At 62.2% G+C, this 45,580-nt stretch carries 36 protein-coding genes and 1 pseudogene; 11 read left to right on the top strand and 26 right to left on the bottom strand.

Going from position 1 to position 45,580, the window contains the following annotated elements:
- Window positions 1-263: 263 nt before the first annotated feature.
- Window positions 264-2,372, bottom strand: a complete 2,109-nt coding sequence (locus CXQ97_RS17130) for a glycoside hydrolase family 3 protein (protein WP_219815458.1) — start codon at window positions 2,370-2,372, stop codon at window positions 264-266.
- Between the two features lie 768 nt (window positions 2,373-3,140).
- Between CXQ97_RS17130 and CXQ97_RS17125 the strand changes: the two genes are divergently transcribed.
- Complete coding sequence (locus tag CXQ97_RS17125; protein WP_104182099.1) at window positions 3,141-4,190, top strand: PDDEXK nuclease domain-containing protein; 1,050 nt, start codon at window positions 3,141-3,143, stop codon at window positions 4,188-4,190.
- A gap of 340 nt (window positions 4,191-4,530) precedes the next feature.
- Here the strand turns inward: CXQ97_RS17125 and CXQ97_RS17120 are convergent, their stop codons facing one another.
- The 3 genes from CXQ97_RS17120 to CXQ97_RS17110 all read right to left on the bottom strand — a co-directional run bounded on the left by CXQ97_RS17120 (window position 4,531) and on the right by CXQ97_RS17110 (window position 9,567).
- The gene (locus tag CXQ97_RS17120) at window positions 4,531-7,482 is read right to left on the bottom strand and encodes a GH32 C-terminal domain-containing protein (protein WP_104182098.1); all 2,952 of its coding nucleotides are present in this window, start codon (window positions 7,480-7,482) and stop codon (window positions 4,531-4,533) included.
- A gap of 112 nt (window positions 7,483-7,594) precedes the next feature.
- Complete coding sequence (locus tag CXQ97_RS17115) at window positions 7,595-8,545, bottom strand: PfkB family carbohydrate kinase (protein WP_104182097.1); 951 nt, start codon at window positions 8,543-8,545, stop codon at window positions 7,595-7,597.
- A 20-nt stretch (window positions 8,546-8,565) separates the two neighbouring features.
- Complete coding sequence (locus CXQ97_RS17110) at window positions 8,566-9,567, bottom strand: LacI family DNA-binding transcriptional regulator (RefSeq protein ID WP_104182096.1); 1,002 nt, start codon at window positions 9,565-9,567, stop codon at window positions 8,566-8,568.
- A 211-nt stretch (window positions 9,568-9,778) separates the two neighbouring features.
- Between CXQ97_RS17110 and CXQ97_RS17105 the strand changes: the two genes are divergently transcribed.
- The 4 genes from CXQ97_RS17105 to CXQ97_RS17090 all read left to right on the top strand — a co-directional run bounded on the left by CXQ97_RS17105 (window position 9,779) and on the right by CXQ97_RS17090 (window position 13,091).
- A complete protein-coding gene (locus tag CXQ97_RS17105; RefSeq protein WP_219815460.1) occupies window positions 9,779-10,855 on the top strand; it encodes a substrate-binding domain-containing protein in 1,077 nt (358 codons plus the stop codon).
- Between the two features lie 81 nt (window positions 10,856-10,936).
- A complete protein-coding gene (locus tag CXQ97_RS17100; RefSeq protein WP_104182094.1) occupies window positions 10,937-11,980 on the top strand; it encodes an ABC transporter permease in 1,044 nt (347 codons plus the stop codon).
- Window positions 11,977-12,783, top strand: coding sequence for an ATP-binding cassette domain-containing protein (locus CXQ97_RS17095; RefSeq protein ID WP_104182093.1), 807 nt, complete (start codon window positions 11,977-11,979; stop codon window positions 12,781-12,783). The genes CXQ97_RS17100 and CXQ97_RS17095 overlap by 4 nt, the downstream gene beginning before the upstream one ends.
- Complete coding sequence (locus CXQ97_RS17090) at window positions 12,780-13,091, top strand: putative quinol monooxygenase (protein ID WP_104182092.1); 312 nt, start codon at window positions 12,780-12,782, stop codon at window positions 13,089-13,091. The genes CXQ97_RS17095 and CXQ97_RS17090 overlap by 4 nt, the downstream gene beginning before the upstream one ends.
- Window positions 13,092-13,200: 109 nt before the next feature.
- On the opposite strand, the gene CXQ97_RS17085 is transcribed toward CXQ97_RS17090, so the two are convergent.
- The 15 genes from CXQ97_RS17085 to CXQ97_RS17015 all read right to left on the bottom strand — a co-directional run bounded on the left by CXQ97_RS17085 (window position 13,201) and on the right by CXQ97_RS17015 (window position 30,803).
- The gene (locus tag CXQ97_RS17085; protein ID WP_104182091.1) at window positions 13,201-14,760 is read right to left on the bottom strand and encodes a glycoside hydrolase family 32 protein; all 1,560 of its coding nucleotides are present in this window, start codon (window positions 14,758-14,760) and stop codon (window positions 13,201-13,203) included.
- Window positions 14,761-14,806: 46 nt separating this feature from the next.
- Window positions 14,807-16,255, bottom strand: a complete 1,449-nt coding sequence (locus tag CXQ97_RS17080; protein WP_258062711.1) for a glycoside hydrolase family 32 protein — start codon at window positions 16,253-16,255, stop codon at window positions 14,807-14,809.
- Between the two features lie 31 nt (window positions 16,256-16,286).
- Window positions 16,287-17,306 carry a LacI family DNA-binding transcriptional regulator gene (locus tag CXQ97_RS17075; RefSeq protein ID WP_104182089.1) on the bottom strand — a complete coding sequence of 340 codons (1,020 nt, stop codon included), beginning with the start codon at window positions 17,304-17,306 and terminating at the stop codon, window positions 16,287-16,289.
- Window positions 17,303-18,214 (bottom strand): carbohydrate ABC transporter permease, encoded by a 912-nt coding sequence (locus CXQ97_RS17070; RefSeq protein ID WP_104182088.1) that lies wholly within the window; start codon window positions 18,212-18,214, stop codon window positions 17,303-17,305. The genes CXQ97_RS17075 and CXQ97_RS17070 overlap by 4 nt, the downstream gene beginning before the upstream one ends.
- Entirely contained in the window at window positions 18,211-19,092 is an 882-nt protein-coding gene (locus tag CXQ97_RS17065) for a carbohydrate ABC transporter permease (RefSeq protein WP_104182102.1), read from the bottom strand. The genes CXQ97_RS17070 and CXQ97_RS17065 overlap by 4 nt, the downstream gene beginning before the upstream one ends.
- A gap of 70 nt (window positions 19,093-19,162) precedes the next feature.
- Window positions 19,163-20,500: an ABC transporter substrate-binding protein gene (locus CXQ97_RS17060; protein ID WP_104182087.1), complete on the bottom strand. Its 1,338-nt coding sequence runs from the start codon at window positions 20,498-20,500 to the stop codon at window positions 19,163-19,165.
- 65 nt (window positions 20,501-20,565) lie between these two features.
- Entirely contained in the window at window positions 20,566-22,047 is a 1,482-nt protein-coding gene (locus tag CXQ97_RS17055; RefSeq protein WP_104182086.1) for a glycoside hydrolase family 32 protein, read from the bottom strand.
- Window positions 22,048-22,210: 163 nt separating this feature from the next.
- Window positions 22,211-22,780, bottom strand: coding sequence for a LacI family DNA-binding transcriptional regulator (locus tag CXQ97_RS17050; protein WP_104182085.1), 570 nt, complete (start codon window positions 22,778-22,780; stop codon window positions 22,211-22,213).
- Window positions 22,781-22,842: 62 nt separating this feature from the next.
- Window positions 22,843-24,183: a NosD domain-containing protein gene (locus CXQ97_RS17045; protein ID WP_104182084.1), complete on the bottom strand. Its 1,341-nt coding sequence runs from the start codon at window positions 24,181-24,183 to the stop codon at window positions 22,843-22,845.
- A gap of 24 nt (window positions 24,184-24,207) precedes the next feature.
- Window positions 24,208-25,203 (bottom strand): carbohydrate kinase, encoded by a 996-nt coding sequence (locus CXQ97_RS17040; RefSeq protein WP_104182083.1) that lies wholly within the window; start codon window positions 25,201-25,203, stop codon window positions 24,208-24,210.
- 175 nt (window positions 25,204-25,378) lie between these two features.
- Window positions 25,379-26,365: a glycosyl hydrolase family 32 gene (locus CXQ97_RS17035; RefSeq protein WP_104182082.1), complete on the bottom strand. Its 987-nt coding sequence runs from the start codon at window positions 26,363-26,365 to the stop codon at window positions 25,379-25,381.
- A 15-nt stretch (window positions 26,366-26,380) separates the two neighbouring features.
- Window positions 26,381-27,460 (bottom strand): LacI family DNA-binding transcriptional regulator, encoded by a 1,080-nt coding sequence (locus tag CXQ97_RS17030; protein WP_104182081.1) that lies wholly within the window; start codon window positions 27,458-27,460, stop codon window positions 26,381-26,383.
- Between the two features lie 90 nt (window positions 27,461-27,550).
- The gene (locus CXQ97_RS17025) at window positions 27,551-28,390 is read right to left on the bottom strand and encodes a carbohydrate ABC transporter permease (RefSeq protein WP_104182080.1); all 840 of its coding nucleotides are present in this window, start codon (window positions 28,388-28,390) and stop codon (window positions 27,551-27,553) included.
- Complete coding sequence (locus tag CXQ97_RS17020) at window positions 28,387-29,241, bottom strand: carbohydrate ABC transporter permease (RefSeq protein WP_104182079.1); 855 nt, start codon at window positions 29,239-29,241, stop codon at window positions 28,387-28,389. Before CXQ97_RS17020 ends, CXQ97_RS17025 begins: the two co-directional genes overlap by 4 nt.
- Before the next feature lie 218 nt (window positions 29,242-29,459).
- A complete protein-coding gene (locus tag CXQ97_RS17015) occupies window positions 29,460-30,803 on the bottom strand; it encodes an ABC transporter substrate-binding protein (protein ID WP_104182078.1) in 1,344 nt (447 codons plus the stop codon).
- Window positions 30,804-31,438: 635 nt separating this feature from the next.
- Between CXQ97_RS17015 and CXQ97_RS17010 the strand changes: the two genes are divergently transcribed.
- From CXQ97_RS17010 to CXQ97_RS19635, 3 genes are all read left to right on the top strand, one after another.
- A complete protein-coding gene (locus CXQ97_RS17010; RefSeq protein ID WP_104182077.1) occupies window positions 31,439-32,482 on the top strand; it encodes a PDDEXK nuclease domain-containing protein in 1,044 nt (347 codons plus the stop codon).
- Complete coding sequence (locus CXQ97_RS17005; protein WP_104182076.1) at window positions 32,472-32,963, top strand: SRPBCC family protein; 492 nt, start codon at window positions 32,472-32,474, stop codon at window positions 32,961-32,963. The genes CXQ97_RS17010 and CXQ97_RS17005 overlap by 11 nt, the downstream gene beginning before the upstream one ends.
- Before the next feature lie 511 nt (window positions 32,964-33,474).
- Entirely contained in the window at window positions 33,475-33,669 is a 195-nt protein-coding gene (locus tag CXQ97_RS19635; RefSeq protein WP_146069698.1) for a hypothetical protein, read from the top strand.
- A 417-nt stretch (window positions 33,670-34,086) separates the two neighbouring features.
- Here CXQ97_RS19635 and CXQ97_RS17000 read toward each other — a convergent pair whose 3' ends face one another.
- The 7 genes and pseudogenes from CXQ97_RS17000 to CXQ97_RS16975 form a co-directional block, all read right to left on the bottom strand.
- Window positions 34,087-34,926: a GAF domain-containing protein gene (locus CXQ97_RS17000; RefSeq protein WP_181035129.1), complete on the bottom strand. Its 840-nt coding sequence runs from the start codon at window positions 34,924-34,926 to the stop codon at window positions 34,087-34,089.
- Between the two features lie 391 nt (window positions 34,927-35,317).
- Complete coding sequence (locus tag CXQ97_RS20430) at window positions 35,318-35,539, bottom strand: hypothetical protein (RefSeq protein WP_258062713.1); 222 nt, start codon at window positions 35,537-35,539, stop codon at window positions 35,318-35,320.
- Between the two features lie 264 nt (window positions 35,540-35,803).
- Window positions 35,804-35,971: pseudogene (locus tag CXQ97_RS20425) on the bottom strand (helix-turn-helix domain-containing protein); the annotation flags it as partial.
- 26 nt (window positions 35,972-35,997) lie between these two features.
- On the bottom strand, window positions 35,998-37,707 hold the full coding sequence (locus CXQ97_RS16990) for a thiamine pyrophosphate-binding protein (RefSeq protein ID WP_104182073.1): 1,710 nt from the start codon (window positions 37,705-37,707) through the stop codon (window positions 35,998-36,000).
- Window positions 37,708-37,806: 99 nt separating this feature from the next.
- Entirely contained in the window at window positions 37,807-39,285 is a 1,479-nt protein-coding gene (locus CXQ97_RS16985; protein WP_104182072.1) for a 2-hydroxycarboxylate transporter family protein, read from the bottom strand.
- A 126-nt stretch (window positions 39,286-39,411) separates the two neighbouring features.
- Window positions 39,412-40,287, bottom strand: coding sequence for a hydroxymethylglutaryl-CoA lyase (locus tag CXQ97_RS16980; RefSeq protein ID WP_104182071.1), 876 nt, complete (start codon window positions 40,285-40,287; stop codon window positions 39,412-39,414).
- Window positions 40,284-41,528 carry a CaiB/BaiF CoA-transferase family protein gene (locus CXQ97_RS16975; RefSeq protein ID WP_104182070.1) on the bottom strand — a complete coding sequence of 415 codons (1,245 nt, stop codon included), beginning with the start codon at window positions 41,526-41,528 and terminating at the stop codon, window positions 40,284-40,286. The genes CXQ97_RS16980 and CXQ97_RS16975 overlap by 4 nt, the downstream gene beginning before the upstream one ends.
- A 214-nt stretch (window positions 41,529-41,742) precedes the next feature.
- Here CXQ97_RS16975 and CXQ97_RS16970 point away from each other — a divergent pair, with 214 nt between their 5' ends.
- From CXQ97_RS16970 to hpaE, 3 genes are read left to right on the top strand one after another with little or no spacing between them, the layout of a single operon-like run.
- The gene (locus CXQ97_RS16970) at window positions 41,743-43,209 is read left to right on the top strand and encodes a fumarylacetoacetate hydrolase family protein (RefSeq protein ID WP_104182069.1); all 1,467 of its coding nucleotides are present in this window, start codon (window positions 41,743-41,745) and stop codon (window positions 43,207-43,209) included.
- The gene (locus CXQ97_RS16965) at window positions 43,202-43,882 is read left to right on the top strand and encodes a GntR family transcriptional regulator (protein ID WP_258062707.1); all 681 of its coding nucleotides are present in this window, start codon (window positions 43,202-43,204) and stop codon (window positions 43,880-43,882) included. The genes CXQ97_RS16970 and CXQ97_RS16965 overlap by 8 nt, the downstream gene beginning before the upstream one ends.
- Window positions 43,883-43,905: 23 nt before the next feature.
- A complete protein-coding gene (gene hpaE / locus CXQ97_RS16960; protein ID WP_104182068.1) occupies window positions 43,906-45,450 on the top strand; it encodes a 5-carboxymethyl-2-hydroxymuconate semialdehyde dehydrogenase in 1,545 nt (514 codons plus the stop codon).
- Window positions 45,451-45,580 lie beyond the last annotated feature (130 nt).

Raw genomic sequence — 45,580 nt, 5'->3', positions numbered from 1 at the left:
ACCGGCGAAGAGCAGGCGCTTCCGGCCGATGTCCATGAGGTGCTGGGCGGCGAGGAAGCCGCCGTGCTCCTCGTCGAGCGGCGCGAGGATGAGGGTAGGGGTGGATCGGAGGTGTGTCAACCATCACGGGCGCATCCCGATAGTGCGCCGAGAGGTCAGGTACGACGTGCGGTTTGCTGTCCTGCGCAGGGAGGCTGTCGTGGTGCCTCGGGCGCACGAAAGCCCACCATCCGGGAGGATGGCGGGCTTTCGTGACGGTCCGGTTAGCGGAGCGCGACCTCCGAGATCAGGGGCAACTCCCGCGAGGAGCCGCCGACCTCGACGGTGAAGGTACCGCGTGGTGTGGTCCAGGCGTCGCTGGCCGAGTCCCATGTGGAGAACGGGTGATCGGGGCTGGCGGCGTCGATGACCAGGTGAACCTGTGTGGTCTGGCCGGGCTTCAGGGTGACCTTCTCGAAGCCGATCAGTCGCTTGCCCGGTTCCCCGGCGGCGTCAGGCAGCGTCAGGTACACCTGGCCGGCTTCGGCGCCGGCCGTCTTGCCGGTGTTCTTGATCTGGAACTTGACGTCCAGCGACGTGGTGCCGGTTTTCTTGCCGGTGCTGGGTTTGATGCGGAGATTCCGGTATTCGAAATCGGTGTAGGAGAGACCATGGCCGAACGCGAAGAGCGGGTCGATGCCTTGGGAGTCGTACCACTTGTGACCGATGGCGAGGCCTTCAGAGTAGTCAACCTGCCGGATCTCCCGTGTCCCAGCGGGGGCGGTCGTTGATCCGTTCGAGTAGATGCCGGGGTACTGAGCAGGAGTCCGTGTCGGGGTGTCCGTCAGGGACGCCGGGAAGGTCATCGGCAGCTTGCCGGACGGGTTCACGTCACCCCACAGCAGGTTCACCAAAGCCGGGCCTTGCTGCTCGCCGGCGTACCAGCTTTCCAGGACAGCTTCGGTAGCGTCGAGCCAGGGCATCTCCACGGCGCTGCCCGTCTGCAGGATTGCGACCGTGGCGGGGCTTGCTGCTGCAACCGCACTGATGAGCGCGTCGCCGTTACCATCGACGCGAAGATCCGGCAGGTCGTTGAACTCACCGGAGGTGTAGTAGCCGACGACAACGGTCACATCCGCTGCGGCCGCCACGGTTGCCGCACGCTGGGGGTTCGAGCCGTCATCGAAGACGACGGTTGAACCCTCTAGCGCTGCGCGCTCCCGCACCGCCTCTTCGATCGTGACGACGCTCGAGCAGTCCAGGGTGTGGGGAGATCCGAAGGGCCATTTCATGCTGCAGGCGGTCAGGGCGCTGACGCCGTTCGTCGGTGTCTTCGACGCGGTAGGGCCGATGACCGCGATGGTCTTTGGCTTGGAGGACAGGGGGAGGACGCCGTCGTTCTTCAACAGCACGGTTCCTTCCTCGACTGCCCGGCGGGCCAGGTCTTTGTGTTCTGCGGTCGATACTGACCCGGCGGCCGGTGTTGGCAGTGGGGTGTCGAACAGTCCGCCCCGGATGTAGGAGCGGACGACGTTGAACGCTGCGTTGTCGACGTGTTCCTCGGTGATCTCGCCCTTGGCCAGTGCCTGGTTCAGGAGAGCGGGGGTGTAGTAGATCGGCCGGTTGAGTTCCTGGTCCAGCCCTGCCGTGAGCGAGGGGGCGGTGGAGTGGACGGCCCCGAAGTCGGACATGATGTATCCGTCGAACCCGAGCTTCGAGCGCAGGGTGTCGTTCAGGAGGGGGTTCTCGCAGGCGTAGATGCCGTTGATCTGGTTGTAGGAGCACATGATGCTCTCCGGGTCACCCTCGGCGATGGCGATCTCGAAGGGAAGGTCGTAGGCCTCCCGCAGCGTCCGCTCATCAACGTTCGACGAGCTCGCGTTGCGTGAGATCTCCTGCTCGTTGGCGACGTAGTGCTTGAGGTTGGACAGGACCGGCTTGCCCGGGTTTCCTTCCTCGATGCCGCGGATCGCGGAAGCGGCCAGTCGTCCACTGAGCAGGGAGTCCTCCCCGAAGTATTCGGCCGTCCGACCGGACAGGGGCGTGCGGCCGGAGGCGATGCCCGGGCCTAGGACGACGTTCTTGCCCTTGTCGAAGGCCTCCTCGCTCTGCGCCGCGCTCTTGTCGAAGACCAGGTCCCGATTCCAGGTCGCTCCGAGAGCGATGGGGGCGGGGAACGCTGTCACGCCGGAAGTGAAGCGCACGCCGTCCGGCCCATCGGTGTACACGACCTTGGGGGTGCACGGGAGCTGTGCTTCGTACTGAACCCCGCTGAACGTCGTCGCGGTCGGGTCGTTGGCGGGCTGCTCCACCAGCCAGCGGTACTTCTGGCCGAGCGAGCTGGCGTCCAGCAGGATGCGGGCCCGTTCGTCCGGCGACTTGGACGTGTCCATCCAGGGACACCCTGGCGGATAGGTTGCCGGGCTCGTGGCTTCAGCGGACGGAGCCTGAGCGACAAGGGGGCCCGAGGCCAACAGCCCCGCCAATGCCAGGATCGTCAGCGCCTTTCCTCGAACCTGCTGTGGTTTCTTCATATGTCCTCCTTGACATGGAACCATCTGTTGAAGCGCTTCAATTTTGCGGAAAGAGCACTCGCTATGAGGGAGTGGGAGTGAGAAGTGCGTGTGATAGCCGTCTCACGTAGGCATCAACCTAGGGCGCTGCAAGAATCCAGTCAAGACGTTCAGTGCGGCCTCAGCGAGGTTCCACCCCAGCCCTCAGGTGCACCCCAGTGATTGACGGGCTCCGAGTGAAGCATTTTTCCAGGCTGGATCATGCCACTGGAGCGTGGCCTGTCTCGCCGACGACAACAAGAAGGTGGTCACCTTCATTGCTTGTGAACTGCCCCTCAAACCGCGTTGGAGGATCGCCGATAATTGATATTCTGTAAGCCCAGTCGCTGGCAGCGTCGCTAGGATCTGCCGGCGGCGCCTCCTAGTTGGCTGTGGGACGCCTGCCCGTAGCCGAGAACAAGCTCCCAGCGGTTGAGCACAGATACACAGAAGTACAGACTTAATGCACCGCTGTCGCCTAATTGCGTCACAGGCTGTGGTGCTTTCAGACGATCACCCTGCTTTCCGGTCGCCTAGTCGAGCAGCACTGCCACCACTGGCTCTGGCTAACAGGGAATGAACAGTGGCGCGTCCAACTAGGGTGGTTTCATGCCCCAGCTCGAGCCGGATCTTCCCGGAGACTACGCCGCCACCCTCACGGCCCTGACGGCGCTGGTGCAGGAAGCTCAGCACCGCGCGCAGCGCGTCGTGAACACGACGATGATCGAGCTGTACTGGAACATCGGGCGGTTCATTCTGGACAGGCAAGCCGACGAACCCTGGGGGAGTAGGGTCCTTGACCGCCTGGCAAAGGACTTGAAGTCAGAGTTCCCCCACATGAAGGGTTTCTCCCGGACGAATCTGTACAACATGCGGGCTTTCGCCGCCGCATGGGACGGCACCGAACCAATTGTCCAGACACCGTCTGGACAATTGAGCTGGAGCCACAACCTCACCCTCCTGAACAAGATCGACGACCACGACCTCCGCACCTGGTACGCGGCGCGTGCCGCTAAGCACGGCTGGTCAGTGGCCGTCCTTGAACACCAGATCCTCACCAACCTCCACGCCCGGGCCGGCGCGGCACCGAACAACCTCGAAGCACGACTACCCGGCGTCGGCACAGATCTGGCGCGGGAAGTCGCAAAGGATCCCCTGGTCCTCGACTTCCTCGGCCTGACCGAGGAAGCCCAGGAACACGCCATTGAGGAAGCCATGACCCTCCGGATGGCCCAGACACTGGCAGAGTTCGGGCCAGGCTTCGCCTTCGTCGGCCGTCAGCACCACCTCAACATCGACGGGGACGACTTCTACATCGACCTGCTGCTGTACCACGTCCCCTCCGACCGCTACGTGGTCGTGGAGCTCAAGGCAGGCAGGTTCAAGCCTGAAAATCTGGGACAACTCAACTTCTACGTCGCAGCCGTCAATGACCTCCTGCGCCTGCCACGTCAGGCGCCCACCGTGGGGATCCTCGTGTGCGGATCGAAGACCGAACGAGTCGTACGCTACGCCCTCGAGGGATCCACCCAGCCCCTGGCCGTGACGTCCTACACCTACGACGCGCTTCCCGCCGATGAACAAGCAACTTTGCCGTCACCAGCCGCTATCACCGCTGCACTGGAGCATGAGAGACACTCAAACGACGCTGACAGCTGAGACCTTCGACCCTGCGGGCCAACCCCACCATGATGCGAAGAATGATGCATCGAGAGATTGTCTTAGGGCCTGTGAATGCTCTCTCTTAGGACGCCATTGCATCGCCGATAACCTCAGGTTCTGTCAGGTGCCTTGGCAGAGACACGCTGCCATATCGAGTCCGGAGGCCCTCGGCACTTTGGCACAGCAGACGTAAGTTACGTCGAGGGCAGGTGTTGGACACATCACCTGCGCTGTTCTTTCAGGACGAGAGCCGGTAGCCCTGTAAGTAGGACTACCGGCTATCGCGTATAGGGCTGTCACCAGCGATGCGGAGGCCTTTTGTGCCTCCTGCCAGTGGCTACTTTTTGATCTTCTGCACGACGACGGTTTGCTTCGTCGTTTCCGTCGTTCCCTTACTGTTGGTGAGCACTCCCGTGTAGACGTACTTGCCCGGTGCCCTGTTGGTGATGTCCACGATGGCGCTCTGGGGTTTTGGGGTTGCCCATTTGAGCTTCTGAGTGTGGATCTGCTCGCCGTTTTCGTACAGGGTGAAGCTGGTTCCGTTCTCGCCAGCCTCGAGGTTCATGTTCACGGTGTAGTTGCCATCGTGGGGTCCCTTGTCCTGACCATGGTCGATGGACAGTTTGGCCTTGCCCGGAGCGGTAGTGGCCTTGTCCGCAGGCTTTGGCGGTACCGCACCGTGCCACATCGCCGGGGTGAGGGGCGTGACTGTCAGGCTTTCGAGAGTTGCAGTCCCGCCCGAGGAGAACAGACCGATCTGGTTTGCGCCGGCGTTGGGAAACACTTGATCGGTGATGGTGGTGAGTCCGTCATTTGCAAAGACCTCAACCGACGCGCGGTCGACGTAAATGCGCATGGCCACTCGTCCGTCCTTCAGCGGCACGGGGGCATCCTCGATGGATGAGAACGCCGGGTGGAAGCCCTCATTACCGGAGTTGGTCCTGTCGACGAAGAGCCTGTTGGTTCCCGTGTTGTAACCGATCTTCGTGGCTTCGGTACCGTCTCCGAGGACGCTGAGTCCAAAGGTTTCGGCATCGCCTCGGGAGAAGACGCCGTCGACCTGCACAACGTCACCTGTCACTGGAAGGGTTTCCGTGCCCTCCGTGATGTTCCGGGGTCCCGTGGTGTAGGCGGCATCGTCTTCGCGGAGGGTGTCGATCTGGTCGACGACCTTCTGCACGAGGCGGGGACCGTCAGCGGTTTCGGTGAGGCTGACCTCGCGGGGGAGTGCCATGGAGCTTCGCCAGGTGCTGGTGGGGATCTCGTTGGCGTAGTCCCAGTTGCTCATCCAGCCGAGCATGATCCTCTTGTTGTCGGGGACGTTACTGAAGGAGACAGCTGCGTAGTAGTCCTTGCCCCAGTCGAGCCAGTCGTAGTCCTCGAGACGGGATTCGGCGGGGGTGTCGGAGAACATGAACTCGTCGGCGAGGATGTGCCCCCAGCCCCCGCGATTGTTATCGACTACCTTGATGCTGGCTTCGCGGCCTTCGAACTCGCTGACATTCCACTTCGTCCAGTCGAGCGTCTCGCTATTGCCGCCGGTCGCGGTGCGAACGACTTCTCCATCTACCAGGAGGTTCACGGAGGTCTCGTCGCTGCGGGGCTGAGCTCGCTCGTCGCCGAGGACGACGTGGTCGAAGGTGAGGTGGCCCCATCCTCCGGAGGCGTTGTCCACAATTCTCAGTGTCGCTTGCTTTCCCAAATAGGCGCTGACATCCCAATTCTCCCAGTTGAGTGCGCCGGCATTTTGACCTGTGGCGGTTTCAATCACTTGACCGTCGATCAGTAGTTCGGCTTGGAGCGTCCCGTCGGTGCGTCGTCCGCCGCCGATGAGGAAGCTCAGGTTGGACTTGTCGATGGTGAACTCGGGTGAGGTGAGTGTGCCGACGTTGTTGTCACCGTTGGGGCCGGCCTCGTAGGTGTTGATGCGCCCAGTGCCGATGGCGAATTCGCCGCCGGCTGTCGCGGGGTTGCGAGCTGCCTCGAAGTCGCCGTCGATGAACCACCCCTGGTCGGTCAGGGTGCCTTGAGCGTATTCGAAGCCGTTGAACAGGAGGGTTCCGGGTGCCGGAGTGTTTTCCAGCTGGCCGCCGGGCACGTGAGGGTGGTTACCACCGCCGACGAGGAAGTTGATGTAATCCCGGCTACCGACGGTGAAGGTGGGGGACTCGATAGTTCCGACTGGCCAGTCGCCATCGTTGAACCCGTTAATCAGCCCTGCCCCGCTATATCCCGAGACGGTGAGCTGTCCAGGTAGCGCGCCCGGGGCTGGGGTGTCGGACCAGGGGCCGTTCTTCCAGTTCCCGGGTTCATTGTTGGCGGTCCACCCATTGTAGGTTCCGTCGTTGAAGCCGGCGAAGGTCGTTCCATCAGGGATGGAGTCGACTGGTTCGGTGGTGTCGGAGGTGAAGGTGGTGCCGTCGAAGTCGCCGACGAAGTACTGACCACCGCTTCCTCCTGCAACAGCTCCCGGGTTGAGGTTAACGACCATCACCCATTTGATGTTGTTGGGATTTCCATCCACGGCGATCGGGAACAGGTCAGGGCATTCCCAGATACCGGCTGTGGAATTCGCGGGTCCGAAATCGCTGAGGTGAGTCCAGTCCTTGAGGTTATCGCTCTTGTAGAGAACGACTTTGTGATCGGTTGCCTCCACCGTGCTCATCACCCAATACGAGCCGGCGGGCCCGTCATAGCGGAATACCTTGGGGTCCCTGAAGTTGGCCGAGTTCCGGTCGAGAACCGGGTTTCCCTCGTACTTTGTCCAGGTCTGACCTTCGTCGGTGCTGTAGGCGAGGGACTGAGCCTGACGACCAGCCAGGGTCGGGTGCGCACCGGTGTAGGCACTGGTGTAGACAGCAACGAGCGGCGGGTTCTCTGCCGTGCCGAAGCCCGACGAGTTGTTCTCGTCAACCACGATCGAACCCGAGAAAATGTCTTCGATCGCCACACCCTCGGCGTTGACGGTCTGCGGGATGGCCAGGGGCTGCTCTTCCCACTGGAGGAGATCGGTGGAGGTGGCGTGCCCCCAGCTCATGTTGCCCCAGGTCGTACCGAAGGGGTTGTGCTGGAAGAACAGGTGGTATTTGCCCTTGTAGTACACCATCCCGTTTGGATCATTCATCCAGTTCTTCTCGGGACTGAAGTGGATGAACGGGCGGTACTGCTGGGTTGCGGGATCAACTGGTGCTTCTTCGGCCAGAGCGGGGGCACTGGCTGCAAGGATGGATGCCGCCAAAGCGGCGATTACTCCTGCTGTAAGGGTTTGACTGCGGGTTCCGGACTTCATGGTCTAGGTACGCCCTTCATTGCGCGTGTCAGCTTAACTGACAACGTTGTCAACTGGTGAATGTGATGCTACGCACTGTCCACCAGACAATTCAAGGGCCTCTCTTTTCGCTTCAGATATCTGCAGTTGCAGCGTTTACGGAGGCCGAAGCACTGTGGGCTGCGAGTGTTGCTGGGCGCTGCAGCAGAGCGCCATGGGTGCGGCAGGTAGCGGCTGCGATCAGCATCGCTTCAGTCAGCGCAGTGTTGATTGCAGCAGGCGTGTCGGGCATCCCGTGTCGGGTGAGGGTTGAAAGAATCGAAGACAGGGTGGCATCGCCGGCTCCCATGGTGTCGACGATGGGTCCGGGCAGCTCAGCGATGGGCTGGTGGACCTCCGGGTGCGAGGCGCGCAGGATTGATGCTCCCTTGGGTCCTGCCGTCGCGAGAATGGTGGACGCTCCAGCCTCGAGGAGGCGGCGGCTGAAAGCGTGAAGGTCCTCATCAGCGAGAAGCCTGGCATCGTCGTCTCCGACTTTGCTGAGCAGGCTTCGTGCTGCCAGATGCGTGAAGTTGGTCAGGAAGAGCTCCCTGTTGACGAGCATTCCCGATCGGGGATTGGGGTCGATGACGAGGCGGCGCTCCGGCTGACCAATCAACGCGGTGAGGGAATCGACCTCTACCTGGTTGTCGAAGGGAAAGCAGCTGACGGCGACGAGCGCTGCTTGTGCCACCGCTGCACGGTGAGCACCCTGAAAGACAAGGGTTCGATGCTGGGCTGCCTGGTTGAAGACATAGCGGGGTTCGCCGTGTGTGCGGTCGGATGTGGCACGGGCGGTGCCATAGGGGGCGGGTGTTGCCAGGAGCTCCACATTGTGCTGCTTCAGGAAGTCCTTGATGCGTCGGCCGTCGACGTCATCGCCGACCATAGCGATGAGGGTCGCGGGAACACCGAGCAGGGTCAGTCCGACCGCCACGTTCAGTGCTGCGCCACCGGGAAAGGATTGGGATCCGGTCGGTTCGCGCAGTTCATCGATGAGGGCATCGCCGATGACGACGACGCTGCGGGTGGTCTGGGATGTCATCGTCGTTCTTTCTGTTGAGCTCAGTGCTGGGCAGGGAGAATTTCGCCGCTGCCACGAATGATGAGGGTGGTCGGGACGATACAGGTGCGAGGCGGCGCCGCTTCTCCGTCGAGTCGGTCGATGAGTCGTTGAGCCGCGGTACGGCCGATGTCCTCCGCGTTTTGGGCGACGACGGTGACTCCTGGGTCGAGTAAGTCCGAGAGCTGGAAGTCGTCGAAGCCGACAAGTGCGGTGGTTCGGTGCGCCTCGCGGGACCTCAGTGCGCGAATCGCACCAATGGTCACCAGGTTCTGGCTGGTGAAGACTGCGGTGGGTGGCGCGGGGGAGTCCAGGAGGGCGAGCATCGCCTGCGCCGCGGATCGCTCGTCGTGAAGATTCTCGATGACCGGAATGTCCCCGGTGGGAATACCTGCTCGACCAAGAGCATCGAAGAACCCGCCGCGCCGCTGCGCTGCCGTGTAAATATCACTGCGATCTCCCAGGTAGGCGATGCGCCGATGGCCACGGTCAAGCAGGTGGTTGGTAGCCGTGATCGCGCCTTCGCGGTTGTCACTCACGACGCAGTCACCGGTAATACCCGCCGGTTCCCGATCGACGAAGACAATGGGCGTCCCGTGCCGCATCTCGGAGGCCAGGTAGGACTGGTCGCGTGAAATGGTGGTCAGAATCAGCCCATCCACCCGCCGGCGCAGGAATGCGGCGACTGAAGCCTGCTCCCGCTCAGCGTCATCATCCAGGCTCGACGCGAACACAGCGATGCCACGCTCAAGCGCCACATCCTCGATGGCGCGATGCATGGCTCCAGCGAAGGGGTTGTCCACGCTGCTTACCAACAGGCCCAAGGTTCGGGTACGCCCGTCTGCCCGCCGCAGGTTCCCCGCCTGCTCATCGGGGTAATAGTTCAGCGACTTTGCAGCATCCATTACCTTTGCGATAGTCGCGGCCGAGACGTTCGGTTCCTGATTGATGACGCGGGAGACAGTCTTGATACCCACTCCAGCCAACGCGGCAACGTGGCGCATCGTGGGTCGGGATCGCGGAGACTGCTGGGAGCCTACGTTTGACATCGATGTCACGTTTGAATCTCCATCGTTCCTGAAATGTTGACTGTGAGCAAGATCATAGTCTATACCTGACATGACATCGTTGTCAGGGAGGATACCTCCCTCCACTAAAGGAGATTCAAGGATGAATCGCATGACTTCCCATCCGTCCCACTCGTTCCGTCGGCGCATGACGACAGCGGGCTCGGTCGTGACGCTTTCACTTCTGGCCCTCACGGCCTGCGGTGGAGGGGACTCGTCCTCTTCGTCGGGTGACGGCGCGACGTCTGGTTCGGCTGATGGCCCTATCGGTGTCTCATTGATCGTCAAGACGACGACCAACCCGTTCTTTGTCGCCATGCAGGAAGGCGCACAAGTCGCGGCAGAGAGCGAGGGCGTGGAACTGACGCTGGCGGCGGGTGAAGAGGATGGAGACGAGGACACCCAGATCCAGGCGATCGAGAACGCCATCTCGAAGGGTGATGCCGGTATTTTGATCACGCCCAACGGTCCGGCAGTCGAGGACGCGTTGGTCAAGGCTCGGGACGCCGGCCTGTTCGTGATCGCCCTCGACACCCCGCCATCGGTTCCCGAAGCCGCGGACATCACCTTCGCTACCGACAATTTCGTTGCTGGTCAGGAGATTGGCAAGTGGACTGCGTCGAAGCTGGCAGGTGAGAAGGCCACCATCGCCATGATCGATCTCTTCGACGACAAGATCGTCTCCGTCGATTACAACCGTGACCAGGGTTTCCTGGACGGAATGGGTATCGATACCGCCGATGCTGAGAAGAACGGGGACGAAGAGAAGACCGGTTCCTACAGCGGTGGTGAGTACGAGATCGTCGGCAACGAAGCCTCCCAGGGAGCGGAGGACGGCGGTCGTACGGCAGCCGAAACACTGCTGAGCGCGAACCCCGACATCAATGTCGTCTACACCATCAATGAACCGGCCGCCTACGGCGCGTATGAAGCGTTCAAAGCCGCCGGCAAGGAAGACGTCATCGTCGTTTCCATCGATGGCGGTTGCGCGGGAGTCGGCCAGGTCGACGAGGGCATCATTGATGCCACCAGCCAGCAGTACCCGGTCAAAATGGCTGAACTCGGCGTACAGGCAATCGCCGAGCTGGTCGAAACCGGCGAAGCCCCCAAGCCGACCGATGGTAAGGACTTCTTCGACACGGGCGTTGCCCTGGTAACCAACGAACCTCAGGACGGCCTGGAGTCCATCGACGCCACTGCTGCCAGCGACATCTGCTGGGGATAAAGCACCCCTCGACATAGTCGGTCCGCGGGTCGACATTCTCCCCGCGGACCGGCTATCAGCACCGACCAACGGAGTTCCTCCATGAACCAGACCGTACAAACAGCGCCCTCCTCGGGCAGCCATGACCTCGCCAGCGAATTCCTCGATCGCACCACACCGCTCACACGCGTACGCAACACCCTGCACCGCTACCCGGCGCTCAGCCCTGCCATCGTGCTGGTCATCGCCGTCATCGTCTTCGGCCTGCTCAATGATCGCTTCCTCGCCCCGGCAAACCTGTCCCTGATCACCCAGCAGGTCGCCGTCGTCGGCACCCTCGCCATCGCACAGACCCTCATCATCCTGACTGCCGGGATCGATCTTTCCGTCGGAGCGGTCATGGTCCTGACCTCCATGGTCATCGCACAGACCAGCTCCCAGAATGGGGTTCCAGGCTTCATCGCACTACTGTTGGGGATGGTCGTCGGGCTCGCCGCAGGCGCGTTCAATGCCTTTCTCGTCACCAAGTTCAGGCTGCCGCCCTTTATCGTGACCCTTGGCACCCTGAACATCTTCATCGCCCTCACCCTGCTGTATTCGGCCGGCGCCACTGTCCGCGGATCCGAGATGCCAGGGGTCCTCACCGCCACCGGAACGACCTTCAGCCTGGCGGGCGTGAACATCACCAACGGCGTCGTCCTCATGCTCCTTCTCTACATCGCCGTTGCTTTCATTCTCGGAAAGACAGCGTGGGGACGACACGTTTACGCGGTTGGCGACGACAAGGAAGCCGCACGCCTTGCCGGCATCCGTGTCAACCGTGTCCTCGTGAGCGTTTACCTCGCTGCCGGCGCCATCCTCGCTGTCGGCGCCTGGATTCAGATCGGCCGCAGCAACGCGGCATCGCCTAACGCCGGCGCTGACCTGAACCTGGACTCCATCACCGCTGTCGTCATCGGTGGAACGAGCCTCTTCGGCGGGCGCGGCACCGTCTGGGGGACCCTCCTCGGAGCCCTGATCGTGGGCGTGTTCCGCAACGGACTCTCCCTCGCTGGCCTGGACGTCCTGTGGCAGACGTTCGCCGTGGGCGTCCTCATTATTATCGCGGTCTCTGTGGACCAGTGGATCCGAAAGGTACGCAAATGACCGACGCCGCAAGCGCAACTCTTCCATCACCGAGCGGTGACTCTGACCGTCAGCCCATCCTCGAGGCTCGCAACCTCGTGAAGACCTTCGGCAAGGTAGTCGGCCTTGATGGTGTATCCCTGGCACTGTATCCCGGTGAGGTGCTTGCGATTATTGGGGACAACGGGGCCGGCAAATCGACCCTCATCAAATGCCTGACCGGCGCCGAGGTCCCGGACCAGGGCGAACTTCTCCTCGAAGGCCAGCCCGTCAGCTTCAAGCGCCCGCAGGACGCTCGCCAGGCCGGAATCGAGACGGTGTATCAAAACCTTGCTGTCTCTCCCGCACTCGATGTCGCCGCCAATCTCTTCCTTGGCCGGGAAGAGCGTCGCAAGGGCATCCTCGGCTCTGTGTTCAGGGTCGTCGACACCAAGGGCATGCGTCAGAAAGCGCGAGCCGAACTCACTGAGCTTGGGATCAGCACTCTGCAGGACGTCACCGTACCCGTCGAGAACCTCTCGGGCGGACAACGACAGGCCGTGGCGGTGGCCCGCGCTGCTGCCTTCGGGTCCAAAGTCGTCGTGCTCGATGAGCCAACCGCGGCGCTTGGCGTCCGCGAATCGAAGCAGGTTCTGGAATTGGTGAAGAATCTTCGGGCCAAGGGCATCCCGGTCATCCTCATCAGCCACAACATGCCGCACGTCTTCGAGGTCGCGGATCGCATCCACATCCAGCGTCTCGGCAAATGCGCGACGACCATCACCCCGCAGAGCCACTCGATGACTGAAGCGGTCGCCATTATGACTGGAGCCCAGGCAGCATGACCGCTCAAGCATCTGGCACAGTAGCGCTCTACGCGGAGTTCACTGCGCAGGACGGCAAGGCAGACGAAGTCCAGGCACTCCTGCTCAACCTGACCACCAAAGTACGAGCCGAACCGGGCAACATTGTCTTCGACCCTCACCGCCGGCAGGAGTCGCCGGACGATTTTTTCGTGTACGAGATATATCGAGACGATCAGGCATTTCAGGCGCACATTACCGCTGACTATGGGCGGGTGTTTAATGAAGCTCTCGCCGAACTCATCGTCGGAGACGGTTCCCACCTGACCTGGCTCTCGCCTCTGGCGTAGCCGCACCGTGAAGCCCCAAGGCCCGGCATCTCGGACCTTGGGGCTTTTGGCGTGCCATATGCGCAGGATTCAGGCTCAGACCCGTTGGAGCCCGTAGAACGCCCCATTGTCAGATGGGAGTGCCGAACTCGCGGAGCGTAATGCCCGTAAAGTTTGCTGAGCCGCCGTCTGAGTAGAACGAGATGCCTCTGTCGCTGTCCGTGAAGTGGACCTGTTGCGAGATGACTGTGTGGCCTGCGTTGACGAAGACCTCGACGCTTTGCGTGTCGACGAAGATGCGCAGATGGACCGAGCGTGCGTTTGCGTCGATTGGTGCTGCTGCACGTGTGTACGGTGCCAATGAGAAGCCGGCTTGGTTGGATGGTGAGCGGTCGACGTAAAGCTCGGCTCCGTACTTGCCGATGTTGGTGTGCCGTGAGCCGTCCGGGGACCTTCCGACGGAGAGGCCGACGTTGGCTGCAGTGTCCCAGGAGATGTCCAGTTCGATCTCATACGCGCGGCCGCTCCAGGGCAGCACGGCGCTTCCCGTGACGTAGTGGTCAGGCAACGAGATGGCCGCGGTTGCGTGGCTGGCCAGTGCGTCAACGGGAGAGCTGAGCAGGCTGTATTGGCCCCCGGATTGCCTCTCGAGCCGCAGTTCGCGGACGATCGAATTCTGTCCGTTGTATCCGTCGGAGGTGTCAGTGGGGACGTCGCGCGCGGCGTACTTCCAGTTGTTCATCCAGGCGATAGCCAAGCGGCGATCGTCCGGTGCGCTGGCCTTCGGCCAGGTGACAGCCGCATACCAGTCCCAACCCCAGTCGAGCCATTGTGGGGTGAGGTCGTTGGTAATGAACCGTGTTCCGTCCCACGTTCCCATCCAGTAGGCATAGGTCATCGGCAGTCCGATGCTGTAGGCGTCCATGCTTGCGCCGAGCACCCAGTGCCAAGTGCCGTCGTAAGCTCTCATCTCGAAAAGATCCGGGCACTCGATCCCACCGAGGGCGTGGTTCGGGTAGTCGAAGTTTTGTTTCAGTTGCCAATCTCTGAGGTTCGGCGAGGTGTAGAAGGCTGCGTAGCGTGCTCGACCGATGACGCAGACCCATTCGTTCCGTGCACGGTCCCAGTGGATTTTTGGGTCTCTAAACCATTCCGCGTTTTCGGTTTCCGCTGGGGTCACAGCGGTTCGGCCGTCAGTGTTGAGGATGACCGGGTCGGGGAGCATGGTGAACGTGAAGCCGCCGTCCGTCGACCAGTAGAGGTACTGCTCTTGGAACTTCCGGATTCCGTCCGTGGGCTGGGTCGCAAGGGCCACGACTGCTCCTGCACCGAATCCCGCGGTGTTTGCGGTGTCGACGACGGCGGATCCGGACCACACGGGGAAGTCCCGTTGCAGCGGCATCACGGTGCCATGGTGCGTGAACGCGACGCCGTCACGGGTTGTGGCATGATCCCAGCCACCGGGGCCGTTGTTCTGGCCGGAGTGCAGGTAGTACAGCTGGTACGCCCCGTTGGTGAACACCGGCCGTTGAGGATCGCAGAGCCACCCCGTCGGCGGGGTCATGTGGAAGACCGATCTGAGTGAAGTCTGGGCGTTGGCTGCGACGGGAGCGACGCTGCTCATGAAGAGAGCGAGTGAGCCGAGTCCGGCGCCCTGAAGCGCGCTGCGTCGTGAAAAATCAGGCGTCATTGCTGTTTTCCTTCCAGAGTGGTGTTGCGACGATCAGTGCCTCTACTCAGACGAACGCAGGTAAAGGTTTGTTGGTCATAGGTGAGGCGATCTTCGCGGGCGATGGCAGATCGACGGCCGACATCGTGACCGGACTTTCTTGCTCGGTTTCGAGCGTCAACGACACGGACCCGGATCCGAGCATGACCAGATTCGAGTTGGTGGCCCGACCGCCGTTGACGAACACCTCGAGGAGCGGTCCATCGAGGCTTAGCAGGAGTCGTGCTTTTCCGTCCGCAGCGAGGGGGACAGCGTTCGTCGAGGAGAAGTCCGGGTGGACGGCATCTACCGCGACGCCGGACCTGGTGACGCGGAGCAGTTGCGGCTCGATGTCGTGAACGAGCTCGACGACCGCATCCGCGTCGCCCTGCAGGTGGAGGCGCAGCCTGCCCGTGGTGGCCGGATCCCAGCTCAGATCGACGAGCGAATGGCCGCTGAGGATCAGCCCAAGGGGTTCAGGAGAGCCGAGAAGGGTTGTGGGTGTCACGGAGGCCAAGCGCTCGGTCACGAAGGTCGGCGGCTCCTGCACGAGCCGCGGCTCGCCGTCGACACTGATAAGCGACAGGCGGCGCGGTAGTGACATCGCCCCCCGCCATGGCGATGAGGGGACGTTACCGGCGTAGCGCCAATTACTCATCCAGGCGAGGATGACAGCTGCACCATCTGGTGCACTGTCGAAGCTGACACCGGCGTAGAAGTCACGGCCGTGGTCCAGGCGCTGCAGGTTGGAGCTTTCCGCGGTGAACGCGGTTCCGTCAAACTGTCCGATGACGAAGCTCATCGAGGATCCTTCGGGGTCGGCGTCCTCGCCAATCGGATTGGTGCTGAGGAGCAGTACCCAGCGGACGTCATCGGCACGGCCGTCGACAGCGAGAGGGATCAGGTCCGGGCATTCCCAGACCACCCCTGTGGCCCCGATCGGTCCGAACGTACTCAGATGCTCCCAGGAGCGGAGGTCGGTGGACGAGAAGAACAGCACTTGCCGGTCGTCGGCCTCTACCGCGAGCATGATCCAACGAAAACCGCCGTCGTGATCCTGGAACCGGATGATCTTCGGATCGCGGAAGGCGTTCGTGCCGCGGTCAAGCACCGGGTTGTCGACGTCGCGCTGCCACGTGAGTCCGCCGTCGTCGCTGATCGCTCGTGACTGCGCCTGTCGGCCGTCCGCGAAAGCACTCGTGTAATAGGCGACCAGTTGGCCATTTTCCCCGGGCGAGGAGACGACCACCGACCCCGAGTACACCTGTTCACCCGGTCGGTAGCGCAGCGCCACCGGGAGTTCTTCCCAGTGCTGCAGATCGGCACTGCTCGCGTGACCCCAGCTCATGTTCCCCCAATCAGATCCTTCAGGGTTGTACTGGAAAAAGGCATGCCAACGGCCGCGATGGAAGACGAGGCCATTCGGATCGTTCATCCAGTGGCGTTGCGGGGTCAGATGGAAAAGTGGGCGCGGCATAGGGCTGTTTATGTCTGGCATAGCTGTCCCCTCAGATCGAGTGCCGCTGGATCGGCGGGCAAGCGATCAGTTGAGGATGAGTTGTGGACGGCGTCTCGAGTCCAAGAAGTCGGCGGACGCCGGCCGCGCCGAGCTCGTAGTGGGGGAGGGCGACAGTCGACAGAGGCGGTCGAAGATGGGCGGCGATGACGTCCTGGTTGTCGAATCCCATGACGGCCATATCGTCCGGGATTCGGAGGCCTCGCTCGCGGAGCCCGTCGTAGAGCCCCATGGCCACCCGGTCGTTGTGGCAGAAGACGGCAGTCGCCCGTGAGTCGACGATACTTGCGGTGGCCGTGTAACCGCCCTCCTGCTCAGGGGACGCCGGAAACACCAACGATTCGTCGAAATCCAGGCCGGCGGATTCAAGCGCCGACCGGTACCCGGCAAGGCGCCCGCTCTGCGCCGGAGACGGCGTCGTGGTATTGATGAATGCAATACGACGATGCCCCGCCGCGAGCAGCGCCTCCGTTGCGGAGCGCCCGCCCTGCTCCTCATCCGGCACCACCGCGGGGAGCCCGCTGCCGCCCGCGAAGCAGTCCACCAGCACCGTGTCGGTTTGATGCAGCGCCTCGGGGACAGTGATTTCGTGGTGATACCAGGTCGAGTAGAGAATGCCGCGCACCTGGTGCTCCAACATCATCATGATCGCCTCATCCTCAGCAGCGGTGTTGCCGTCGGTATTCGCCACGAGCAGCACGTAGCCGTGCTTCCACGCCTCGTCCTGCGCACCGTGGATGATTTGACCGGCGAACGGGGTCGTCGCGATAGCGTCAGCGACAAGGCCGATGAAACGCGACGTGCCTTGCGAGAGTGTCTTCGCGAGGGCGTTGGGCCGGTAGCCCAGTTCGGTGACCGCCTCGTGCACTCGACGTCTGGCATCGTCACCGATCCGCGCTCCAGGCTTGTCGTTCACCACGTGGGACACTGTCGCGACGGAGACGCCGGCGACCTTAGCGACATCCCGCATGGTGATACCCGAGGTGCTTCGTCCGTGGCCTGTGCTGGTCATCCCTTGGTTGCTCCGCTCTCGAGGCCACTGATCATTGCCTTGTTTAGCACGAGGAACACCAGCAGCAGCGGTGTGACCGTGACACATACGGCGGCGAATGTCGCCGTCCAATCAGTGTTGCCCATCGCGCCGATGTAGTTCTGCAGACCGAGCGGGATGGTTTTCAATCCGTCCGAGAGCACGAAGGTGTTCGCGAAGATGAAGTCGTTCCAGATGAAGATGCTGTTGACGAGCACGACGGTGATGATGGTGTTCATGGAGAGAGGGAACGTGATCTGGGTAAAAATCCGGTACGGTCCGGCTCCATCGAGTGACGCGGCCTCGTACATTTCCCGCGGAATGTACTCGTAAAACGATGAGAACAGGTACACCGCCATCGGCAGGGCGAAGGCGGCCAGCGGAATGATCATCGAAAGATGTGTGTCCAGCAGCCCGACCTTCGAATAGTCGATGAACAGCGGGACGAGCGCGATCTGCACCGGAACGATGATGCCGAGGAGGAACAGTGCGCGGACGAGCCCGCTGAAGCGGAAACCGAGCACCTGCAGTGCGAAGGCGGCCATCATGCCCGCCACCACGATCAGCACGCTCGCCCCGAGGGTGACGATCAGGCTGTTGACGATGTTCATGCCGAGATTGCCCGTCGAAAAAGCTCGGGTGTAGTTCTCCAGCGTCCACGCCGATGGCAGCGCGAAAGGGTTGCCACCAGCGAAGTCCGCTGCCGTGCGGAAACTGGTCAGCAGCAACCACACGAGCGGGTACACCTGCACCAGTACGATCGCAATGATCGTCACGGTCAGGGCGGTGCGCTGCGCCCGCACCCGCGGGGCATGACGCGGTTTGCGCTTCCCGTGCGGCGACTGTGGTGTGGGTTGCTCCGTGGAGGGCTTGAGTAGTGAGGCGGTCATGACTTGTCCTTCGGACGAAGCAGCAAAAAGATGAGGCCAACGGCGACCAGGCACTCGACGACGATGAACATGGAGATTGCACTGGCATACCCGTAGTCGGTGTGCACGAACGCTGTCTTGTACATGTAGGTAGTCAGCAGCTCAGATGACTGCCCGGGACCGCCGTTGGTGAGCAGGTACGGAATGTCGAACCCGCGCAGGGCGAACGTCGTTGCCATGATCGTCGTCGTAATCCAGACCGGCCGGATGTAGGGGAACCGGATGCGCCAGAAGATCTGCCACCACGAGGCGCCGTCCAACCGTGCGGCTTCCTCGAGGTCACTGGGCACGGCCATGAGAGCTGCGTAGATGATGAGCATGTAGAGACCGGTGAATCGCCAGCCTTCAGGGATTGACACGGCTACCAGGACCGTTTGCACGTCCGAAAGCCACGCCGTCTGCAAGTGGCCGAGACCGACCCATTCGAGGAGCTGATTGATCAGGCCGACAGGTTCGAGCGCATATAGGCGCTGGAACAGGAGGGCGATCGCGACCGTCGAGATGACCGCAGGCAGGAGGTACAGGGTCTTGACCAGCTCGCGTGCCCGGGGAAGCGCCGTGAGCAGCCCGGCGACGATGAGTGCTCCTCCAAGTTGCAGGACGAGGCAGATCACGAGGTAGCCAAGCGCGTTAGCGAACGCCGTCCAGAAGACGTCGTCCCGGGTCAGCATCTTCACATAGTTGTCGAGGCCTACGAACGCCATGTCCGTGATGCCGTCCCACGAGTACAGGCTCAGGAACAGCGACTGCACGATCGGCAGCAATACGGCAACGCCGTAGAGCACGAGAGGCGGAAGAAGGAACACCGCCACGGACAGCGCCGACCTGCGGGGAAGCATCGATGTTGACATCGGTTTCCGCCGCCGGGGCGGGCGGACGCGCGTCGCGCCCGCCCCTGCTCGGTCGATCTCAGTCATCGGTGTTTTCCTGCAGGGCCGCGTCCATCGTTGCGACGAACTCGTCCGGCGTGGTGTCGCCCTGGACCAGGAGGGTCAGCTCCTGCTGCAGACGGGTGTTCGTCGCCGGGTCGAGCTGTGTATCCCATGGCATGGCAATTGCTTCGCCGACCTCATCGGCCTGCTGGATCGAGCTCGCATACAGATCGGTAGCATCAGCGGGGATCGTGGTCTGGGCCGTCGTGGTCGGCGAGAGGGCACCCGTTGCGGCGTAGATCTCGGGGTATTGCTCGAGTGCGAACGCGAGGAAGTCCCGGACGAGCGGGTCGTAGGTCTGCGCGTTGACGGCCATGCCGATACCGGACGGCGTGACGTACTCGTTGTCCGCGGTCACGGCCCCCTCGATGGTCGGCAGCGTGAAGGTCGCGACCGAGTCGCGAACGGCCGGGTCGAGCGCCTCCGTGGCGAGGTTGCTGAGCTCCCAGGTGCCGATGTTGTAGACGGCGGCCTTACCGGAGGTGAACAACGCCTGCGCGTCGGCGTAACCGGTCGAGGAGAAGCCTTCCTGGAAGCAGCCGGCCTGGCCGAGCTCGTACAGCCACTCGGCCGCGGCCTTGCCGGCCGGGTCGGAGAAGGACGCCTCGCCGTTCTTCAAATCCTGGATGTACTCTGGGCCCGCCATGCGGAACGGGTAGTACGCCATGTACCGTTCGAGCGGCCATTGGTCCTGGCCGTCGAGTGCGATCGGGGTGACGCCCTGTTCACGCAGCGCCTTACACATCGCCGGGAAGTCATCCAACGTCTTGGGGACTTCAACGCCTGCGCTCTGGAGCAGCGCCGAGTTGTACCAGAAGAACTCGAGCTGGAATTCGAACGGCACCATGTACAGTGACCCGTCGTCGAAACGCTGGTAGTTCAGTGCTGCATCACGGTACGAGTCAGCAAGCCCGAGGTCCTCCAAGAGCACCTCGACGTCCATCATGCGGCCCTGTTCTGCGAGCTTCTGCGCGAACGGCGTCGCATCCGTGTCGAAGAGCTCCGGCAGCTTGTTCGCAGCAGCCAGGGTCTCGTATTTCTGGATGTAGGACGGACGATCGGGCGTGGTGATGAGGTTGAGCGCGAAGCCGGGGTGGTCCTTCGCGTAGTCGTCGGCAATCTGCTCCATCGCCGTGATGACGCCTCCGTCGGCAGGGCGGGAGAGCAACCACGAGATTTCGCGGGCTACGACCTCGCCTTCAGGGTTGCTGTCTGCCGGGTCGGCGCTGCTGGCTCCGCCGCCGCAACCCGAGAGGGTGAGTGCCGATGCGGCGATGAAGGCCATGAAGGCAGTGGTTCGTTTGGTGAGTGACATGGTCAGAATCTCCGTTGATCGATCATTGGTGGGGCGGGGTGAGGTGGATGGGACGGTAAAGCGAATTAGGTCGTGCTTGACGCAGTGAGCAAGTCAAGGGATGAGGAATCGGAACTGGCATGCCTTGCGCTCCTGGAAAAGAGGGAGAGCTTTTCAACAGCGATGGAGCCTTCGCCCACAAATACACCGACGCGACCGGTCGGTCGGTCGTAGAGGCGGGTGCTCAGGACGACAGCATCATCAACGGTGGCGATACAAAGGTCACCATCGATGATTACCTCAAGCTCGTGGGGGCCAGAGGGAAGATGACAGGGGCGTTCAAGTTCGATTGCGAAGGGCACGTCCCCTGAGATCTGCCACTGCTCCGTCCCTGTGAGGCTGCGCGGCCACCGGTCGAAGACCAGACGGTTGCGCTTTGGTTCCAGTCGTAGAACGTAGCTTTCATCACCGTCAGCTGTTGCCCGGAGGAGGACACCACACTCGGTGGTACCTGAGGCGATATCGAATCGAGCAACCAGTCGGAACGAAGATGGGGCGTCCAAGGAGCTCAGGGCCTGTGCGTATCCGTCGGGCGCATCGAGAATCGTGCCAAACGGAATGGCATCGGTCGCACTCTCGAAGGTGCTGCGCATTTCTGCTGTCGGGTGAAAGGCCAGTGTGCCATCGGGACGCTGCTCAGCCTCGAGCACCGACATCGTTCCTGCCCACTGCCACGCTCCGGCGTCATGGGCGCCCTCGCGAGAAGCAACCCAGCCGAAGAAAAAGCGGCGACCATCGCGGGCAGCCGACTTCGCAGCGTAGTAAGCGCGCCCGTCGAGGCTGTCGTGCTCCGGGACAATCCAGGGGCCGTGCAAGCTGCGGGACATCCGGTAGCGCGTCGTGAAGGATTCGCTGAACTCTGAGTACACGAGATACCACCACTCTCCCCACTGGAACACCTCGGGGCATTCATGTGCGACATAGCGCCGTGGATCCCAAAAGGGTTCAACCGGCTCCCAGGTCGTGAGATCGGCCGAGGTGCACTGGGCGATAACCCCGCGGCGTCGCTCGGGCCCATATGCGTGCCGGGCAGCTATGAGCATCCGCCAGAGATTAGCTTCCTCGTCCCAGAAGACGAAAGGATCGCGCCAGTCAGCGGTTTCATAGCCAGCCGTGGCTCCGAAGGTGTCAGCATGATGCCGCTCCCAGGTCTGCATCCCATCACCGCTCGTGGCATGCATGACAACCTGCAACGGCTGCCCGTCGGCGCCGCGTCGATCCGGATTCTGGCCGGTGTAGAAAACATGGTGCGTGCCGTCAGCGTCCAGCACGATACTGCCGGTATACACGTTGAAGTCCGCTGCCGATGGGCCTCCCGAGGCGAGCGATTCACCAGCATCGTGGAAGTCAACGAGGTTATCGGTCACAACCCGGTGCCACGGCATACCGACCTTCGGCATTTGGCGCGCCTCGTGCAGGTAAAGCAGGTGAAAGGTGCCGTTCTCCTGCCAGGGGATGACATCTCCAACCCATGCACTCTTTGGTTGGTGGAACCCTCGTTGGTTCATTGCGCCCTCTTCGTAACTGGTTAATCGGTTACGCAGCAATCTAGAGCCCCCTTTGAGGTTGGTCAAGCGGTTAAGCAAAAAACATCGAAGCCGGCGCTTCGTGACGAAGATCGAGGATCGCCTGCACCTTCCGACTGGGCGACCCGCTGCTTTGGGGTCACCTTCAGCCGGGCAGAACTCGTCGAGTGGCTGGCCGCAGTCCCAGATTCGAGGGCTGGCTCAAATCCCTGTACCGCATGGCTGTAATGGCCAAGGTTAAGAGCGGGGCCGGGAGCGGCGGCGTGCGCGCGGGAGTCTGGCCGTCGCCGCGGGGGGCGGTCGTCCCGCGCAGCACCAACCAGGTTGGCACGAGCACCGGCGGGTCTGGTAGGCGAACCTTTTGGGCCCCGAGTGCCTGCAATAACAGCTGGGCGGCGATCGCACCTTGGCCTACCACATCCTGCGCGATGGTGGTCAGATCGAACATGGCCGCCATCTCGTGATCGTCGGCGCTGATTATCGAGATGTCACCGGGTACGCTCAGCCCGGCCCGACGTAGCGCCCACATTGCGCCTATGGCCAGCTCGTCGTATTCGGCAAAGACAGCCGTAGGGAGCACCGGCCGGGACATCAGCTCGGCCATCGCCTTGGCGCCGCCCTCCAGGCCGTGGGGTCCTGTAGCGATCAGCTCCTCGGGCAGGGTGAGACCCGCAGCCTGGAGGGCTTCTTCGCAGCCGCGGCGCCGATCCGCCATTACGAGCCCCGGTGAAGATCGTCAAGCTCCCGGGAGTGACTAGGCCAAAGTGTATGTGCTGCCTAGGATCCGACCGTGGGCGTTGCACGGAAGGCATTGGCGGCCCTGTCCGCGATGACTTGGGCGTCGGTTCCGGAATCGAGGATCGTGTTCCGGGTTGATTTGGAATCGACCATGACGGTTGTGACGGCCCGATCGCACGAAGCCTCGGTCGTCAGCAGGGCGTCCACCTGCGCCTCGAAGCAGGAGTCACTCGAGGTGGAGTGGACGTCCAGCGCTACTACGTGATTGTTAGAGACGAAGTTGCCTGCGCCCGCGACCAGCCGGATGATCACCGGCGTCGCACCTTTCGGCCGGATGTCCTGTGCGTCGATGAGCTGGGAGAAGTGGTTGCCGATGACGGAGTTGTTGTTCCCGCTGACACGGAGAAGCCCGTCGAGGTCGTCCAGTCCGTTGTCGACGCCTTGGAAGGGCGTCCATGGCTCGTGGTCGCGCAGGAAGTGATTCGTGGCTACGAGGTTCTCGGAACTGTTCGCTGTGAGGATCAGCATGCCGGGGTAGAACGAGTGCAGGCGGTTGTTGGTGACGCTTGAACGGTTGATGCCGTCAAGATGGACGCTGCTCGCGCCGCGGGGAAAGACGTTGTTCGCGGTGACCAGGAGCCCGCCGTGGTTTTCGGCATAGATGGAGTGGCCCTTGGGGCCTGCTCCGATGAGGTTGTCGGTGATCTTGGATGCTTGTCCCCAGCCGCGTAGCTCGATGCAGCTTCCGCATTCGGCGATGAAGTTGTCGTGCACGGAGAGTGCGTCCGCATTGTGGATGGTGAGCGCGTTCTCGAGGTAGACGAATCCCATGCCGGTGACGCGGAACGAGTCGTTGGCGCTGGCGACATGGATGCCTGTCTTGCCGTTGACGTAGGTGTTCTCCGCCGGCATCCCCGAGTTATCGGGGGTGAAGTGCAGCCCGTCGATGCAGAAGTTGGCGAATTCGACGGAGCTGATCCGGGGGCTCCCGCTTCGCTCGACGTGGAAAGCGGCGCCCGACAATCCTGCACGGTTTCCATCGACGGGGAGGTCGACGATGATGCGGCTTCCGCCAGGCCATAGCTCGTGCAGGTTGGGCCATTCGTCCTCGGGAACGTTGAACCGGATGCTCGAGGACGTGAAGCCGTGTCCGGAGCCTTCGATCCTGAGGAAGCTGATATCGATGACGACCTGCGTACGGAGGTGGTAGTCCCCGGGCGGGAGGTAGATCACCGCTCCTGGCTTTCCGCCATCGTTCGCATCGGTGTCGGTCTGCCGGGTTTTGATGTCAGCGATGATGCTGTTGATCACTGCGCCGATGTCTTCGGATGGACTGCCGACGGGCCACGCGGTCACGTCGTAGTAGTTGTTGTTCGACATAGGTTCTTTCCTTGTGATGTTTTCTCAGGCGTTCAAGGTGCGGGAGGTCAGGCCGGGCGCCACATGGTGGTGTGGTTGATTCGAGGGTTCTTCTCGAATTTCCTTGTCCAGTTCCTCTGCTGTGGGTGGGTGCGCTCCCGCGCAGCGGACGGTGATGGCTGCTGCAGTCGACGCCAAGCGGCCCAGCGACTCCAAAGCGGAAGGCACGAGTCCGTGCGTGGTGCGCCTGAGGAGTCCGTAAATCAGGGCGGACATGTAGGCGTCGCCGGCCCCGATGGTGTCGACCACGGCAGACCTGACCGGAGGAACGACAACTCGAGCGTCTTGCGTGGCGAGGAGGGATCCCTCCGCTCCTCTGGTGATGGCGACGAGTTCGGCCCCCAGGTTGAGGATCCGCTGTGGGATCTTGTCCAGAGCCAGCCGCGGATAGAGCCACCGTGCGTCCTCGTCGCTGAGTTTGACGACCTCGGTGAATGGGACGAGTTCTTCGAAGATGGTTCTCGCTTCGGCATGACTACCAAGCAGAGCCGGGCGGATGTTGGGGTCATAGGTGACGACACAGTCCTGGTATGCCTGCTCGATCAGCTCCCGAACACTGGCTGCTCCTGGCGCCAGGAAGGTAGCTATTGAGCCGGTATGCAGCACTTTGGGAAGGAATGCCGGAGCGACCTGTGGGAGGTCCCACCGGATATTGAAGTCGTATTGTGCCGATCCGTCGTGCGCTAACACCGCTGTCGCGGTTGCCGTACTACCGCTGCCCTTGGACCCGGGCAGAAGGTGGACGCCAGCGCTGCGGAGATGTGTCTCGATGGCGGCTGCATGGTGGTCATCGCCGATCGAGGTCAGCAGTGCGGTGTTGACTCCCAACCGGCCGAGTCCATAGGCGACATTCGCGGGCGACCCTCCCGGATGCTTCACGGTGCCCTGAGGGGAGATGACGATATCTACTAGTGCTTCACCAACGACGAGGACATCAACGCTTGCGGGGGAGAGGTCGTCGATTTGCGGGCCTTGTGACATTGCGGGCCTTCCTGAAGTCACCCCGGCGACGTGGTGAGAAGAATGAATGGTGTACCTGCTCGTGGCATGAGATGCGGAGCCGTACGGTGGGCTCGCCGAACGTGTGCCGAACGCGAAGGCTCACCCCGGATGTCGTTGGTGCGCAGCCAGTTGGACCTGACCCAGCACCTTCTCGTCAGGAAGCGTTGACGTAGCGTCGATTCCCTACAGACGGGTGGTGGGCACCCATCATGGTGAGCTTGCCGTCGGCCCAGGCGACGGGCTGGGGGTCGGTGATCCTGCCAACGAAGGCCCCGGTGTCGTCGGCGTTCTCGAAGGCGAGCATCTGCCACTGACCGGCACGGTTCTGGACGAGGCGTCCCACGTAGAGGGACTGGTCGGCCACGAGGTAGGCCTCCGAGATGTCGAAGGGGCCGAGGGCGCTCGGAGCGTTCACGGCCCAGATCCCTCCACGCTCCTGGCCTGCCTGCCGTTCCGTGGAGAGTTCGGAGTTCAGGCAGGAAAACAGGAGCACTGTCTGGCCGTCGACCGTTTCGGTTTGGAGGACCTCGAGCTGACCGAACCCGTCACCAGGCTGGCTCAGGGGGGGAAGGATCTGCCACCGCGCGAGATCGGGGGAGAAGGCGTGGCCGACGACGCCTCGCTGGTCCGGATCGCCCGTCGTTGACCGCGCGGTGATGAGCATGTTCCATCCGGTACCGTCCGCGTTGCGGCTGACCCAGGGGTCACGCCACGCCTCATCGGGCCATGCGCCCTGGGCCAGCTTTTCGTAGTGCGCGCTGTCGGCTTCGAGGACCAGGTCCGTGCGGGTCCAGGTGAAGAGGTCGTGGGAGGTGGCGCTGCCGATGCGCTGGATGAGTCCTTTGCCCTCTCGGTTCACTCCGGTGTAGAACATGTGCCATAGCCCGGCATCGTCGCGGACGATCGAGCCGGTCCACGTGGCGAGGTCATCGAAAGCTGGTCCGTCGGCGGGCACGAGGGCGTCGGCGTGTTCTTCCCAGGTGCGCAGATCCGTGGACGTGGCGTGGCCGACAGTTGCGCGCCAGTGGCGGCGGTCGGGGTCCTGCAGTGCGCGGGATGCTTTGAGGAAGAAGAGGTGGTACCGGTCGCCGTCGTCGGCGAACCAGAAGTCCCACACCCAGGAGGATCGCATTTCAAACATCGAGAGTGTCCTTGTCTAGTCGGTCAGCGCGGCGTCAGTGCCGGCCGGAGTTGAGGCATGGGGCGGTGCGACGGAGTCGCGCCGGACGAGCGGGCAGGAGAGGATTGTGGGTTTGTCGGCGAGGAGCTTTTCCTCGTCGTGACCCTCGATGAGTCTGATGAGTGTCTGGACTGCCCACGCGCCCATCTCGTAGTGGGGCAGTGCCACGGTGGTGAGACCGGGATGCAGCCCTTCGGCGATGAGCTTCTGGTTGTCGAACCCGATGACGGACAGCTGGCCGGGGATGCTGAGCCCGAGCTCGCTGGCGGCCCGGTAGGCGCCCATTGCCATCCGGTCGTTGTAGCAGAACAGGGCCGTTGGACGGTCGTTGCGAGTCAGCAGTTCCATCGCCGCCGCATATCCGCCCGCTGCCTCGGACTCCCGTGCCGCGACGAAGTCCGGAGCGTAGGCAATGCCTGCTCCCTGTAGTGCCTCCCGGTATCCCTGCAGGCGCCCATGGGTGGCGGGGACGTCGTCGGTGTTGTTGACGAATCCGATGGATCGGTGGCCGGCGTCCAGGAGCGCTGTCACAGCGGTCTGGGCGCCCCCTTGCTCGTCGGGGATGGTGCAGGGGACCAGGCCGGTCTTGTCGGTGGAGTCGATGAGGACGGCCGGGATCTCGAAGAGCCGGGGCGGCAGGGATACTGCCCGGTGGTACATGGTGGCGTAGAGGATGCCGTCCACCTGCCGTTCGAGGAGTGCGTCGACGTCGCGCCGCTTTGACTGCGTGTCGGCGTCCTTGTCGGTGTTGATGATAACGAGGGTGTAGTCGTGCTGTCGTGCGGTTTCCTCGGCGCCTTTGATGATCATGCCGGCGTGCGGGGTGGTGGCGATGTCTTCGCTCAGCAGGCCGATCATCGCGGAGCGCTGGGTTCGCAAACCCTGGGCCATCCGGTTTGGTCCGTACCCGAGGGCAGCCGCTGCGTCCCTGACTTTCTTACGTGTTTCGTCGCTGGCTCGTGCATGGGGTGTGTCGTTCAGGATGTGGGACACCGTGGTCACGGACACTCCCGCCGCGGCTGCAACGTCCCGAATGCCGACCGATTTCCGTGCCATGTGAGTCCCCTGTCGTGTTGGAGCTGATGGTATGCCGTTACTGGGTTCCTGAGCCCGGCACCACTTCCTGAGCGGGGCCGGTCTACCGGGTCAGCCCTTGACCGCACCGAGCGTGAGGCCAGCGACGATGTGCCGTTGGAGGACGAGGGTGAGCAGAACGACAGGGATCGAGTACAGGGCGGCCAGCGCGGTCATGGATCCCCAGTCCAGGCCGAACTGGGTCTGGAAGTTCGCAATAACGATCGGCGTGGTCTGGGCCCTGACTGCGGTCAGGAGCAGGGAGAAGAGGAACTCGTTCCAGGAAGCGAGGAAGGCGAAGATCGCCGTCACCGCCACGCCGCCGGAGACGACCGGCAGCACCACTCGACGGAGCGCCCCGAGTCGGCTGCAGCCGTCGATCTTCGCCGCTTCGTCCAGCTCGTCCGGTACCGCGTCGAAGAAGCTCGTCATGAGCCAGATCGACAGCGGCAGGGACAGCGTGGTGTGCGCGATGGCGAGTGCGATCGAAGTATCGGCGATCCCGAGGTCGCGGAACAGTGAGACCAGGGGGACGCCGACGACGATCGCGGGCACCATCCTGCAGACGAGGGCGACCAGGATGAAGACCTGCCCACCGGGCGTCCGGTAGCGGGTGATGGCGTACGCGGCGGGCACCGCGAGGACGAGGGAGATGACGGTGCTGAGCACGGCGGTGACGGTGCTGTTGATGAAGGAGGCGACCACGCCTTCCCTGCCAAGGGCTGAGGCGTAGTTTTCCAGTGTGAACTCGGAGCCGAAGACGGTCGCCGGGACGGCGATGGTTTCCAGCGGCGTCTTGAAGGACGTGAGCAGCAGGTAGACGAAGGGGAAGCCGTAGAGCAGGGTGACGGCGGCGAGCAGTACCCACAGGATGGTGCGGGCGGTCTTTCCGCGGACGACGAGGCCGTTCATGAGCGATCACTTCCTGGGCGCCAGATGGCGTAGACGGCGACGACGGCGACGAGCAGCATGCCCAGCAGGTACATGGTGCCCATCGCGCTGGCCAGGCCAGGATCGCCGAAGCGTACGAGGGTCCGGTAGACGAGCAGGGACAGGGTCTCTGTGCTGCCCTGAGGTCCGCCGTTGGTCTGGATGAGGATGATGTCGAACGCGCGAGCGGCGTCGATGCCGCGGATAATCAGGGCGACGGCGATCACGGGGCGCAGCAGCGGCAGGATGATCCTGAAGAGGATGGTGGTGTAGCGGGCGCCGTCGATCCTCGCCGCCTCGAGCAGCTCTCCCGGGACGTTCTGCAGGCCTGCGAAGAGGATCAGGGTGATGAACGAGGTGGTCAGCCAAATGTCCGGCAGTGCCACGGAGAACAGGGCGATATCGGGGTTGCTGAGCCACTGGATCTGATCGGTGGTCTGCAGGATCCCGACGCGGCGCAGCAATTCGTTGAGGATGCCGAAGTTGTCAATGAGGAGGAACCGCCACAGCAAGCCGGCCACCACGGGCGCGATCATGAGCGGGTACATGAAGATGGTCCTGAAGATCCGGGACTTGTCTCCCAGAGCGGAGAATAGCAGGGCCACCGCCAGGCCCAGCGTGAATTCGAGCGCCACGACGATGACCGTGTAGACGAGTGTCCGCCATGCGGCCCCGGTGAACGCGTCTGATGCGAGGGCCGCCGAGTAGTTCGCGAAGCCGATGAACTCTCGTCCACCCCCGAAGGGCTCGATCGCGTAGAAGCTGTCACGGACGAACTGCACCAGAGGCCAGCCGACGAACACGGCCAGGAACGCGACGGCAGGGAGCATCATCAGGGCGGCGAACCGCTGATCGGTGAAGCCCCGCTTTCGCCGGTGCTGTTGCTGAGCTGCCGTCGACGGCGGCGTTCTGCTGTCGGAGTCCTGAGACGCCCGTCGAGACGGGAGCGGGACCCGCTGGTCGGTTGCGTGCACGTTGTAGACCTTTACTGGAGGACGACGAAATGGCGGGGGGCGTGGTGGCGGGCCGCCGGCCCGCCACCACAGGTCAGCTACTGGGTGATGGCTTCGATCTGCTCTTTGGCGTCATCGAGCAGCTGCTGGTTGTCGGCGCCTGGCTCCAGGGCCTTCTGCAGCATGGGAATGAGCGCCGAATCGACGATCTCCTGCCAATTCTCGGTGGCGGGACGGGGCTTCGTACCCTCTGCCGAGAGAGTCTCCACCAGGGCATCGAAGTGCTCGTAACCCGGCCTGCCCTCGTACTCCTCGAACGCCGAGACCCGGGCGGCCAAACCCAGCGACGAGTCGATGCCCATGGCGTTGTTGTCGTAGGCGAACTGCAGGAACTCGTTCGCGGCTTCCTGCTTGTCCGTGGTCTTGGGGATGGAGAGGTACCAGGGGCCGGGGACACCGGCGACTCCGCCCGGTCCGCCGATCATCGGTGCGGCGCCGATTTTCCCGGCGACCGGTGAGTCCTCGGGGGTCTGCGGGTAGGCGTGGGCCCAGAAGCGCATCATGGCCGTCTCGCCCTGGTAGAAAAGGTTCTGCGCGCCGGCCCAGTCGATCTGCGCGGCCCCGGGAGGGGAAACCTTCAGATCGTTGTTGAGGCCCACGTAGAAGTCGAGAGCCGCCAGGTGCTCGGCGTCGTTGACCGTGACCTCGCCCTCGGGGCTGAGAACCATGTTTTCCGCGCCGGACTGGGACACGGTGGCCAGCCATTCGGTCTCGACCGCGCCCTTCACATCCGTGCCATAGAGATCGGTTTGCCCGTCACCGTCAGTATCCCTAGTGAAGAATTGCGCGACGTCCTGGTATTGCTCCCAGGTGGTGGGCGGCGCGAGGTCGTAGCCGTACTCGTCCTTGAACGCTGACTGCTCGGCGGGATCCTCGAACAGGTCGGTGCGGTAGAAGAGGATCTCTGAGTTCGTCCAGACCGGCATGCCCACGAAGTTTTCCTCGACCTGTGCCTCCTCGACGAGTGCCGGGAAGAGATCCGCCTTCACTTCGTCGGTGAACATGTCATTCAGTGGGGTCACGGCGTCGGCGAAGGTCGGCAGCCAGATCGCGTCGAGTGCTGCGACGTCGAACGAGGTGCTGCCGGAGGAGAATTCCGTGTTCAGACGGTTGTAGAGGCCCTCGTAGGGGAGCTCGACGAAGGTGACCTGGGTTCCGGTCTCGTCGGTGAACTTCTCCGCGATGCCGGTGAGTTCGGCCTTCCCTCCGGCTTCGACCAGGACGGTCAGGGATTCGGAGTCGTCGGTTGACTGTTCGCCGCCTCCGCCGGCGCCGCATCCGGCGAGGGTGAGGGCGGAGAGGACGGCTGCTGCGGACAGGAAAGTCTTCGTGGTGTTGCGTGCTGCTGCGCCGGACGGGCGCTGGCTGGCGGGGTGCTGCATGACAGGGACTCCATTCTGAGCTTCTTTGCTGCGGGGTGTGACAAAACGTTTTGCCAAAACGTCTTGGCGGTAAGAGTAGATGCGTCGGGTGGGATCGTCAAGACTTATGCATCCTTTGGTGCCCAGCATCGGTCGGAACTGACAGAGGGCTCTAGGGCTGCCCATAAGCGGCGGTCCTAAAGCCCTTCTCCGGAGCCGAAGGCCCTTGTCGCGAGATGTCAGGGGCCCCCACATGGCATTGGTGCGTGAGGTGATCCGAAGACTTTCCAGTCGAGCGGTGCCTCGGTCGCTGAAGAGATCAATTTGCGTTGAGCCCTGGGCGGGGAACACCTGGTCGGCAATCGTGGTCGGCACGCCTTGCGCGAAAAATTTACGGGTTGTCCCCAAGAGAGTCCCGGTGAACATGATCATGGACCAGTCCACGAAGCGCACCTGGGTCGCGCCATCGGACTTCGCGCAGTCTGCCCTGCGAGAAAGCTGACTTAGGCGCGGATCGGCAGCTCTCGCAGCTACTTCTACTCCCGTTGATTGCTCGCCGATAACCGACGTTATGTCGGTGCTGGTCACGTCGAACATGCTGGCGAATGTAGTGGGGGTGAGCCTTCCCGGTAGGCGTTGTCGGTAGGATCGCGGTCATGCCCACTCCCGATGACCTGGTGTATCCGAACGGTTACGGTGCTTTCCTGCAGGGTTTGAAGGAGCGTGTTAGCAGCGCCCGTGTGGAAGCGCTCCGGAGCGTGAACACACAGCTGATCGAGCTGTATTGGTCGATTGGCCGCGATGTGGGGGAGCAGCAGCGGCGGCAGGGGTGGGGGAGTGGTGTCATCCGCCGACTGGCTGATGATCTGCGGGCCGAGTTTCCCGAGGTCAAAGGGTTTTCGGCGCGGAACCTGCAGTACATGACGGCGTTCGCACGAGAATGGCCGGCCGGGCCAATTGCGCAACAGGCTGTTGCGCACTTGCCGTGGGGCCATGTCACCGTCCTGCTGGACAAAATTCCGGACCGTGAGCAACGGGCCTGGTACGCGGCGGCCGCGGTCGAGCACGGATGGTCACGCAACGTGCTGTTGAACATGATTATGAACCAAACCCTTGCTCGGACGGGTGCGGCCCCGTCGAATTTTGCGCAACGCCTCGTTGCGCCCGACAGTGAGCTGGCGCAACAGGTCGCGAAGGACCCGTACTCGTTCGAGTTCCTCAATTTGGCTGGCGACGTCGCCGAACGCGATCTTGAGCAGGCCCTCATGGACCGGATCACCGAGACACTAAGGGAGCTCGGACCAGGATTCGCGTTTGTTGGCCGGCAGGTGCACTTCGAGGTCGGCGATGACGACTTCTACCTCGACCTACTGTTCTTTCATGTCGAGCAACTGCGCTATTACGTGATTGAACTGAAAACCGGGAAGTTCCAGCCTGAGTACGCCGGCAAGCTGAACTTCTATATCGCCCTCGTGGATGACCGCCTACGCAGGGACGCCCATGCGGACACCGTGGGCATTCTGATTTGCGGTAGCAAGAACAACCACACCGTTCGCTACAGTCTGGCCCGCGCGACAGCGCCCATGGCCGTATCCACCTACACGTTTGAATCCTTACCAGCCGAGCTTCAGCACGACGTCCCCGCTGCCTCGCAACTGACCTCGGCCCTAGATTGGCCGGGAAGTCTGAATGATGCCTAAGCCCGCCCGCGAGGAAGAAATCCGTGTTGCAGTCTCCATCCGGATCGCGGCCAGCCCGGCTGACGTGTGGGCGTTGATCCGGCCAGCGGACACCGCCGTTTTCCTTGAGCCCACCATCCGGCGGGCCTTCCGCATTCCAGGCACACCCGACGGCGTGGGGGAGATGCAGGGGTTTATCTCCCTACGGAACGGACAAGAATATATCCACGTCGTGGAGGTCATGGAGGAAATCCCCGAGCAGTGGGCGCTCGTGCGGCACGTGGGAAGCACTGATCCGGCCGCAGCCACGGGGTACCGATTGACCGGTGATGCGTCAGGGACGACGTTCGAGTACGAGCAACGCCTCACGGTACCCGCCGGCCGATCAGGGTTCACCCGCCACGTACGGGGGCAATACGAAGCCGCGGCAACCACACTCCTCAGCCGCGTGAAGTACGTCCTCGAACAGGAGACCCGCGAACAGCGAGGACGCCACGCCTAAGACGAACCCTAGGTGAGGCCGCACGACATGGGATCGACACCCTGATCGACGAGGACAGGGACACGTCAACGCGACTCGACAAGCTATTTGTTAAAGACCATTGCTATTTATTGTCGAATTCGCTTATGCTCCGATTATCACTCGGTTGATATGGGGGCAGGGGTGTTTTAGGGCTTCCGTGTCACTTCTTAGGAAGCTCCTTCTTTGAATCTTCAGCCCTTTGGGGAGCGCTTTAATGCGCCCAAAAACCCGCGTCGCCTCAAAACTATTCCGCAGATTTTCGTTGTAGGTGCTCTCGCCGTGAGCATCTCCGCCTACGGGCTCGCCGTGCCCGCAATCTCTGTCGCAGCACCGACGCCGGTGCTATCGACTGCAGTACAGGCGCCCATGGTGAATCCCGTCAGCGTTTCGGCTTTGAATCCCACTCCTGTTCTGGAGTGAAGGGCGCTAGTGCACCCTAAGCAACAAATCGACGGCCAGTAGCGTCAACTAAGTAGAATTAAGGAAGTATATGATTGCAACAGATTTCACCCTTGCCGGAATGCTAATTTGTTTAGGCATATCAGTGGCGATTATTGTTTATGGTGCTGCAATCAAAGGCGTGCTCAACGATGGTAATCATCAACTACTCTGGCGAATCCTAATAGGTTCCCTCGTTATTGGACTCCTCACTGGTGCCATGCATGTATGGTTAGCAACTCGTTAAGTGCTTTCTGCCGTCTACGGTTTCAACTGCTAGACTTCCACCAGATAGGAAGCCGCCCCAAATTCCACTTTAGGGCGGCTTTTCTATTCGCAAATCAATCAACTCATCGAAGCAAGTAACCATTCATCGCGTAGTTCACTCCCGTAAGTAGACACGGCAGGGCAGTTGGAGTGGAAAATACACGACGCGCATAAGGTGTACTCAGCCTGGTTGAATCGCCGATAATTTACCTTTCGTCAGGCTGAGCCAGGAAGAATCCAACTTTGGTATGCGCACTCACAGTTAAGCTCCGACATACACGTGCAACCCGTGTGCGACAGCAAAGTAGCCGAGTCCGGGTTCATTCGAAAATTCTCTCGCAATCAATTATTCCACGATGTCGGTACGACAGCGTCATAACAGATAGGACGACGATGATCACGTGAAAAATTCTTGTTGGACAAGAGCAGCAATGGTCTGAAGTTTTCTCTGGTCCGCGCTGCTGAGATGCCGTGGTTTGTCATCGACGATGCACAGCGCCCCTACTCTTGAGCCATTTGGGCCAGTCAGGGGGTGCCCGGCATAGAACCTCACATGGGGGAGGCCCGTCACAGCTCGATGATCACGGAATCGGGGATCCAACAGGGTATCGGACACCACGAGAGTTCGATCGGAGCGGATCGTTTCATTGCAGAACGATCCCTCACGCGGCCACGCTTCACCCGGTAGTGCAAGCAACTCCTGCGAGAAGCCTGCGGGCACCTTCCTGTAAAGGTATTTTTCGTCAACCACAGTGATCGCAGCACCCATTGCACTGAAATACTTGTGCGCCATTTCCGGCAAACGAGCAAGATCTTCAGGACGGAGCTTGTTCAGGAGATCGGAGGCTACGAGAGCGTCAAGCTGCTTCGCTTCCTCGTACTCCTCGAAGGACATTTCCCGCGGTGGGCGTAGTCGCCGCTGGTGGGAGGCAAGCAAATTACCGTCGAGTTCACTGCGTGAATACCCTGCAGCGGACGCCACGGTCGATGTGCTGTACGGGGCTCGCAGCCCACCATACCTAGGGTATGGAACGTGAAGTAGCTCATTGACAGCATGCGCGACGAGATCACGCTGCAACTCAGGCAAGGTCACCCGACCGGCAAGGTACTCCCGCACCGCCATCTCAGAGCTCATCCCGCCCATATCCCGGTATGCCTCATAAACGCGCTCCAAGTTGAGACCGCACTGCGAAACCAGGTCCGCCGCAACGCCCTGCTGCACATCACCGTTGACCACTCCGACCGCCCCCGCACATGTGTAAACCGCACCGCCATTGGTGCAGAGAACGATCATAGGCGGTATTACCCCACCGGAGAGTCTGTATTACGTCAGGCGCCTCCGGACCCAGGTCAAGCTCAGGTTTCCTCATCGGCCGCCATCACCGCAGCACTGAAACACGACAAACCAGGCGACCTAGGTGTCTAGATCCTTGGGATGGACAGCACAACTCAAGATGGTGCGACAGCTGCTCTCAGCAGTCATCGTGAAGAGTTCAACAACCCTTCTCGAGCACCGACAACATATCGCCGATAACTTAGATTATGTCAATCTATGTTGACGAGCTGGTTTGATCAGCGGCAACGGCGAGTACTGACGGGGCACACTCTTGTGCCCCGTCAGGTTGTGATCAGTTCGCCTTCGTCATCGTTTCGGAGATTTTTTGCGCCGCAAGGACGGCAAGGTCGCCGTAGTCCTTACCCGGAGACGATGCGACACGCGCGATGGGCATGGCGAGACAGACGGCGGCGATGATTCCGTCATCGGATCGTACCGGAGCGCTGACCGATGCCAGACCTGGTGTCCGAACTCCAAGAGATTCAATCCATCCAGTGGCCGCCAGGTCAGCCATGGCACTGTCGTCAGCGGTGAGGAGACGTCCGCTAGACCCTAGCGGCAAAGGGACTCGCGCCCCGGGAGGCAGCGTTGCTCGCAGCTCATGCTGACTATCGGCACTTATGAGGCAAACGCGGTCGTCTCCGCGCCTGACCCACAGTTGCGCTGTCTCCCCCGTCCGATTGCGCAGCTCCTGCAGGACGGGTAGCGCAGCATTCTCGATCGCGGAACGAACGAAGCGCTCCCCTATTCGGAAAGCGCCATCGTCGGTACGACGGAGGAAGCCGTACTCAGCCATTTGTTGTGCCAGCCGGTACGACGTTGACACTGATAAGCCGGTACGTCGAGATAGCTCGCTGGCCGAGACTGTTGACTTACTGACGGCATCAAGGATTGCGGCAGCACGTTCGAGAGTGCGGTTGCTTCCGTTGGTCTCACTAAGCGCCATACCAGCCACTCTATGGTGTCCTCGTTCTACTTCCGGGCCACGGATTCTGCCATGTACTCGGCAACGACCTTCTGGGAGATCGCGACATCCAGCACGAAGACGCCGTCCTGTTCCGTGGCCAGCCAGTCCTTGAGGTGGTTGAGGTCCTCGAGCGAATAGGCTTTGGTGCCCTCGGCTCCGAGCGCACGGCCGACTGCGGAGAAATCCACTTCGTCGATGAGCATTGCCTGGTCGTGAAGACCTTTGGCTGCGTACTGGTGAAGCTCTGCTCCGTATGCGGAATCATTGAGGACCACGAGTACGCCCCGCCTCGTTGCGCGGAGGAATGTCTCAAAATCCGCCAGTCCCATCAGGCCGCCGCCGTCACCGCTAACCAGGACGGTTATCCGTTCCGGGCGGGCTATGGAGACGCCTGCAGCTGATCCGAACCCCATTCCGATTGACTGGAAGGCTGTACCGACCAGGATCATGGCATGAGGATCCGGAACGGAGAGGTACATCGGCGCCCAGCCGATGAAATGCCCGCCGTCCATGACAACCGATCGCTCCGCCGGCAGGATGTCGTTCAGTGCGGAGATGACGGCTCGCGGGTTGAGCCGTCCGTCCGGCCCGTACTCGATGGGATCCTCGCTGGGATCCGACCCCCGAAACACCATTTCGGCTACTTCCGGGACCCTATCCCGCCAGGTCGACGCAGCTGATGAAGCAAGTGTTGGGGGAAGCACCGGCAGCCGCTTCTCGAGGCCGTCCAGGAAGGACTCGATGTCCGCCCGAACATAGGTTGCAGAGCCGATTTGTTGCGGATCGGGCTCATTATCGACGCGGATCAGTCGAGTTTCTGCGGGGAACAGGGTGCCGTAGCGGGTCTGGAAGATGTTCAGGCTTGCTCCGACCACCAGGACGACGTCAGCCGTGCGGGCGACATCGAGGCGGTGGATGCGCGTGAATCCGCCTGCAATGCCCAGATCCCACGGGCTGTTGAAGGCGTTGGCTGCCATGACAGAGGTCATGAATAGGGCGCCGAGACGATCCCCGAGATCGCGTAACGGCTCGACGGTGTTGGAGAGCAGAACACCGCGACCGGCGAGGATCAAAGGGCGCTCTGCAGCTGCGAGCATCACTGCAACCTCGTCGAGCTGTTTCGGATCTGCTGCCCGGAGCGGCTTGGGCTGCAGTGGCTCGAGCGGCTCTGCGTCACCAGGGACGGTGGTGCCAAGGTCGTACGGGATGGCAAGTACTACGGGCTGCACAGTCTGCAATGCCAGATCAAAGGCGCGATGTGTGATTGCTTCCGCGTTGTGGGGACCGGCTATCAGGGTAGTTACTCCCACTGCTTCCGCCGCCTTGACCTGGTCAATATCGGACGGACGCCTTCCGGTTGATGGTGCATCACCCACGATCAGGACAAGTGGGATACGTGCCATCTTGGCTTCGGCCAGTGTGGTGTAGGCGTTGGCAAACCCTGCGCCGTACGTGGTCGTAGCGGCCGCAATCCTCCCTGTTGCCCGGTGGTAAGCATCAGCCATCGTGACCGTCGCGGATTCGTGGCGCGCGGAGGTGAAAGGGAAACCATTGCGCGTGAGCCTACTGATGAAATGCGCGTTTCCGTTACCCATCAGACCGAACAGGTGGTCGGCCCGTTCGGCTACTGCGTCGGCGACAATCGCGGACACATGGCCCTCATCGGGCAGAGCATCGTCGGCAGTGGAACGGTCTTCGGTGCTGGCAGTGGTCATGGCTGTGTTCGTTTCCTTCGGATTCGAGGGATTGCAGTCGTAACGGCAAGGGAAAGCCCGGCTGTCAGCGAGCTCCCCCTTGCCGCGCGGAAGTGGTGATCAGGCGAGGAACGGGACGATGAGGGATGTCACGAAGAGCACGAGTGCTCCACCGAGGCGGTTGGTGAGGGCAGCGAAGGGCATCAGGTGCATGCGGTTGGCGGCGCTGAGCACGGACACATCTCCGCTGCCACCGGTATCCGCCATGACGAGGCCGGGCGTGATGGAGGCTTCGACGAAGTTGAACTTGACCATCCACCCCAGTGCCCCGGAGGTCAGCGTGGAGATAATGACGGTGCTGATGGTGAGGAGGATGAACAGGGGGTTGCCCAGTGAATTGAGGACGTCACCGATTTCAATGTAGGTCAGGCTGACACCTACCAGAAGGGCGGGGACCAGGACTGCCCCGATAAAATCTCCCCAATCTGCTGTGGAGTCTTCCACGTCCTTGGGTAGGAGCCCGAAGATTTTGACGGCCGCGGCGGCGATGATTGTCCAGGCGTAAGGGTGCAGGGCGGGGAGGTAAACGGCAATCAGGTTGCCGAGGATGAACAGGGCGCCTGCGATGAGCAGTCCCTTGCCGAGTGCGATGTAGGAGGACGAGTCCCGCTTCGGCGGTAGTGCCAGTTCATCGGATCGTCCCTTGATGCGCAGGAGTTCACCGTGGCCGTTGAAGCCGACGAAAAGCTGCTTCTTGCGCTTGCCAAGGCCGTTGTAGAAACCGGCGATGAGGATGCAGACGACGTTCGCGACAACGACGGCGGAGAGAAGATCGCCCATGAAGGTGTCGGAGCTGCCCCCGGTCTTCGATGCGTACATTTCGGACATGGGCAGTGCTCCCACGCCGAGGCCGCCGGCCATGATCGGAGCTGCAATGAAGAGGATCGCGTCGATGAAACCGAAACCGGTCAGGAAACCGAGGAGTCCGACCAGCAGGAAGGTGGAGGTGAGGCACCCGACGAGCGGAACGGCGAAGCGTGGCCCTGCCTTGAGCAGCAGTGTCCGCGGCATGCCGAGGATTGATCCGGCGATGATGCCGACGACGAAGAAGTCCAGAAACCCGTAGCCTTCGACGAAGTTCTGGACGACGGCGATGAGGTTCGTGGGCACAAGGCCGAAGAAGGCTAGTGTTGCGGGAGCGAAGGTGCACAGGACTGTCGGGAGACCGAAGTCGCGGATAACCGGAATGAGGTTTCCGAGCCAGATGAAGAAGCCGCCGAGCAGGATCGTGGTTGCGAAACCTGACACCATGCTGTCCGGCAGGTTGCCCGTGATTGCCGCGATCAGTACCAGGGCTGCGAGCACGAGGTACAGGGGGGCCGGCAGGCTCGAGATGCGCCACCCCAGCTTGCCGGGGTAGTGAACGCCAGGCCTACTGCCGACAGTGCGTTCCACGGGACGGTCGATTCCCGTGCCGGTGCCGGTGCCGGTGTCGGTGTCGGTGTCGGTCGAAGTGTCGGTCGAAGTGTTGGTCGAAGTGTCGGTCGAAGTGTTGGTTGTTTGTTCTGTGTATCCGGTGTTGCGGGGGGTTGCGGACATCGTTGTCTCCGGAACTGTGAGGGGTAGCTGATGTAGTGCCTGCATGGCGGACGAGTTGCTCAGTGTGTGGGTAATGCTTGGTCGTGGGCGTTGCCGGCTAGGTGTGCCGGGCTGCCCTGGTGCGGTTCAGCGAGCTGGGTCGAGATTCTCGACGGCAGGTGAGCGGGAGATGACATCACGGGCCAGACGGACGGCCTCGGCAAGACGGTCCTCGTCGATTCCGGTGTCATGTCCGGAGTTGTGCAGGTGCCGAACGAGTTCCTCTGTGGCGAGGTTGCCGTGGGCGCCGGGGGCGAAGGGACATCCTCCGTACCCGCCAAGTGCGGCGTCGAAGTGGGTGATGCCGGAGGCGATTGCTGTGGTCACTGTTTCCAGTGCCTGACCGTGCGCATTGTGCAGGTGGAGGTAGTAGGTAAGGTCCGGTTCAGCGTCACGTATGTACTGTGTGCTGGCCAGGACCTGCTCGGGTGGTGTTGTGCCGAGGGTATCGGCCAACCCGACATCTTGGATGCCCATGGATTTGAATGCACGGACTATGCGCAGGAGATGATTGGGATCGATGTCCCCTTCAAAAGGGCAGGTGAAGGCGGTGGAGATACCGGCGAAGAATTGAAGTTCCGGGTACTTGGCCACTTCCCTGCCGAGGCTGGCCAGCGCGTCTTCGACAGCGAGGCCCGAGTTTGCGTTGCTGTGGGCCTGGCTTGCAGAGGTCACGACCTCAATGTGCGTCGCTCCAGCCTGGGCGGCGCGTTCAATGCCCTTCCCGTTCAAAGCGAGGCTTGTGTAGCTAACGCCGGAACGGGCAGGAAGGGATGAGATGACCTCGTGGGCATCACCCATCTGAGGTACGCGACGGGGGTTGACGAAAGACGCGGCTTCGATGCGCTTGACGCCCGCTGCTATGAGGGCTTCGGCGATCTCGAGTTTGTGCGCGGTCGAGACGATGACCGGTTCGTCCTGAAGTCCGTCCCTGAGGAAGACGTCGGTGATCTCCACCTTCATGAGCGCGCCTCCTGCAAACCGTTGAGGCCATCGATTTCCTCCGCGGTCATGCCAGCCAGTTCCTTGAGGACTTCCCGGGTGTGCTGTCCCAGCTCGGGTCCAATCCAGCGGACTTCGCCTTCATGGCCGGGCATTTTGGGAACGACGCCGGGAAAGCGGATGAGCTCCGGCTCGTCCTCGATGACGACTTCGTGGGTTTGAATCATGTCCCGTGCCAAGTAGTGCTTGTCGACGGCGATGCTTGGAGCATCGTAGACAGGCCCGGCGGGCACGCCGGCTTCATCGAGCTTGTCCAGCACGGTGGCCAGAGGCATGCTGCCGGTCCAGGTCGAGATCGCGCTGTTGAGTTCTTCCTCGCGGGCGCCCCGGCCCTGGGTCGTGAGGAGGGTTTTATCCTCGGCGAGATCCTTACGACCCATCGCTTGCATCAGGCGGATGAAGACCGAGTTCGAGTTTCCGCCGATGACCACCTCGAGGTCGTCCTGGCAAAGGTAGGAGCCGGTGGGTACGACACCGGGAAGTGCTCCACCGGTGCGCTTGCGCACCATGCCGTAGGCATCGTAGTCGGGGACCAACGACTCGAGAAGGCTGAATATCCCTTCGTACAGCGCAACGTCCACGATTTGGGGGGTGCCCTTGGCTGTGAGCCCGCGAGACTTCTGCAGCATAAGCATCAGTGCACCGATGACCCCGTACAGACCGGCCACGGTGTCGCCCATACTTGCTGCTGCCCTGCCGGCGGGGCGGTCTGGCTCACCCGTGATGTACCGCAATCCAGCGAAGGACTCGGCGGAACTCCCGAAGCCCGCACGGTTCTTGTAGGGGCCGGTCTGTCCGTACCCGGAAATTCGCACCATCACGACTTCAGGGTTCAGTTCCTGAAGAACGTCGGGTCCCAGACCCCACTTCTCAAGAGTTCCTGGCCGGAAGTTCTCAATCACCACATCGCATTGCGCTGCGATCTTTTTGACCGCCTCACGCCCTTCTTCCGAGCGCAGATCCAGAACGACCGACTTCTTATTACGTGCAAGGGTGCGGAACAGCATGGACGTCGATCCGCGGGTCTTTCGCCAGTCACGCAGTTCATCGCCGCCCTGGGGTTTTTCAATTTTAATGACTTCGGCACCGAAGTCACCGAAGAGGCGTGCTGCGAACGGCGCTGCGATGAAACTGCCGAGTTCGAGTACCCGGATTCCGTGGAGTGGAAGGGAGTTCCCTTCGATGTGAAGTTCCTGCGTCATGTCATTCCTGCCTGCATCATTGGGAGCAAGACACTTCCCACTGAGTGGGAAGAAGATCTCATTTAGCGGGTAAATAGTAACAACGCCCTGTGACCTACGCAACACCTTGGGCGCGTCATTTGCAGTTGGATACCCGCGGCTTCCGCGGCTTGACGGGGACGGGAGGTTCACCCTAGCCTTCGTATACGATTTCGTATTCGATGAGGAGTGACGAATGGAACAGGTCAATCACGGCACCCTAGCCGCCGCCCGCAAGGTCATCGCAGTCCACATCAACTACCCCAGCCGCGCCGCCCAGCGAGGCCGTACCCCGGAGCAGCCGTCCTACTTCCTGAAGCCGTCATCCTCACTTGCCGTGACAGATTTAGCGGTAGAACGACCCGCGGGATGCGAGCTGCTGGCGTTCGAGGGTGAGATAGCGCTGGTGATCGGAACCCCGGCTCGCCGCGTGTCTATCGCGGATGCTTGGAGCCATGTGGCGTGGGTGACGGCGAGCAACGACCTCGGGGTCTACGACCTCCGCTACGCCGACAAGGGCTCGAACCTCCGGTCCAAGGGCGGCGACGGCTTCACGCCGGTGGGACCAGGTCTGATCCCGGCCGACGCGGTGAATTCTGCCGCCCTGCGCATCCGCACCTGGCACAACGGCGTCGTGGTGCAGGACGACACCACGGCGGACCTGCTGTTCCCCTTCGCCCGGCTTGTAGCCGACCTGTCACAGCTGCTGACCCTCGAGGCCGGCGACATCATTCTTACCGGCACACCAGCTGGTGCTTCGGTCGCCGTTCCCGGCGACACGCTCGAAGTCGAAGTCACGCAGATTGATGGCGGGCTCACCACCGGTCGCCTCGTCACCAAGGTCACGGACGGAACCGTCCCCCCGGCCGATTTCGGCGCGCAACCGAAGATCAATGACGCCCAGCGCGAGGAAGCCTACGGGTCCAAAGAGGCTGCGGGATTAGCCGTCATCGAGTCCGTCCTGACTCCTGAGCTCAAAGCCCGCCTCGAAAGCGTCTCGACTGCTACCCTCTCGTCCCAGCTGCGCAAGCGCGGCCTGAACAACGTCAGCATCGACGGCCTCCAAGCAACCCGCCCTGACCGCCGCGTCGTCGGACTTGCGCGCACACTGCGCTACGTCCCTAACCGGGAAGACCTCTTCAAGCAGCACGGCGGAGGCTTCAACGCCCAGAAACGAGCCATTGACTCCGTGAACGAGGGTGACATCCTCGTCATGGAAGCACGCGGCGAAGAGGGCACGGGCACCATCGGGGACATCCTCGCCCTCCGGGCACAGGTACGCGGCGCCGCGGCCATCATCACCGATGGCGGCGTCCGCGATTTCGCCGCAGTCTCAGCCATGGACATGCCCACCTACTACGCCAACCCCCACCCGGCCGTGCTTGGCCGGCGCCACATCCCATGGGACACCGACGTGACCATCGCATGCGGCGGGACGACCGTGCAGCCCGGTGACATCATCGTCGCCGATGCCGACGGCATCCTGGTGATTCCGCCGGCCATCGCCGAGGAGCTGGCGGACGACTGCATCCAGCAGGAAAAGGAAGAAGTCTTCATCTTCGACATGGTCAAGCAGGGACACAGCGTTGATGGGCTTTACCCAATGAACGCCACGTGGAGGGCTGCCTACAACCAATCGATGGAGGAAGCATCCCGTGGCTGAGGTCGTGAGCACTACGCCGAGCACCCCCGCAGCGGGCAGCAAATCGGAACATGCCTACGTTGCCGTGAAGTCGCGCATCATCGATGGGAGCTACTCCCCCGGGTATCGCCTTGTCCTTGCCCAGATCGCAGACGACCTCCGGGTGAGCGTTGTGCCGGTACGCGAGGCCCTACGTCGCCTGGAAGCCGAAGGGCTCCTGACGTTCGAGCGAAATATTGGGGCCACGGTAGCCGGGATCGACCCCACCGAGTACCTCTACACGATGCAGACGCTGAGCATCATCGAGGGTGCTGCGACGGCACTCTCCGCCCCTCTCATCAAGCCGGCCGACATCGCCCGTGCCCGAGCGATCAACACTGAGATGCGTGAGTGCTTGGACCACTTCGACCCGGTGCGCTTCACCCGGCTCAATCAGGACTTCCACAGCGTCCTGTTCGAAAACTGCCCCAACCCGCACATCCTGGACCTGGTGCACCGGGGCTGGGCGCGTCTGGCCTCGATGCGGTCCTCGACCTTTCGCTTCGTCCCTGGCCGCGCCCACAATTCCGTGGACGAACACGAAGCTCTCATGCGGCTAATCGAAGCCGATGCAGACCCTGACGAAATTGAAAGAGTGTCGCGCCTTCACCGCTCCGCCACCCTTGACGCCTATCTGGCACAAAGCAAGCAGTAAGACCACAACCTAAGGACTGAAAGATGACGACGACTGTAGAGACCCCCAGCGAGCACTTCGTGCCCGGCAACCTGCCCACCCACCTCCAGCACTACATCAACGGCGAGTTCGTCGACTCGATCGGTGGAAAGACCTTCGATGTGCTGGAACCGGTGTCCAACCAGAAGTACGCGACCGCAGCTGCAGGTCAGGCAGAAGACGTCGACCTCGCCGTCGCCGCCGCCAAGCAAGCCTTCACGGCAGGCCCGTGGCCGAAAATGCTGCCCCGCGAACGCTCGCGCGTCCTGCACAAGATCGCCGACATCGTCGAATCCCGCGACGACGAGCTGGCCTACCTCGAAAGCTACGACTCCGGCCTGCCCATCACCCAGGCCAAGGGCCAGGCGCTGCGTGCCGCTGAGAACTTCCGCTTTTTTGCCGACCTCATCGTTGCCCAGGAGGACAACGCGTTCAAGGTCCCCGGCCGCCAGCTCAATTACGTGAACCGCAAGCCCATCGGCGTCGCCGGGCTCATCACGCCCTGGAACGTGCCTTTCATGCAGGAGTCGTGGAAGCTGGCTCCCGCCATCGCGGCGGGCAACACCGTGGTCATGAAGCCGGCTAGCTACACCCCGCTCTCGGCCGTGTTGTGGCCCGAGATTTTCCGCGAAGCAGGCCTGCCCGACGGAGTCTTCAACCTGATCTTCGGGTCCGGGGGCATCGCGGGCGACTACCTCGTCAAGCACCCGGACGTGCCCCTCATCTCTTTCACCGGTGACAGCTCGACAGGTGCCACCATCTCGACTGCAGCCGCCCCCCAGTTCAAGGGCCTCTCGCTCGAGCTCGGCGGGAAAAGCCCGGCCGTCGTCTTCGCCGACGCCGATATTGAAGCCGCCCTCGACGCCACCGTCTTCAGCGTGTTCTCCCTCAACGGTGAGCGGTGCACCGCCGGAAGCCGCGTGCTCGTGCAGCGCGACATCTACGACGACTTCGTGGCTCGCTTCGCCCAGCGCGCGAAGAACATCGTGGTGGGCCTTCCGAGCGATCCCGCCACCGAGGTCGGCTCGCTCGTCCACCCGAACCACTTCGACAACGTCATGAACTACATCGAGATCGGCAAGACAGAGGGCCGCCTCCTCGCCGGCGGCGGTCGCGCCGAGGGCTTCCCCACCGGCAACTACATCGCCCCCACGGTCTTCGCGGATGTCTCCCCCGATGCGCGGATCTTCCAGGAGGAGATCTTCGGCCCCGTCGTCGCCATCACCCCGTTCGAGGACGACGCCGAGGCGCTGACCCTGGCGAACAACACCAAGTACGGCCTGGCTGCCTACGTCTGGACCTCGAGCCTGAAGCGTGCGCACAACTTCGCACACGCCATCGAGGCGGGCATGGTGTGGCTGAACTCGAACAACGTACGCGACCTCCGCACTCCGTTCGGCGGCGTGAAGGCTTCGGGTCTCGGCCGCGAGGGCGGCTACCGCTCGGTAGATTTCTACACCACCCAGCAGTCGGTGCAGATCACCCTCAACGAGTCCCACTCCCCCAAGTTTGGCAGCGTCGCAGACGCTGCCGTTTCCGGCGACAGCTAACCCCTTCCCCCCTTCCGTTCACAGAAGAGAGACCCCTCATGCCTGATCGCATTCCCACGCCCTCGGTCCCCGCACCGGACATCGTCCGCTGCGCGTACATGGAGATCGTGGTCACCGACCTCGCCCGCTC

This window comes from Arthrobacter sp. B0490 (genome assembly GCF_002929355.1).
GTDB lineage: Bacteria > Actinomycetota > Actinomycetes > Actinomycetales > Micrococcaceae > Arthrobacter_D.
This window is presented reverse-complemented; position numbering and strand designations above follow the sequence as displayed.

Coding starts and splice junctions, on each gene's coding strand:
- CXQ97_RS17040 (WP_104182083.1), bottom strand. CDS start 25,203: ATGTCACAAGGCCCGCAAATCGACGACCTCTCCCCCGCAAGCGTTGAT.
- hpaE (WP_104182068.1), top strand. CDS start 43,906: ATGACGACGACTGTAGAGACCCCCAGCGAGCACTTCGTGCCCGGCAAC.
- CXQ97_RS17030 (WP_104182081.1), bottom strand. CDS start 27,460: ATGGCACGGAAATCGGTCGGCATTCGGGACGTTGCAGCCGCGGCGGGA.
- CXQ97_RS17120 (WP_104182098.1), bottom strand. CDS start 7,482: ATGAAGTCCGGAACCCGCAGTCAAACCCTTACAGCAGGAGTAATCGCC.
- CXQ97_RS16980 (WP_104182071.1), bottom strand. CDS start 40,287: ATGAAGGTGGAGATCACCGACGTCTTCCTCAGGGACGGACTTCAGGAC.
- CXQ97_RS19635 (WP_146069698.1), top strand. CDS start 33,475: ATGATTGCAACAGATTTCACCCTTGCCGGAATGCTAATTTGTTTAGGC.
- CXQ97_RS16985 (WP_104182072.1), bottom strand. CDS start 39,285: ATGTCCGCAACCCCCCGCAACACCGGATACACAGAACAAACAACCAAC.
- CXQ97_RS17045 (WP_104182084.1), bottom strand. CDS start 24,183: ATGTCGAACAACAACTACTACGACGTGACCGCGTGGCCCGTCGGCAGT.
- CXQ97_RS17005 (WP_104182076.1), top strand. CDS start 32,472: ATGATGCCTAAGCCCGCCCGCGAGGAAGAAATCCGTGTTGCAGTCTCC.
- CXQ97_RS16975 (WP_104182070.1), bottom strand. CDS start 41,528: ATGACGCAGGAACTTCACATCGAAGGGAACTCCCTTCCACTCCACGGA.
- CXQ97_RS17110 (WP_104182096.1), bottom strand. CDS start 9,567: ATGCGCCACGTTGCCGCGTTGGCTGGAGTGGGTATCAAGACTGTCTCC.
- CXQ97_RS17105 (WP_219815460.1), top strand. CDS start 9,779: ATGACGACAGCGGGCTCGGTCGTGACGCTTTCACTTCTGGCCCTCACG.
- CXQ97_RS17130 (WP_219815458.1), bottom strand. CDS start 2,372: ATGGACACGTCCAAGTCGCCGGACGAACGGGCCCGCATCCTGCTGGAC.
- CXQ97_RS17070 (WP_104182088.1), bottom strand. CDS start 18,214: ATGACCGCCTCACTACTCAAGCCCTCCACGGAGCAACCCACACCACAG.
- CXQ97_RS17050 (WP_104182085.1), bottom strand. CDS start 22,780: ATGGCGGATCGGCGCCGCGGCTGCGAAGAAGCCCTCCAGGCTGCGGGT.
- CXQ97_RS17075 (WP_104182089.1), bottom strand. CDS start 17,306: ATGACCAGCACAGGCCACGGACGAAGCACCTCGGGTATCACCATGCGG.
- CXQ97_RS17085 (WP_104182091.1), bottom strand. CDS start 14,760: ATGACGCCTGATTTTTCACGACGCAGCGCGCTTCAGGGCGCCGGACTC.
- CXQ97_RS17020 (WP_104182079.1), bottom strand. CDS start 29,241: ATGATGCTCCCTGCCGTCGCGTTCCTGGCCGTGTTCGTCGGCTGGCCT.
- CXQ97_RS20430 (WP_258062713.1), bottom strand. CDS start 35,539: ATGGCTGACCTGGCGGCCACTGGATGGATTGAATCTCTTGGAGTTCGG.
- CXQ97_RS17060 (WP_104182087.1), bottom strand. CDS start 20,500: ATGTCACTCACCAAACGAACCACTGCCTTCATGGCCTTCATCGCCGCA.
- CXQ97_RS17100 (WP_104182094.1), top strand. CDS start 10,937: ATGAACCAGACCGTACAAACAGCGCCCTCCTCGGGCAGCCATGACCTC.
- CXQ97_RS17090 (WP_104182092.1), top strand. CDS start 12,780: ATGACCGCTCAAGCATCTGGCACAGTAGCGCTCTACGCGGAGTTCACT.
- CXQ97_RS17055 (WP_104182086.1), bottom strand. CDS start 22,047: ATGAACCAACGAGGGTTCCACCAACCAAAGAGTGCATGGGTTGGAGAT.
- CXQ97_RS16970 (WP_104182069.1), top strand. CDS start 41,743: ATGGAACAGGTCAATCACGGCACCCTAGCCGCCGCCCGCAAGGTCATC.
- CXQ97_RS17015 (WP_104182078.1), bottom strand. CDS start 30,803: ATGCAGCACCCCGCCAGCCAGCGCCCGTCCGGCGCAGCAGCACGCAAC.
- CXQ97_RS17065 (WP_104182102.1), bottom strand. CDS start 19,092: ATGCTTCCCCGCAGGTCGGCGCTGTCCGTGGCGGTGTTCCTTCTTCCG.
- CXQ97_RS17095 (WP_104182093.1), top strand. CDS start 11,977: ATGACCGACGCCGCAAGCGCAACTCTTCCATCACCGAGCGGTGACTCT.
- CXQ97_RS17035 (WP_104182082.1), bottom strand. CDS start 26,365: ATGTTTGAAATGCGATCCTCCTGGGTGTGGGACTTCTGGTTCGCCGAC.
- CXQ97_RS17115 (WP_104182097.1), bottom strand. CDS start 8,545: ATGACATCCCAGACCACCCGCAGCGTCGTCGTCATCGGCGATGCCCTC.
- CXQ97_RS17025 (WP_104182080.1), bottom strand. CDS start 28,390: ATGAACGGCCTCGTCGTCCGCGGAAAGACCGCCCGCACCATCCTGTGG.
- CXQ97_RS17080 (WP_258062711.1), bottom strand. CDS start 16,255: ATGCCGCGCCCACTTTTCCATCTGACCCCGCAACGCCACTGGATGAAC.
- CXQ97_RS17010 (WP_104182077.1), top strand. CDS start 31,439: ATGCCCACTCCCGATGACCTGGTGTATCCGAACGGTTACGGTGCTTTC.
- CXQ97_RS16990 (WP_104182073.1), bottom strand. CDS start 37,707: ATGACCACTGCCAGCACCGAAGACCGTTCCACTGCCGACGATGCTCTG.
- CXQ97_RS17125 (WP_104182099.1), top strand. CDS start 3,141: ATGCCCCAGCTCGAGCCGGATCTTCCCGGAGACTACGCCGCCACCCTC.